We start from the raw sequence: 50343 nt of genomic DNA on the forward strand, positions 1-50343 counted from the left end.
TGAATAAAGTTGAAGTCACGGAAAAAGACACGCTTATCACCAGTTGCATGGCTGCTGATGGTTATCGTTATGGCGTTCCTAAAAAAGAACTTCAAGAATGGGAAGATAAAGTAGAATCATTACGTAAACAAGGGTATATTCTTTACTAATTCCTCATATACAACAAAGCTCTAGGAAAATACCTAGAGCTTTATTAAAAAAATTCATACTTATACTAAACTACAACTCATTCTCCAACGCCTGCAAAACCCGATACGGCAAAATGCTTTCCATACCATTGCCCGTTAAATAATGCTGATTTTTGCCGTAAGCCCCAATCAATTTCGGATCGGTGGCTCCGTATAAAATCACGTTTGGTTTATCCAATGCAGCAGTTAAATGGCTTAAGCCTGTATCAACCGACACTACCACTTTTGCATTGGCGATTTCTTGAGCCAACTCTGCCAGCGTTAATTTAGGCAAGACTACTACATCAGCCGAGACTTTCGCTAACCGCTCAGCACGTGCCTTTTCTTCCGCATTTCCCCAAGGCAGATGCACGCTCAAGCCTTGCATCGTCACTGAACGGATTAACTCTTCCCAATACGCCTCTTTCCAATGCTTATCCACCCGAGTGGTGGCGTGAATTGCCACCATATAAGCGGTGGGATTTTCGCTATGTTTTGCAAAATGCGGAGCGATGCCATAATCGCCAATAGTTTGCGGTAATACATAACCTAAGGCTTCAGCAAAGAGTTTGCGAATACGCTCCACGGCGTGCTGTTGATACGCAATCGAAAAGGTTTTGTCGTAAAACCAGCTGCTCAACCCTTCACGTGCGGAATGTTTATCATAGCCATATTTCGTGCCTTTAGCTTGCTTGGTTACAAGCACTGCACTTTTAATCAAGCCTTGGGCATCAATCACGGCATCATATTCTTCTGTTCGAAGCACTTTCAGATAGGCTTGCCATTCTTGCCACGTTTGGCGATTCAGCAAATTTTTTCGCCAACGACGAATTGCCACGGGAATCACCCGATTAACTGCCGAATGCCAGCGGGGAATTTCCGCAAATACCTCTTCCACCACCCAATCAAATTGAATATTCGGAATCGCTTTCTGGGCATCGGTTAAGGCGGGCAAGGTGTGAATCACATCTCCCATTGAGGAGGTTTTAACGATAAGGACTTTCATATTTATATAGATTAGCAAGCGGTCAAAAATCGCAAAACTTTTGCAAAATTAGACCGCTAGTCTCACTATTTTTTATTATCTAAAAGCATATTGGCAATTGTTGCACCACCAGGTACGATGGAGCCCGCAACCTCTGAAACCACATCTTTTAAGAGTGATTTCATTTTCTCCTGATTCGCCTTTTGGCTAAACCAAGAAGTACCGTTATCAATCACTTTTCCTGTTAAACCATCGACTTCAATAATTGCAGTTCTGTTATCTTTTTTATGATGATACTCGAAAGCAAACACAGGACGGAAGTAAATTTCTAAGCATTCAATCACCGTTTTTTCATCTAAAGTTGGGGCATTGATAATCGTTGTTTCTAACAACTTCTGACGAGCACGTTGCATTAACCCAGATTGCAGTAAGCTAGGCTCAATTACTTCTGACTCTAAAGGTTTACTTCTATATTTCGGCTCTTTCAGATATGCTTGAAGTAAAGACTCATGAACATGTGAACGCTCCATACCGTCAATTACACTAGAAAAAATGATATCTCGCTGGCAAATTTCCTTAACATTAAACGAGATATAACTGGTTTGAATGTTCATATTCTGCGGAGTATTTACTTTAATTTCTTCGCTTGCATCTTCAATCAGCACAGATTTCGCATCTGGATTTTCAACATTTGTGCGATAGTTTTGCACCAATTCATAATTGATAATACGCTTCACTTCAATTTTCCAGAAAGGTTCTAATCGACGTTCAGAACGAATAAGTTCAATATCTTCATCTTTATTTAAAAGTTTAGAACTTTTTACAGCTAATGATTTAAGTGGTGCGACTTTCGCCAAGCCTGATAATGTACTTGAGAATGCACTATTTTTATGCTGTTCTGCCGCATCTTTGGCTAAATGCTCTGGATAGAAGTCCTCAAATTCATAAGCAGGCACTTCAACGTGTTCTAGACTTAATACTTCGTTCATTATGTTCTCCCAAAAGATAAACGTTGCAAATTATCGGTAAGCTCCAATCGCTTGGTATCTACAGATTAAGTTTTTGTAATAACTTTTCCATCACCATCTCAGGCTGAATATCAATCAAACTCTGATGATAGCCATCTGCCGCATCACCTTTGCGGATTTTAATTAAGCCTCCTTCAATCAGGCGAATCACTTCCGCATTCGATGACAGCGGCGGGGTGTAAGCGGGGCTGGTTGGTCCATATAACGCGAACAATGGCTTGTTCAAGGCGGCGGCAATGTGCATTAAGCCGCTGTCGTTGCTGACCACCGCAGCACAATCAGCAATTAAATCCACTGCTTGATTGAGATCAGTTAGACCCGCCAAATTCAAGCAATAAGGTTGTAAGTTTTCAGGCAAACTTTGGCGAATTTGCTCGCCCACTTTTTGGTCCTTTTTCGAGCCAAACAGACGAACTGAATAACCTTTTTCAATCAGCATTTCCGCCAATTTTGCATAGTGATAATGTGGCCAACGTTTTGCAGGTCCAAACTCTGCTCCTGGGCAAAAACCAATCTCAGGGCGATTTTCCGCTTGGTTTAGCAGCTGTGAGAATTTTGCTTTTGTTGCCTCAATTTCGACCGCTTGTGTTTGCAAATAAGGATAAAACAACGGTAAATTCTGCGCCATTGGCACTTGCCCCTTTTCAAAGGCTAACGCTACATAGCGTTGTACCATCATAGGGTAGTCATTTTTATTGGCACGCAAATCATTCAGCAGGAAATAGCGGCTTTCTCCCTTCCAGCCTCGACGCACGGGAATTTTGGCAAACAACGGAATAAAGGCAGATTTCAGCGAATTAGGCAACACAATCGCCATATCATATTGATTACGAAGGGATTTTCCCAGTTGGAAACGTTCGCCTAAACGAAAAGCACCATGTCCAATCGGCATAGAAATCGCTTTACGTACTTCTGGCATTCTTGCCAACAATGGACGACACCAATCAGGTGCCATTACATCAATTTGGCAATCTGGATATTGCACCTTGAGTTGCTGATAAAGGGCGTGCGACATCATCATATCGCCCACCCACGAAGGGCCAATCACTAAAATATTCATTTTTTCTCTTAAATTTAACCGCTTGTTTAATGCTTAACGTTGCTTAATGCACTCTTTCGCAAGGACTTTTTTGTTATTATCATAGAGCTCCGCTACCCCAGAACGCATTTCCCACCATACCCAACGAATATTGCTATATTTCTTGCCGTTTTTTGTGACTGTTGGTGAAAGTGTATGGGTCGCGTCCATAAAGGTAACGCTAATACTGTTCTTTTTACCTTTAGTTTTCAATATGCGAACTTCTTTATCATCTTGACACAAATAAAGGTTCATCGCTTGGCTTTTAACCACACTACGTTGAGCAATTTCTTTAACTTGCTCCGCATTGTCACTATTCGTTTGCTGAACTTGCTGCACCTGCTCAACAGGCGAAACAGCAACTTTTGTGCAACCCGAAATTAACAATAATGTCGATACCAATAGGCTAATATTAAGCTTTAAAGACATATTTTTCCCTTTTATAACAAAAGAGCAACGTGTTGGCGTTGCTCTTTAACATTATTATTTAAAGCGATAAGTGCCATCTGCTTGGCGAGTAAATTTACCGCCTGAACCGATAGTCATTTCTACTACACGGTTATTTTTATCTAAACGCACGGTTACCTTTTCATTTACTTTTAGACTGCTCACTTTGTTATTCACTTTGCTCATTGCGTTCACATCAGAAATATTGAGCTGATTATCACGGAATACTTGCATTAATGAAACGCCTTTAGGCACGCTTAATATTTTGCTTGATGTAACCACATTTTGGCTTTTTGCAGCTTCTGTTTTTGCTGCTAATGAAGGAGCTGGTGTGGCTTTCTCTACAACTGGCTTACCCGTTTCAACATTTTTTACTAAACGATCTAACTGAGCATTTTGTGATTTCTTAGTATCAAACTCTGCTTTCGTTACCGCCTTAACCTTTGGTTGAGCATTCACTTGTTTATTATTTGCATGATGAGATGCTTTTAATTTCTCAACTTTTGGTTGAACAACTTGAGCTGTTGGTGTTTCAGGTTGATATACTACACCGCCTTGAGTCGCAGGTTTTTCAGTGACAACCATCATTGGTTGAGACTGACTTGCTTGCAATGTTGATTGTGGTTGAGCAAGTTCATTTGCCACAGGTTGAACAGGCTGCGGCTCTGCTATTTTCTCTACTGGAGAAACGACTTGTTGAGCTGGCTGCTGTGTTTGTTGTTCCAACTGAGCTTGTTGCTGATTTTGTTGTTGAGCTAAAGCTTCTTGCTGTGCTTGAGCTTGTGCTTTTGCCTCAGCCTCTTGACGTTGAGCTTCTGCCTCATCTACAGGGCGGAATTCAATAGGTAAACTACCACTCTGTTGAGATTGTAATTCTTCAACAGTCTCTGGTGTACTTGGTTTTAGCCAGAAGAAAACTGCCCCTAAAACTGCAGCCAATAAAGCAACAATACCTAAACGGCGATGTTTTGATGACTTCTCTTTCACAGAATTTTCTGATATTACTTTTTCTGTTGAAGCGGTTGGGATAACGCGCTCTGCCGCATTAATTGCAACTTTTGCTGTTTCTTTTGCAACAGACTTAACTTCTTCAGTTTTTTCTTCGATTTGTTCGTTTGCCGTTTGACTAGCCTGAGCAGTTTTGATTTCTACATTTTTATCTTCTGTAGTAAATGCTAAGCCTGCTGGTTTTACTGCTTCTCCGCCATCCATTTTAGGTAATTCTGATTTTACAGAGCTTGATGGTTTAATGACAGGTGTAAATGTATGCCCTGGCGATTGCGTTGTATGTAATGAAGGTGCGATGCTTTTAGTGTTATTTTCCCCAAAAGTTGGTTCTTTGCGTTCGTTCTGATTCATATCAAATTCCATAAATTAAAAATAAAAATTTTTGCTATTTTAAAGGATTTCTAGCTTATCAGCACGATTTTTCAAAAAATTTTCACTTTTCTTTTCATTTAATCAAGCAATTCGCTCTATTTTGCAAATTTCTCGCAAAAATCAACCGCTTTACTCTATTTTTTCGAGCATGCTCGAAAAATTCATTTTTACTCGTTGCAGGCTTTTTCAACCCTCTGTATCTTTCGCTTCGGTTCATTTTTCTGACCATTTTATCTACAAGAGGACTTTATGAAAAAAATCAACACTTTTGCAACATCTCTTATGATTGGCTTATTCTCAACTGCAATATTTGCCAATGAAGTCACAACACAGCCAACAGCACAACCTGCTCAAACCACCGTTGTAACCGCACCTGCAGCCTCTACAGCACCTGTTAGTATTCAACAAGTTGCTGTCGATCCGAATGCCGTCAACATTAACACCGCATCAGCAGCAGAAATTCAAGACAAACTGGTTGGCATCGGTGCGAAAAAAGCCCAAGCTATTGTTGACTACCGCACAAAAAACGGTGCTTTCCTAAGCATTGAGCAATTAAAAGAAGTTTCAGGCATTGGTGCAGCGACACTTGAGAAAAACCGCTCACGTATCGTTTTATAAGCATTTCTCGGATTTGTTGAACCGAGCAGAATTGGGTGTGTCTATGAGGATTGAAGAGGGCTCAACTCACGTTCGGTTCAACAACCTTTTACATATTTGGTCTCAACCGCTTTTCTGTTATAATCGCCCACTTTCAAAACAACAGAAAGGATAATGTTATGGCACTTAAAGCCTATCCAACCCCAACTTACTGGCAACGTGTAAAAATTGCCTGTCACTATCTTTTACCTCAACTCTCAATTACCCACGTAGCAGGCTGGCTGGCTGAACAAAAATGGGGATCAGTGACTCATTTGATCATCAAACTCTTTGCCAAACAATATCACGTAAATTTAAGTGAAGCGGAAAAAACAGCACCTTCAGATTACATCACCTTTAACGAGTTTTTTATCCGCCCATTAAAAGCAGGGGCTCGCCCTATCGTAGAGGGCGAAAATACCATCGCTTTACCTGCGGATGGCCGTGTAAGTGAATATGGTTGCATCGTAGAAAATCAACTTATTCAAGCAAAAGGACATTTCTTCACGCTTGAAACCCTGCTTGCGAGAGATCTGGAAATGGCAGAAAAATTTAAAAATGGCAATTTTATTACCACTTATTTATCGCCAAGCGATTACCACCGGGTGCATATGCCATGTGATGCTGTGCTCAAAAAAATGATTTACGTGCCAGGTGAGTTATTCTCTGTAAATCCATTTTTAGCAGAACACGTGCCAAATTTATTTGCTCGCAATGAACGTGTGATTTGTGAATTTGAAACCGCATTTGGCCCAATGGTACAGATTCTAGTCGGTGCAACTGTCACAGCAAGTATGAGCACCGTTTGGGCAGGCATTATTAACCCTCCTCGTCCAAATGAAGTGGTGGAATATCACTATGAAACCGAAGGCGAAAAAGCCATCAGCTTGAAAAAAGGCGAAGAAATGGGCGCATTCCGCTTAGGTTCAACCGTGATCAATCTTTTTCCTCAAAATATGATGACTTTTGCGGAAGGAATCCAAACTGGCAGCAAAACCAGAATGGGCGAATTATTAGGAAATTTTAATAAATAGATATTAAAGGGCGTGTTAATCTAATTAAACACGCCCTTAAAATTATCTCAACTGAAACAATAAAAACTCCATTTCACTGGCTGCTTACAATTCAAACATTACTTTCATTTATTTTGCGATCTTGCTCGAAAATTTGGCAATTGCCTTTTGCCTCTTTGCCTTATCTTTTTTATTCTCTCAACGATTTAATCAGTAGAGGATAATATGGATAAAACATTAATGCCACGCGAGAAATTGTTGCAACAAGGCGTGGAAGCATTGAGCGATCAAGAGTTATTGGCAATTTTCTTACGTACGGGGATTCGTGGCATTCCCGTAATGCAACTTTCGGAAAATGTACTCAAAACCTTTGGCAGTTTACGCGGATTATTAACCGCTTCGGTCGAAGATTTCTGTAAAGTCAAAGGCTTAGGAAAAACACAATATATTCAACTACAAGCCACAAAAGAGATGACCAAGCGTTATCTTTCACAACAGATGGAGGCAAACGAAACCATCAGTGAGCCATATATGGCGATTATGTATTTCCAATCGGAGCTTGAGCATTGGGAGCGTGAAGTGTTTATGGTGATCTTTTTAGATAATCAAAACCGGTTGATTCGCACCGAAAAAATGTTTTTTGGCACGATAAATCAAGCCAGTGTGCATCCACGAGAAGTGATAAAAGCAGCGCTAAAATGCAATGCAGCAGCGATTATCATCGCGCATAACCATCCTTCAGGCGAGTGCACACCAAGCGATGCCGACCGCCATCTAACCAGACGTATTGAACTGGCGTGCGATTTGGTCGATATTCGATTTGTCGATCATATTATCGTGGGAAAAGGAGATTACTTCTCTTTTGAAGAAGAAAAACTCCAAATTTCATAAGAAAATTATTCGGCTTATGGCGTACAGATTTCTGCTCAACGAATTGGAGCTAATTGAACCTACACTTTATTTAGATCAAGCGGTCGGTTCTGCCCAAGATTTTGCGAAAGTGTTAAAATCTTACATTTATGATATAAATCAAGGTAAATAGATGAAGGTTGTGGATAATTGATATCATCTATTTTCTTTCGTAGGGGTATGTTGTACCCGCCCCCAACTCAGTTGTGACGATATTTTATTATTTCGAGTGATTTCTCTATGAAAATGCGATTTTCTTCCCTATTTTCCTCGCTCATTTTGAGCTTTTCATTTGCAATATTTTCCCAAAATTCAACCGCTTTCCCTTCTTCTTACACGCCAGAAAGTCTGCCGTTGTATGCAGATGAAGCCCTTTCCAACCCCATTGGCGAATTAGAAGCAGGCGTGCCAGTAAAACTGGTGCAAACCACGCAAAATGCTGATCAACTTGAGCTGGAAATGTGGCGAAAAACCAAAGGGTTTGGGCGAATTTGGTATAACCAATTTGCCAAACATATTACCGATGCAGTGTTTGATAAAACCTTCACGCAAAACGCTGCCAATTTTGAGGTGTTAGAGAACAAAGAAGATCCACTCACAGGCTTAGTTTGGCAGAAAGTCAAAACAAAAGTTTGGGTGAAAAAATCGGAACTTAGCCAAAATCTCACCGCATTCTGGGCGAATGCAGAAAGCACTTTCAAAACTGAATGCAGCGTTTGCCACAAACAGCGCGATCCGAAAATGCACGATGCGAATGAGTGGGTAGCGGTCTTTAATGGCATGGTCGGCTTTACCGATATGGACAAACCGCAACAAAAACAAGTGCTTCGTTATTTACAATTACACGCCGCTGATGCGTCAAAATAGGAATTTGTATGTCTTCTCTTGAATTTTCACGTCGCCAATTTTTACAAAAAATGTCGCTGATGACGGCAAGCCTTGCAATGCCATCATTCCTTGTTCCGCGTGAGGTAAAAGCAAACGGAACAAAAACGCCTGATGAATGGAAAATGACTGGCTGCCAATGGGGTGCAGTGCGTGCCAAAGTGATCAATGGCAAATTGGCTGAAATCAAACCTTTTGAATTTGACAAACACCCAACCGAAATGATCCAAGGCATCAAAGGTATTTTATATGGCGAATCTCGCGTGCGTTATCCGATGGTGAGATTAGATTGGCTCAAAAATCGTGAAAAAAGCGACCGCTTGCAACGGGGCGACAACCGCTTTGTTCGCGTCAGTTGGGATGAAGCACTCGATCTTTTCTATCAAGAACTGGAACGCATCCAGCAAAATTACGGCCCTTGGGCACTTCACACTGCCAATGTCGGCTGGCGTTCTTCGGGGCAATTCCACAGCTGCGGAAACCATATGATCCGAGCGATTGCGATGCACGGGCATAGTGTGGGCACGGTGGGCGATTATTCCACAGGGGCTGGACAAACCATTCTGCCGTATGTGCTGGGTTCAACCGAGGTTTATTCACAAGGTACATCGTGGGAGATCATTTTAAAAGAGACCGAAAACCTGATCTTCTGGGCGAACGATCCAATCAAGAATTTACAAGTGGGCTGGAACTGCGAAACGCACGAGGCGTATGCCTATTTTGAGCAGCTAAAAGAGAAAGTGAAGAACAACGCGATCAACGTGGTGTGTGTTGATCCTGTGAAAAGCAAAACACAAAATTATTTGGGCTGCGACCATTTTTACGTAAACCCACAAGCGGATATGCCGTTTATGTTGGCAATTGCCCATACGCTTTACACCGAGAATTTATATGACAAAGCCTTCCTCGATGTTTACACTCTTGGTTTTGAGAAATTCGTGCCTTATTTGCTGGGTGAAACCGAAGATAAAATCGCTAAAACGCCAGAGTGGGCTGCACCAATTTGTGGCGTTTCTGCCGAGAAAATCCGCGAATTTGCACGGATGTTGGCAGGAAAACGCACCCAACTGATTTTTGGCTGGGCAATCCAACGCCAACAACACGGCGAGCAGCCTTATTGGATGGGTGCAGTATTAGCCGCGATGTTGGGACAAATTGGCTTGGCTGGCGGCGGTGTGAGTTATGCTCACCATTACAGTTCGGTAGGCGTTTCAAGTTCTGGGGCTTCAATGCCAGGCTCCTTCCCATCGAATTTAGATGAAGGGCAAACACCGAAATACAACAACAAAGATTACCAAGGTTATAGTGAAGTTATCCCTGTGGCTCGTACCACCGATGCATTACTTCACGCGGGTGAAACCATTGATTACAACGGCAAAAAAATCACCTACGCCCCATACAAAATGGCGATTTTTTCAGGCTGTAACCAGTGGAGCCGCCAATCGCAATTGAACAAAATGAAGCAAGCCTTCCAAAAATTGGAAACCGTGGTTTCGCTTAATTACAGCTGGACGGCAACTTGCCGTTTCTCCGACATCGTGCTACCTGCTTGCACGCCATTTGAACGTAACGACATCGACGCCTATGGCTCTTACAGCAACCGTGGGATATTAGCGATGCACAAATTGGTTGAGCCGATGTATGAAGCCCGCTCCGATTTTGAGATCTTTAAAGGCTTATGCGAACGCTTTGGCAAAGCGGAAGAATATTGCCGCGGAATGAACGAAATGGAATGGGTGGAACGCCTCTACCGTGATTGTCGCAACGCCAACCGTGGCAAGTTTGAAATGCCCCCGTTTGAGGAGTTTTGGAAAACAGGCTACGTGCTTTTCCCAGAGGGCAAACCTTGGGTACGCCACGCTGATTTCCGCGAAGATCCCGAATTGCACGCTCTTGGCACGCCATCAGGCTTTATCGAAATTTACAGCCCAAAAATCGCCAGCTATGGCTATACCGATTGCAAAGGGCATCCAATGTGGTTCGAAAAAGCTGAACGCTCACACGGTGGACCAAACTCAGAACGCTACCCGTTCTGGATGCAATCTGTTCACCCCGACAAACGCTTGCATTCTCAGCTGTGCGAAGCGAAAAACTTACGTGATACATACAGCGTAAAAGGGCGTGAACCGTTCTATATGAACCCGCAAGATGCGGCGAAACTTGGTATTCAAGACGGTGATTTAGTGCGCGTTTACAACGAACGCGGGCAAGTGTTAGTAGGGGCAGTATTATCGGATAACTTCCCAACGGGTGTGGTGCGTTTGCAAGAAGGAGCGTGGTTCTCACCGCTTGATGAGAAAGTTGGCTCAATTGACACCTACGGCTGCCCAAATACTTTAACGTTAGACATTGGAGCATCTAAACTCTCGCAAGCCACTTGTGTCAGCACTTGCTTAATCAATGTGGAAAAATGGCAAGGCGAAGCTCCTGAGCCGAACGGCTTTAGCGGCCCGAAAATAATGGAGCGTGCTTAATGTTCCAAAAAGAAGAGTACCAATTTATCTATCGCTGGTTTAGCAACATACTCGGACGGGAGCTTACCGATGCACAATTGCAAAGCTTACAAGCGGGCGAATTTACTCCGTTTTTTGCCTTTTTGAAAGAAGCGGGCTTTGCTGCTGAAATCGCACAGCTTGAAACGGCACTTGCCAGCTTGCAGCTCCACCCACACGACCGTTTAGAGCTCGCCGCCAATTTTGCCGAATGCTTTTTGCTAGAAGGTGCAATCAGTGCAATGCCTTATGCTTCCGCTTATTTAGCAGGCGAGGAACTGACGCAAAACTTGCAAAAAATGGATGATTATTTAACAGAATTTGGTCTGCAAACCAACCGCCAAGTGAATGAACCGAGCGATCATCTTTGCGTCTATTTGGAAATTTTGCTTAAGCTTGTTGAGCAAAAAACGCTTGCGGAACAACGTCAATTTATCCGCGAACAGCTGCAAACGTGGCTACCGAAGATGGCAGAAAAATTGGCAAAAATTCCCCTTCAAAATCAGTTTTACCCAGCACTATTTTCGTTGCTGTGTAAGATTTTGGCATTGCATGCAACGGAAAGTTAGAAAAGCACTAAGCGGTCAATTTTCGCAAAAGTTTTGCAGAAATTGACCGCTTGAGTTTTAGGCTAATATTCCCCACGATACTCGCGGATATCGACTGTGGTATCATAAAGCCCGATCTGTTCTGGATGATGTTTCACAATGCCGGTGTACTCAAGGCTGCTATCCTCATAACGCTTAAATTTAAACACCGCATCATTCATCAAGCCTTTGTTAAACAGATTTAAACTCACTAACAAATCAAAATCGGCTTGGTTCAATCCTGTCACTTTTTGGAACAAACCTGTATCAAGCTGACGAATCACATCTTCTAACATATATTCGCGGTAATCGGTCAAATACATAAAAATAGGAATACGGGTAGCAAATTTCATCAATTTTTCTTGAATCTGTTTCCGCAAACTTTTCTCCGCTTTTTCTTCCTCCGAAATCGCTTTTTTCTGTTGCGGTGTGGGATTATCGCCTGCCTCTTTTTTCGCTTTTTTAACCGCTCCTGATTTATTGAGGATGGTTTCTACATCCGAATTTAGCTGGCGGAAACCCTCAATGCCCATTAAGGCTTTCATTGCCTGATCGTTATTTTTCAGTTTTCTAAGTGTGTCATTGTCCACGTTCACCAACAACGCACTTTCCCAACGGCGTGCTAAAAGTGTTGCCGTTGTGCCACTCATCGCCATATCTAAAATGCCCGAGGCATCAATCGCTCGCATTGAACTGCCATCATATGCCAACACAGGCAAGAATTGGATAAACTCTGCCACTTTGCGTTCGGGATTGATGCTCTCCGTATTTAATTGGCAGCTGTAATCAGCAAGCTGTCGCAATGCTCGGTCTGGTGCGAAATCAAACACATAGCAATTCTCTTTTAGAATGCATTGTGCATTAGGATTATTCGGATCTTGTCCACGTAATACCCAAGGAGTTTGCACACGGAAAGCTGCTTGGAAATAAGTTTCCGGGCTGGCAAGGTTTCGCAACATAAAAATCCCTGCCCAAGGCGCAACGGATACACCTGTCGTTAATTTGCCACAGCTAAGCGTAATGCTTTTGGTTTTAAGCGGATCTTGCATCGCCTTTTTCACGGGAATTAATGCATCAGCCCCCATGCCTGCTTCATTGCCTGCCGCCACAATAATTTGATAATCGTGGTAAAACGTATTTTGCGGTTGAGTTAATAAATTCCGCATTGCATAACAGCTTGCCACATTCGGTAAGAACCAAAGGGTGTGTAACAAACTGCCTAATAAATTGGCATCACTAAATGGCATTGGTGGGCGATCTGCCCCCATTTTGAGATTATCCACCGTAGTAGAAAGCAGCTGCCCACGAATGAGATCTAACCATTTTTGCACTTCATTTTGGTATTTAAATTTCGCTTTTTCTCCTTCACCTGTAGCAGAGAAAAATACGTTTAAATCAAACTCAGCAAACTCTCCTTTTAAGGCAACTTCTCGGATTTCATCAGGCAATTGATAAGTAAGCATCACCATTTTCGGCAAGGCTAAATAAGGGTTATCTTCACCCTCCCACGCATTTTTGGCTTTTTGTTCATCGGAATACGTCCAGTTGAAAATTTGCTCTTCAATAAACTCGCCCGAATTGATGGCACGGAATGGGGTACCCGATAAATAAAGGTAGTGATCTGTGGTAATTGGCAACAATTCCTCATCAAAGTAGTTGGGCGAATCAAGCTCCATTTCGTGCTCTTCAGCTTTCTGTTGCTTGGATTGCTCTTTCTCCCAATCGTTATCGGCAAAGAGATCTTTCGCCTTGTCGCGCCATGCCCCGTAGTGATATTCATCAAAAACCACACAATCCCAATTGATAACGTGTACCCATTCATTTTTGAGCTTAATCCCGCCCGCTTTGCTTTTGCCCAAATAATCTTGGAACGAACCAAAACAAACCTGCGGAAAATTCGCATTCATTTGCCAATCTTTTTCTTCCGTCACGAACGCCCAATCTTGGAAATCAAGGTGATTTTCCAAATCTTCTTGCCACGCGTTTTGTACTGCAGGTTTAAACGTTAGTACTAATACCTTCTTCCACCCCATTCTTTTTGCTAATTGGTACGCTGCAAAGGTTTTCCCAAAACGCATTTTGGCATTCCAAAGGAAATGAGGGATTTTGCCTTGATTAAGTGGGTCGTTTGCAAAATTTTGGAAATAATCAACCGCTTTTTCTACCGCACTTTGCTGTTCAGGCCGCATGCCGAAGTTAAAAATCGCTTGGCGTTTCTGCACTACGCCCGTTTTTACTTCTAATAATGCCGCTTGTACTGCTTTTAAATCACATTTAAACCATTCGCCATCAAGACGTTCTATGCCATGCTTAAGCAGTACTTGATGTACTTCGTGATCAGTAAAAAATGAACCATCTTCACGGATTGCCTCTTCGTCTAGTTCAACACGGTAGCTTTGAGATGGTAACGTAACAGGATATTGTTCTTTTAAGCGTTCTGTCACGGTTCTTGTGGTGTAACCGACTTTTAGGCAATTGGGATAACGGGTGTCAGCGTAGGCATAAATTCTCGGACGGCGTAGCGGTGAAAGGTAGCTCATTGTTTTTCCTTTGTGATATTACAGGCGTATAAAGTATAAATTTTTCTCAAAAACTCCCCTCTTTAGCAAAGAGGGGCTGGGGGATATTTGGCAGGCGTAAAAACGAAGCTCATGAGAAATTAAGAGCGCAATCAAATCTCCCCTAACCCCTCTTTTCTAAAGAGGGAGATCTTGAGCATTATTCATTAGAAACAGGGCGAACCATTGATTCAATATATTCAATTTCTGCTTGTGTTAATTGATATTTTTCGTAGAGTTCTTTATCTGTCCATGGTTTGGAAAAATCTTGTATTGGAACTAGTTCATAGACTTTTTTCGTAGCATCTTGCGTGTTCTTTTTCAAAGTAAGTAGAAAATGGAAAAATTTTGTACTGATATAGCTAATTACATTTTCACAGATTTGCTTATCTTCAAATGGCCCTATAACAAGATAAGTTTCCGTGCAAGCAGTATTGGGTTCGGCATAAATCGGTTTTACCCAGTCGGTTTTACTATCTCCCGAGCCAATTGCCTTTGGTACAAATAATTTATGTTGATCAATAAGTTGTTTATTTGTAGAGATTTCTTCTCGTTTTACGTAAGAGATACTTTTATTTTGATAAAGTGTGACGTTATTATATTTATCACTATAAGGTTCTTTTTTTCCTTTAAAAGTTGTTGGTAAATAAAACGGTTTTCTTGCACTAACTAAACTGCTAAAACTACTTTCTTGTTTACTTGATACTTTTCTTAAAATATCAATTGCACTGTTATAACGAATTAAAAAATCTAATCTCTCTTCTTTAAGCGGTCGTTTCATTTCAGAAATTTGCGAATTTTTTTCGTGTGTCACAATTAAGCAATCATCGTTGTGTTGTTCTTCCCAAAGGAAATAACAAACCCCACCTTTAATTTCTACACCAGTAAAACAATCATTTGAATTTGGAAAATCATGAATTTCTGAAATTCGTCGGTCATTGAGCATTTGATCGCGAAAATCATCTAAACCTTTCCCGCCAGTAAACCATCTTGCAGGAATAATCATTGAAAGGTATTTCGGCTGTAATTTAATAGCTTGTTGTACAAATTGATCATAAATCGGTTTGGCACTGGCTTGTGCACCACCATCACTCAACTGATACGGCGGATTGCCGATAATGACATCAAATTTCACGGGTAATTTCTCATTGATATTGGCTAAATCTTGATGAATAAAGGAATAGGCGTGGTTTTCTAATTCATCACCACGGTTATAAACTTGTTCGCTTGCACCGCACTTCACGCAACGTCCATTTTCCCATTGGTGTTTTAGCGGAGAATAAAAAATATTGCCTTGTGGATCGTTAAATCCATCACAAACAGAAAATTTTCCATTGGCTTCACGGCTGCAATAAAGTGTGCGACGGGCAAGTAAGGCAGTGAGTTCGGTGATGCCTAAGCCAAAAATTTGTTTGGTTAGAATATGGTTAATTCGTGTTTGTAAATCGGGGATTTCGTCTTTCAGCCCTTCCAATAACCGTTTGGCAATTTCTCGTAAAAATACGCCTGATTTAGTGGCAGGATCGAGAAATGTTGTTTTTGATGAACGGAATAATTCTTGCGGCAATAAATCCAACATTTGATTGGCAAGTGCAGGCGAGGTAAACACTTCATCATTTGATAAATTCGCCAAGCAAGAAAGCACGTCAGGGTTATAGTTTATCGATAGGTTTTGCATTTTGGATGTCCAGAAAATAACAGCTTAGAAATTCTTGTAAGGATTGATAAGGCGAACCCGCGTTATCCACCAAATATTGATATTGGAAATCGTGCCGTTTGAGTGAAAATTTGCGAGGAAACGACACGGGCGACCATTGCGAAAAATGCAAAAATTCTTGACTCTCGGTGTAGCACATGGTTAAGGCATTTCCTTGCACAATGTTCAGGCTCAGAATAAAAGCCACCACCGCAATGCAATCAGGATTAGTCTGGTTAGGAAATGTTTGTTCATATTGCAAAATAAAATAAGAAAGTAACCGCTTGCGACAGGCTTCGACGTTATCTTTTAAAAGCTCAATGCCATAAATAGAGCAAATCGCTAGCACAGCATAAAACTCGTATTCTCGTTGTGAAGTGCGGTAGTTTTTTTCAACGATTTCTAATTTTCTTTTCAAAATTTGAATTAAAAAATTGCCATCGCCACAAGCAGGCTCAAGAAAACGGGATTCAATCCGTAAGGTTTCATCTTTAACAAGATCTAACATCGCATTTACTTCTTGCTCACGAGTAAACACTTCCCCGTGATCCGCAACACGCTGTTTTGATTTAATTTGTTTGGTCATATTTGGCTAAAGAGAGTTTTTTGACAATTTATCAACTGTCACAGATATTTACGTAACTTTCATTGAAAGTTACGCTAAATAAATTTCCGTTAGTTAGCTTAGAGGAATGAATGAAAAAGAATATTTTGCGGAAAAATTACGTACAACTTTATTAGCAAAAGGTTACGAACCCAAAGCTTCAGTGATCGAACGTGAATTTAACTTACGCCATTATGGTAAGCCGATTGGTTTGCACGCTGTGGCACGTTGGTTAAGAGGGGAAGGATTACCTTCGCTTGCTCGTCTTCAAACGCTTACCAAATGGCTTGAAATTGATATTCACGAATTGGTTTCTGATGAAAAAGCCTACCAAGTTGCCAAATTAGAGAAGAAAAAAGAGCCGAATAAACACATTTGGGAAAGTGCGGCAAGTTATCAGGATCAGACGCTTTTTCAGATATTCTTGAATTTGCCACAAGAGCAGAAAAAAGTAGTACGTGAGGTGATTATGGCGATGGATAAGGCATATCACCACACGAAAAAATAGGCAATTTTGAGAGAAGAGCTTGAATAGGCAAAGAAAAACAAGTATAATTGAGAACCTTTATTATAGTCTTTGGTCGGGTTTATACCTGACGAGGTAGTGAGTACGCTGTGTTGAGTCAGCACTCATCGCCCGAACCATACAAACTTACTTAAGTAATTGGAGAATTAAAATGTCAAGAGTTTGCCAAGTAACCGGCAAGCGTCCAGCAGTTGGTAACAACCGCTCACACGCATTAAACGCGACTCGTCGTCGTTTTTTACCTAACCTTCACACTCACCGTTTCTGGGTTGAGTCTGAAAACCGTTTCGTAACTTTACGCTTAACAGCGAAAGGTATGCGTATTATTGATAAAAAAGGCATCGATGCAGTATTAGCTGAAATCCGTGCTCGTGGCGAAAAAATCTAAGGAGCTAACCAATGGCAGCTAAAGGTAACCGTGAGAAAATCCGTTTAGTTTCTACTGCAGAAACTGGTCACTTCTACACAACTGACAAAAACAAACGTAATATGCCTGAAAAAATGGAAATCAAAAAATTTGATCCAGTAGTGCGTAAACACGTTATCTATAAAGAAGCTAAAATTAAATAATTTTAGACCGATTTTAAGCCCGAACGAAAGTTCGGGTTTTTTCATATCTTATCACTGCAAACGTTTGCTTTTTATTTAGCCGATCGGCTCACAAGCGGTTGAATTTCCTTTCCATTTTGCAATAAAAATGTACAATACCCCCGTTTTGTTGTAACCCTACATCAAAAACTGTTTCCAACCTAGCCCGTCCGTTGGGCAAACTAGGGTAAAAACAAAAAAGCTGAAACGCTTTTTTTAATAAGTAGCGAGTCAAATGCCCCATGGCATCTGGTCTTTTAGGATCAGAAAGCTTAGGCTTCCCCGCAAGGCACCCGACTTATTTTTTTCACCTCTTTTAGAAGGTTTTAATCAAAAATGACAATTACCACACCTGTACAAGCAATCCTTGCTTCAAACCAACATTTCTTAGACCGCCAAGATGCAATGGAGTCCAACGTGCGTAGCTATCCGCGTAAATTACCATTTGCGTATGCAAAAGCACAAGGCTGTTGGGTCACTGATGTTGAGGGAAACGAATACCTCGACTTTTTAGCAGGGGCAGGAACCCTTGCATTAGGACACAATCACCCTGTGTTAATGCAAGCCATCAAAGATGTTTTAGACAGCGGTTTACCGTTACATACTTTAGACTTAACGACCCCGCTGAAAGACGCATTCACTGAAAAATTATTGTCATTCTTCCCAAAAGATGAGTACATATTACAATTCACTGGCCCGTCAGGTGCAGACGCCAACGAAGCAGCGATCAAATTAGCGAAAACCTACACAGGTCGTGGCAATGTGATCGCGTTTTCTGGCGGCTTCCACGGTATGACCCAAGGTGCATTAGCCTTAACAGGTAATCTTGGTGCAAAAAACGCCGTGCAAAACTTAATGCCGGGCGTGCAATTCCTACCATATCCGCACGAATACCGCTGCCCATTTGGCATCGGTGGCGAAGCGGGTACGAAAGCAGTTGAGCATTACTTTGAAAACTTTATCGAAGACGTAGAAAGCGGCGTAGTAAAACCTGCTGCGGTGATCTTAGAAGCAATCCAAGGCGAAGGCGGTGTTGTACCAGCTCCAATCAGCTTCTTACAAAAAGTGCGTGAAGTAACCCAAAAACACGGTATCTTAATGATCATGGACGAAGTACAAGCGGGCTTCTGCCGTTCAGGTAAAATGTTCGCCTTTGAACACGCAGGCATTCAACCAGATATCGTGGTAATGTCAAAAGCGATTGGCGGCAGCTTACCATTAGCCGTATTAGCAATTCGCAAAGAGTTCGATGCTTGGCAACCAGCGGGGCACACAGGCACATTCCGCGGCAACCAATTAGCGATGGCAACAGGTTACGCTTCACTTAAAATTATGCGTGATGAAAACCTCGCACAAAATGCCCAAGAACGTGGCGAATACTTAACCAATGCACTACGCGAATTAAGCAAAGAATATCCATGCATCGGTAACGTGCGTGGTCGCGGCTTAATGATGGGTATCGATATTGTGGACGAACGCCAAGCGAAAGATGCAACAGGGGCTTACCCACGCGATTGTGAATTAGCAGTAGCGATCCAAAAAGCGTGCTTCAAAAACAAACTCTTGCTCGAACGTGGCGGACGCGGCGGGAACGTGGTTCGAGTACTTTGTGCAGTGAACATCAACCAATCCGAGTGCGAAGAGTTCATCAAACGCTTCAAACAATCCGTTGCAGACGCATTAAAAGCGGTACGTGGTTAATTAAAAGCAGTCGGATTTTGCAAAAGTTTTGCGGATTTTGACCGCTTGTAAATTCAAAATGGTGGGGAAATCCCACCTTTTTTCTACTCAACTGTACAAAACTGGGATATACTTATGCTATATACAATTAAGCATAAGGAATAACTATGATTGAAGCCTCTGTTTTTATGACTAATCGAAGTCAAGCCGTGCGTTTGCCCGCTGAAGTTCGCTTTTCTGAAGAAATCAAAAAATTATCGGTTCGTGTATTGGGCAGTGATCGGATTTTATCGCCTCTCAACCAATCTTGGGATAGTTTTTTCTTGAATGATCAAGCTGTTAGCGATGATTTTATGAATGAACGAGAAATTGCATTTCAACCAGAGCGTGAGGCTTTATAGTGTTGAAATATATGCTTGATACTAACATTGTGATTTACGTGATTAAGCGTAGACCATTAGAAGTTCTTTCTCGCTTTAATCAAAATGCAGGGAAAATGTGCATGAGTAGCATTACTGTGGCTGAACTCTATTATGGAGCTGAAAAAAGCGAATATCCCGAAAGAAACCTTGCGGTTATTGAAGATTTCTTATCACGCCTCACCATTTTAGATTACCAACCAAAGCATGCAGCTCATTTCGGCAATATTAAAGCTGAACTCTCTAAACAAGGGAAATTGATTGGCGAAAATGATATTCATATAGCTGCTCATGCTCGTAGTGAAGGATTAATTCTGGTTAGTAACAATTTAAGAGAATTTGAGCGAGTTCCCGCATTGCGTACAGAAAATTGGGTGTAATTTATATCTAGGAATAATTATGTCAAACCTTGAACAACACAAACAAGCTTTATTTTGCAACGATAGCAAAGCAATCGCTGACTACGAAACTGCGATGCACAATGCTGTACAAGCGGTTTCTTCTTGGCTGAAAAATGAAAAAATGTACACGGGCGGTTCTATCAAGCAAATGCGTACCCTGGTGGACGGTTTTAAGCCAACCAAAGAGGGCGTAGGCGTACAGAAATCGCTCGATCACTTAGTGGAAATTTTCCTTAATCCAAGTTTGAAAGTGCATCATCCGCACTCATTGGCTCACTTACACTGTCCAACGATGGTTGCAAGCCAAATTGCGGAAGTGTTGATTAATGCCACCAACCAATCTATGGACTCTTGGGATCAAAGCCCCGCGGGTTCAATTATGGAAGAGCATTTGATCGACTGGCTCCGCCAAAAAGCGGGCTATGGCGAAGGCACTTCGGGCGTGTTTACTTCTGGCGGTACTCAATCTAACTTAATGGGCGTATTGTTAGCGCGCGATTGGGCGATTGCAAGCCACTGGAAAAACAAAGATGGTTCAGAATGGTCTGTACAACGTGATGGTATTCCTGCCGATGCCATGAAAAAAGTGAAAGTAATCTGCTCTGAAAACGCACACTTCTCCGTACAAAAAAATATGGCGATGATGGGAATGGGTTTCCAATCTGTCGTGACTGTGCCATCAAATGCAAATGCTCAAATGGACGTAGCTGCTCTTGAACAAACGCTTGCCCAATTAAAAGCCGAAGGTAAAATCGCTGCTTGTATCGTGGCTACCGCAGGCACAACAGATGCAGGAGCGATTGATGACTTAAAAGCCATCCGAAAATTAGCAGACGAATACCAAGCGTGGTTACACGTTGATGCCGCATGGGGCGGAGCATTATTGCTTTCTAAAGATTACCGCCATTTATTAGATGGGATTGAATTGACTGACTCGATCACACTCGACTTCCACAAGCACTTCTTTCAAACGATTTCGTGTGGGGCATTCTTGTTGAAAGATCCTGCAAACTACCGATTTATCGACTACAAAGCGGACTACCTCAACTCGGAATACGACGAAGAACACGGTGTGCCGAATTTGGTAGCGAAATCATTACAAACTACCCGCCGTTTTGATGCATTGAAATTGTGGTTCACCGTAGAAGCCTTGGGCGAAGAGCTTTACGCTTCAATGATCGACCACGGTGTAAAACTGACTAAAGAGGTGGAACAATACATCAACGACTCCGCATCATTAGAAATGCTTGTGCCAAGCCAGTTTGCTTCGGTATTATTCCGTGTGGTACCTGAAGACTATCCTGCGGAATTTGTGGATGCCCTCAACCAAAACGTGGCAGATGAACTCTTTGCACGAGGCGAAGCGAATATTGGTGTGACCAAAGTCGACGGCAAACAATCGCTTAAAATGACGACCTTAAGTCCAATTGCAACACTTGAAAACGTGAAAGCATTATTGGCACAAGTGTTGGCAGAAGCTGATCGCATTAAAGATGCCATCGCCAGCGGCATTTACGTTCCACCGATTGATTAGTGGATAAATTTCTGTATTTTACAGTTCCAAAATGTTGCTAATGTCACATCCTTTAGATATTAGCAACATTTTTTATTTACTTTTTGCCATTAAACTGGTATCTAAACGAACCTCTTTCCATATATATTAAAACTAAAATGAATAACATTAGGCATATCACTAATGCCAACATTTAAATATACAAACAATATTTTTTGTTGTGAGTATCTGCTTTTTTTTGTAAAATACTGTACTTATTTTCACATCTTATTTCATTTTATGCTGAAAAATAAAAAAATTCTGGTCGGCATCACAGGTGGCATTGCTGCTTATAAAAGCATTGAGTTAATTCGTCATTTCAAAAATGCGAATGCAGAGGTGCGTGTGGTGCTTACCCCTGCGGCAGAAACCTTTGTTACCCCTTTAACGCTACAAGCGATTTCAGGGAATGCAGTTTCTACCTCATTGTTAGACCCTCAAGCAGAACTTGCGATGGGGCATATTGAGTTGGCGAAATGGGCAGATCTCATAGTAATTGCCCCCGCTTCGGCAGACTTTATCGCTCGCCTTCGTATAGGTATGGGCAATGACTTACTTTCCACCCTTTGCCTTGCGACCGCTTCCCCCATTCTGCTTGCGCCCGCGATGAATCAACAGATGTTCAAACAAGCAGCGGTGCAAGAAAACTTAACAGTATTGGCGGAGCGTGGTGTACAAATAATCGGGCCGAACAGCGGTTTTCAGGCGTGTGGCGATGTGGGCAAAGGGCGAATGTCTGAGCCGAGTGAAATTTTCCAAGCCGTGTGCGAACATTTTGCGGATACACAAGATTTAGCCGATTTAAACATCACAATTACCGCGGGTCCAACCCAAGAGGCGATTGATCCCGTGCGTTATATCAGTAATCACAGCTCGGGCAAAATGGGCTTTGCGATTGCCGATGCCTTTGCTAAACGGGGGGCAAAAGTAACGCTGATTGCTGGACCTGTTAATTTAGCAACACCGAAAAATGTAGTACGAGTCGATGTGCTTTCTGCCCAAGAAATGGCGAAACAAGCGGTTAGATTTGCTGAACAATCTGCGATTTTTATTGGCTGCGCTGCGGTGGCAGATTATCGTGTAGCAGAAGTGGCAACCCAGAAAATTAAGAAAACCGCAGATAGCGATGAATTAACGCTAAAACTCGTGAAAAATCCAGATATTATCGCAACGGTCGCAAACTTGCAGAAAAAGCGCCCGTTCGTGGTCGGTTTCGCGGCAGAAACGCAAAACGTGGCAGAATATGCAAAAAGCAAGCTACAACGTAAGAATCTCGATCTGATTTGTGCCAACGATGTATCTGGTGGGCAAGTTTTCGGGCAAGAGCAAAATGCCTTACAGCTTTTTTGGCAAAACGGCGAGAAAATTTTACCGCTTGCAGACAAGGGCAAATTAGCCAAGACCTTGGTTGGAGAAATTACTCAGTTGTATAACGAGAAAAAGGACAAATAATGAAACAAATTCATTTAAAAATTTTAGATAGCCGTATCGGTTCTGAATTCCCTCTGCCAGCGTATGCAACCGAAGGCTCAGCAGGTTTAGATTTACGTGCCTTAATTGAGGCACCGATGACGGTTGATGCGGGTCAAACCGTGCTTATTCCAACAGGCATTTCAATCTATATTGCTGATCCAAGTTTGGCGGCGGTGATTTTACCTCGTTCAGGCTTAGGACATAAAAATGGCATCGTGTTAGGGAATTTAGTGGGATTGATTGACAGTGATTACCAAGGCCCGCTAATGGTTTCACTTTGGAACCGCAGCGATAAACCATTCATCATCGAAGTGGGCGACCGCATTGCACAGCTTGTGTTCGTGCCTGTGGTGCAAGCGAGTTTCAACATCGTCGAAAATTTTGAAAAAACTGAACGCGGCGAAGGCGGTTTCGGGCATTCAGGCAAGCAATAATATAACAACACGCTCTTATTCAAACGTTTATTGGGGAAAAATTATGTCAACGCCACAAGTTAAAATGCCGAAAAAAACCAAAGAAGAACGCCAACAACAGGTATTGGAAACGCTGATTAGCGAGCTTAATTCTGAAGGAGGAATGCAACGTGTGACGACCGAGAGATTAGCCAAAGCGGTTGGTGTGTCGGAAGGGGCATTGTATCGTTATTTCCCAAGCAAAGCGAAAATGTTTGAAGCCTTGATCGAAAAAATTGAGCAAACGCTTAATAGCTATGTTGTGGCAAGCAAACGTCGAGAAAATGGCACAGAGGCGATTATTAAGTCGATCATCTATTCTGTGATTGAATTTGCACGCAAAAATCCAGGTGTTACTCGCGTTCTTACGGGACATGCCTTGATGTTTGAAGATGATGCATTAAAAGCCCGCATTGCAAAATTCTTTTACAGCCTTGAGATGCAATTTGCCAATATTTTACAAATGAGTAAACTCAATAACGACAAAGTGTTTAATGATGAACGTGCATTGGCAGCTTACTTAGTGAATTTCTGCGAAGGGCAATTTTTACGCCTTGTTCGCTCAAATTTTAACTCCTCTCAATATCAACCTTTTGAAAAGCAGTGGGCAATGCTCAAACCACTTTTTGAATAAGGAAAGACAATGATTATTCCTTGGCAAGAACTGGAAGAAAAGACGCTTTATAACGTGCTTGATTCCTTTATTTTACGCGAAGGCACGGATTACGGTGCTCGCGAGCTTTCATTGGATGAAAAACGCGAACGCCTGTTAGCAGAACTAAAAGCAGATAAAGTGGTGATTGTATGGTCGGAATTACACGAAAGCCTTGATATTAAAGACAAAAAATCGTTTTTAGGCTAAATATTGCTTATGTGCTACAATAGCGACAACAAATACCCCTAAATAATTAGTTTTAACAAAGGTAATGCCCTTTAAAAAGGTTTTAAAATGGGCAAGGAAGCTCTCTCTCATAACATAATTTCACCATTCTAAAAGGACTTTTTATGCAAGATATGACACTGAGTACACCGCCGATTGAGGACTTAACTCCTGCGCCATCTATTCACGATCCTGTAGTAGAATGGTTCTTAACTCAATGCCACGTGCACCGCTACCCAGCGAAATATACACTTATCCACGCAGGCGAAAAGGCGGAATCGCTTTATTATATCGTGAGTGGTTCGGTATCGGTTTTCGTAAAAGATGACGAGCATAAAGAGATGCTTTTAACCAACCTTGGGCAAGGTGAATTTTTGGGCGAAATCAGTCTCTTTGAAGAAAAATTGCAAACTCGTACCGCTTGGGTGAAAACCAAAGAAACTTGCGAAATTGCTGAAATTTCCTACAAGCGTTTCAAACAGATTGTGCACATCAACCCTGAAATTTTGATGTATCTTTCAGCACAAATGGCGCGCCGTTTACGCCAAACTTCCAGCCAAGTAAGCAACCTTGCGTTCTTAGATGTGGCGGGTCGCATTGCTCAAACCTTGATGAATTTAGCTCGCCAACCTGACGCGATGACTCACCCTGAAGGAATGCAGATCAAGATCACCCGCCAAGAGATAGGACAAATGGTCGGTTGTTCCCGTGAAACCGTTGGGCGTATTTTAAAAATGCTTGAAGACGATGAGATGATCTCCGCCCACGGCAAAACGATTGTGGTGTTCCACAAGCAGCTGCAGAAAGCAGGTAATTAATATTCTTATTTATCTTATAAAGCTGAAAGATGAAAAATCTTTCAGCTTTATTATTTGGTAGCATAATAGATAAAAAAAGTCTGCCCTAAGGCAGACAAGGAGTGATTTCTGATTATTTGGAGGTATTATAGCATTATATAAAAATATAATAGCGATATGCATTTTATCGACAATATATAAATTAAGCAATGAATTTATCATATTCTCGTATTATTTTTCCTTTTTAACTATTTCCACTAATAAGTTCTTATGCTTGGAGCCTGATAATGCTGAATAAAAGTCTCAATCTCCACCAAATCATTGCTAAACAAAATCTTGTCACGATCTAGTTGGGTTAAGAAGCCATCTTGCACCATTCTATCGTAAAAATTACGTAAACTGTCAAAATAGCCGTTTTCATTAAAGAGAATACATGGGTTTGGATTTTGCCCAATTCTTGCCCATGAAATCACTTCTGAAATTTCTTCTAATGTGCCCGGTCCACCAGGGAGAGCGATAAAAGCATTGGCAAGATCGAACATCCTTTTTTTGCGTTCGGTCATCATTTGAACAACAACTAGTTCGGTTAAATTCGAGTGAGCGAGCTCACGTTCTTTTAAAAACTCTGGAATAATGCCGATGACTTTTCCGCCATTTTCAAGCACAGTATTTGCAATTAATCCCATTAATCCAGCTGCACCGCCACCATAAACCAATTGATGTTGTTTTTGGGCGATCCATTTGCCAAGTTTTTTTGTGGCTTGTTGGTAAACTTCTTTGTTGCCCAGGCTTGCGCCGCAATAGACGGTGATATTCATTGATATTCCTTTCTTATATGTTTAATTGGCAAATTTTAGATACAAAAAAACCGCTTGTTATAAAACAAGCGGTTAGCATTTGATGGCGGAGGAAGTGAGATTCGAACTCACGGAGGGCGTAAACCCTCGCCGGTTTTCAAGACCGGTGCCTTCAACCACTCGACCATTCCTCCGTTGAAAACGAGCGGAATAATATCGGTTTATCGGCAAGCAGTCAAGAAGAAGTTTTAATTAGCATTTTAAATGTCTATTTTCCAACCAAGAAAACACCACTTTCAACGTGATGCGTGTAAGGGAATTGGTCGAACAATGCCGCACGTTCAATTTTATGCGTTTGCGAAAGTTGTTTTAAATTATCCGCCAATGTTTCTGGGTTGCACGAGATGTACAAAATTCGTTCATAAGCCTGCACCATATCCAAGGTCGCTTGATCTAAGCCTGAACGCGGTGGATCGACAAAAATCGTATTGCATTCGTAACTTTTCAGATCAATGCCTTTCAAGCGGTTAAATTCTCGCAAGCCATTCATCGCTTGGGTAAACTCTTCGGCAGACATTCGAATAATTTGTAAGTTATCCACACCATTTTTTTCGATATTGTATTGTGCCGATTGCACTGAAGATTTGGAGATTTCCGTTGCCAACACTTTGCGGAAATTTTCTGCCAATGCAATCGAGAAATTGCCGTTGCCGCAATAAAGCTCAAGCAGATCTCCCGTACTGTTTTGGGTGCAATCTCTCGCCCATTCGAGCATTTTAATATTCATTTCCGCATTCGGCTGCGTGAAACTGTTTTCGACTTGGCGATAAGTGTAATTTTTGCCTGCAAGCGGTAAAATTTCCTCGACAAAATCACAATCTAACGCGATTTTTTGCTTGGTTGCTCGCCCGATGATTTGCACCTTAAAGCCCTGATTTTCTAAGCGAGTTTTTAAGGCTTTAGCCTGCTCAATCCACGCATCATCAAGCTTTTTATGATAGAGCAGTGAAACCGCGATTTCGCCACTCAAGGTGCTTAAATAATCTACTTGGAACAGCTTGCGTGTTAAAATTTCATTGCCGTGAATATCAGCCAGCAGAGCTTGCATCATTCGGTTGATCAACTCATTAGCAATCGGAAAATGGTCCACGCGATAGCGTTGTTTGGTCGCTTGGTCAAACATAATATAATAGAGCTCATTTTCGCCTTGCTCGTTTTTATCGTGCCAAACGCGAAACTCGGTCCGCATACGGAAATGGCTTGGTTTTGAGGCAAAAACGTCCAATTCAGGGGCATTAAACGGTGCGAGTAAAGCGGTTAAATTTTCGGTTTTTTTTGCAAGAAGTTCGGAATATTGTTCGATAGGTAATGTCATAGTTTTCTTTAGATAAAAAACAAGGTGCAAAAATGCACCCTATCTATAAAAAATATTAGCGAAAGGCTTATTCTGCCGCACTAAAATCGTCACCAGCGTCGCTACCTGCGTTGCCAGAAAGTGTGTAGATGCGTTTTGATTTGGTTGTTAATGAACGATATTTTAACCACGCTTTTTCGATGATACTTTCTGCGATTTCGTCGCCTTTCATCACAGCAACAAAGTGCTTTTCTTCCGCCGTTACTGCTTTACGTTCGCCCGTTTCTAATGCTAAACACGCTTGACCATATTGCTCTAAAACTTGCGCTTCGCGGATGGTGTAATCACCGTGGCGAGCAAAACCGCGTGGGTAGTTTTTATCATCAAAGTAACGACGAGTTACGCTAAAACTTTCTGCCATAATATGCCTCTTTTTATGCAAATTTGCTGTGGGAAAATAAAAAAATCAATTGTGCATTAAAGCAAGGAATAAAAACAAGGTCAAGGATTTATGCGTGCAAACGGTCGTTTTCTTGCAAAAATTTGCCTATAATGGGCAAATTTTGTGATTTTAATAAAAGGATCTTTAATGAAATCCTACCTCACGCTTTTCTTTCGCGTTTTTTTCAAACGAATGGGGCAAAATCAAATTCCTGTCACGGCAGGCTATCTGACTTACAACACGATGCTTGCCACTGTGCCATTGATTATGGTTATTTTCTCCGTGTTTACCATTTTTCCGTTTTTTGAGGAAGCCACGGGGCAAATCAAAGCACTCATTTACGACAACTTCGCCCCAAGCGCGGGCAATTTAGTGCAAGAATATTTGGAAAGTTTTGTCGCTAATTCCCGTAAAATGGGGATTGTCAGCACGCTCGGTTTGGTTGTGGTAGCGTTAATGCTGATTCACAACATCGACAAAGCCCTCAACGGCTTATGGCACGAAACCCGCAAGCGGTCTATTCTACTCTCCTTTTTGCTTTATGCCTTGCTGCTTGTGTTCGCCCCACTCCTTACAGGGATGAGCATTGCAATTAGCTCTTATATTATGTCGCTGCGAATGTTTAACGATCTGGAAGTGCTTTCACTCGGCAATTATCTGCTCAATTATGTACCATTTTTGCTCACATGGCTGCTATTTAGCCTGATTTATTGGCTGGTACCGAACACCAAAGTGAAGTGGCATCACGCTTTGATTGGGGCATTGTTAGCGGGTATTTTCTTCACACTAGGCAAGCAGATTTTTATTTGGTACATCACTACCTTCCCTTCTTACCAAGCGATTTACGGTGCGTTGGCAACCCTACCGATTACGCTGTTATGGATTCATCTAAGCTGGCAAGTGGTGCTCTTTGGCGGGCAGTTTGTCGCAGTGTTAAAAGATGTCGAGTTAATTCAAAAAGGAGAACTAACCTTATGATCGCGTTAATTCAGAGAGTGAAATGGGCAAAAGTGGAAGTAGAAAGTCAAACGGTGGGCGAAATTGCTCACGGGCTGTTAGTTCTATTAGGTGTGGAGCAAGGCGATACACAAGAAAAATCCGACCGCTTGTTGGAGAAAGTATTGAACTATCGCATTTTCTCTGATGAACAAGGCAAAATGAATTTGAACGTGCAGCAAGCGGGCGGAAGCCTGCTCGTGGTTTCACAGTTCACGCTGGCTGCCGACACCCAAAAAGGCTTGCGCCCAAGTTTTTCCAAAGGCGGGAGCCCGCAAGTGGCGAACGAGCTTTACACTTACTTCCATCAGCAAGCAGAGAAAAAAATTCACACCCAAACAGGGCAATTTGCTGCAGATATGCAAGTTTCATTGCAAAATGACGGACCAGTGACTTTTTGGTTGCAGGTGTAGCAATTTATTTGTGGAAAAAAACGCCTTTCTATGTTAAAACTATGGGGCATTTTTTCGTTAAATTTTTAACAATTTTATCTACAAGGAACACAACAATGTCTTTACAAGCAATTATTGAAGCGGCATTCGAACGTCGTTCAGAAATCACCCCAAAAACTGTGGATGCAGAAACGCGTAAAGCGATTGAAGAGGTGATCGAAGGGTTAGACAACGGCACTTACCGCGTGGCGGAAAAAATTGACGGCGAATGGGTTACGCATCAATGGTTAAAAAAAGCGGTTTTACTTTCATTCCGCATTAACGACAACCAAATCATTGACGGTGCAGAAACCAAATACTACGACAAAGTGGGCTTAAAATTTGCAGACTACACTGAAGAACGCTTCGCACAAGAAGGCTTCCGTGTAGTGCCTTCTGCAACGGTGCGTAAAGGGGCTTACATCTCTAAAAACTGTGTGTTAATGCCATCTTACGTAAACATCGGTGCTTACGTTGGCGAAGGCACAATGGTGGACACTTGGGCAACCGTAGGTTCTTGTGCACAAATCGGTAAAAACGTTCACTTATCAGGCGGCGTGGGCATCGGCGGCGTGTTAGAGCCATTACAAGCAAACCCAACGATTATCGGCGACAACTGCTTTATCGGCGCACGTTCTGAAGTCGTTGAAGGCGTGATCGTAGAAGAGGGCTGTGTAATCTCAATGGGCGTATTCATCGGTCAATCTACCCGTATTTACGACCGCGAAACAGGCGAAATCCACTACGGCCGCGTACCAGCAGGTTCTGTGGTAGTTTCAGGTAGCCTTCCGTCAAAATGCGGTAAATACAGCCTTTATTGTGCAGTAATCGTGAAAAAAGTTGATGCAAAAACTTTAGGTAAAGTGGGCATCAACGAATTACTTCGCACGATTGAAGAATAATTTTTAAAGTAGGGTGTGTGAACGTAGTTCACGCACGCAATAGGTCAGTTTTTCGTAAGAAAATGCAAAACGTGCGTGGATTTTTAATCCACATGCCCTACATTGGAGGTTCTATGACCACCTACAACCTACGCTTAAAAGCCAAAAACGAACTCACCCCCCATCCTACCGCCCAATACTGGCGGAAATGTCAAGTGGAAGAACTTTTCGATTTACCCTTTATGGATTTAGTCTTCCGAGCGGCAAGCGTTCACCGCGAAAATTTCGACCCGAATGCCATTCAACTTTCTACCTTGCTTTCGATTAAAACAGGCGGCTGTGCGGAAGATTGCGAATACTGCCCGCAATCTGCCCGATACGACACAGGCATAGAAAAGCAAGCAATGCTCGATGTCGAATATATTGTTGAAAAAGCCAAAATCGCCAAAGCACGCGGGGCAAGCCGTTTCTGCATGGGGGCTGCGTGGCGAGGACCAAAGCCAAAAGATATCGAAACCGTCTCAAAAATTATTCACGCGGTGAAATCCCTCGGCTTAGAAACCTGTGGCACTTTTGGAATGCTTGAAGAGGGTATGGCGGAAGATCTCAAAGAAGCAGGCTTGGATTATTACAACCACAATTTAGACACTGATCCTGAACGCTACAACAAAATTGTGCATACTCGCTCCCATGATGACCGCATGGACACCCTTGGCAAAGTGCGACACGCAGGCTTGAAAATCTGCTGCGGCGGTATTGTAGGGATGAACGAAACCCGTGCCGAACGTGCAGGCTTAATTGCCAGCCTTGCCAACCTTGATCCGCCGCCTGAAAGTGTGCCGATTAACCAGTTGGTGAAAGTAGCTGGCACACCGCTAGAAAATGCGGAAGATTTGGACTGGACGGAGTTTGTCCGCACCATTGCGGTCGCTCGCATTACCATGCCACATAGTTACGTTCGCCTTTCCGCAGGCAGAAGCAATATGCCCGAAGCAATGCAAGCACTCTGTTTTATGGCAGGTGCAAACTCGATTTTCTACGGGGATAAGTTGCTTACCACCGAAAACCCAGAAGAAGACGGCGACCGCGTGCTAATGGAAAAATTGAATTTGTATCCGTTGAATTACGAAGCAGAACCTGAGTCTGATGCAGAAGAGCAAGAACTTTGGCGAAATGTGGCGGCAAATTGACCGCTTATCAATTAAAACCCTCGCCACTTGTGGGAGAGGAATAATGTCACTTCGCTCAGAAGTTAAATTCAGGAGAGAGGTAAGCGGTCAATTTTAACCGCACTTTTTTAAATGCCCCTCTCTCTGAAAAATTTCTGAACGAAATTTGTTCTGTCTCTCTCCCACAAGGGGAGAGCGTAACAGATGAGCTTAATAAACCATGAAAAAAATCCTCCTATTAAATGGTCCTAACCTCAATATGTTGGGCAAACGCGAGCCACAAATTTACGGATCACAAACGCTTGCCGATATTGAAACGCACCTCCAAAATGAGGCGGCAAAACGTGGTTATGAACTAGATTATTTCCAATCCAACGGCGAAGAACCGATTGTAAACCGGATTCATCAAGCCTTTGGCAATGTGGATTTTATCATCATCAATCCAGCAGCGTTCACCCACACCAGCGTTGCTTTGCGAGATGCGTTGTTGGCGGTGGCAATTCCTTTTGTGGAAGTGCATCTCTCTAACGTTCACGCCCGTGAACCTTTCCGCCATCACTCTTATCTAAACGATGTGGCAAAAGGCGTGATTTGCGGCTTGGGCGCAAAAGGGTATGATTACGCCCTTGATTTTGCGATTTCGCAGTTGGAATCGTAGGGTAGGACTTATCCCACCAAAATTATTGAAATGTTAATCGGTGGGATAAATCCCACCCTACAAGAGAATATAAAATGTCAGTCAAATACGAAAAATTTATCGTGCTATGCAACGGGCTTTCTCGCTTGTTGGGCAACATGGTGAAAATCTCGGGCTATCCGTTCCACGCCTTATTTCCGAAAAAACGCTTTACCATTCCAGAATTTAGCCCAGCGAAGTTGAAGACTTCTCGTCAAGACAAAATTAACCGCACTATTTGGCAAACCAACTATTCTAACAAAGTGACGTTACCGATGTATTGCAACTATTTATTCAACCGCTTGATGTCGCTCAACTACGATTACCGCTATGTCAGCACCGAAGCGCGCGAAGAATACATTAAAGCCCACGCTGAACCGCACGTTTTTGCCGCTTACAGCCAGCTTACTGATGGCGCCGCCCAAGCAGATTTTTGGCGTGTCTTTACTCTTTGGCGTGAAGGTGGCATTTACATTGATATCGATGGGCATTTGGTTTTCCCTCTCTCACAAATTATTGCCGAGCAAGATTCGGAAGTTCTAATCAAACGCCGAGATAAATACACTAACTTCTTCCTAGCGTGCGAAGCAGGGCATCCGATTATGAAAGCCACATTAGATTTAATTGTGGAAAATATTGAAAACCGTCGTATTGACGGCGGCGTTTTTGCGATGACGGGACCAGAAACATTAAATGCAGTGATTGGTTCTCAAACGGTAAATACCCGCCGCGACAAAATTACTTGCACTCAAGGCACATTCACTAACGAGCATTTCCAATATATCGATAAACCACGTAGCAAGTGGAATTACAAAAAGAATGAGGAATTGCTCAAATAGGTAGAAATAGAAATAAAGGCATAATTAGCCAAAAACCAACTCTTTTTGTCTATTATGCCTATAAAATAACCAGTAGTGTTTTCTATGGATTAACGCTATGAATTCGCCTATCGCCTTACTTTCCTACATCTTACTGATGGGAATAAACTATCCCATCGTTCGCTTTATGAGCTTGCAGTTTGATCCGCTCAACAACAATACCTTACGTGCTTTGGCAGGTAGTTTGCTCTTTCTTGCCATTTGTATTTGCAAATTTCGAGCAGAATTTTACCGCTTTCTGGCAGTTTGTTTAATGTGTTGGCAATGCCCTTGGCGGTTATCGTAGCGGTATTCACTTTTGCAGATGAGCATAAGCGGGTGTTTAATCGTCATTTTTTGCTTGGTGCAATCTGTTTATTAGTCGGTTCATTTTTCTTTATTTCAGTGAAAACCGCGGGGCAAAAGTTTGAAAAAAGCATAGAAAATGAAATGTAGGGCGAACAATGCAAGCCCTACAAGCGGTTGAAATATCTATTTCAAATGGAATTTTTGTATAATAAATTTTAGCACCACACCATAAAGTGGTAAGAATAGCAGTAAGCTGACAAAAAGTTTGAAGGCGTAATCAACCGTACCGATGGTAAACCAATGCTCTGCCATATAGGCATCTTCGCTTTGATAGAAAGCAACCGCAAAGAAGACGAAGGTATCGATCATCGTACCGAAAATGGTCGAACAAGTTGGCGCAAGCCACCACGATTTGCCTTGACGTAGGCGGTTAAACACCAAAATATCTAAAATCTGACCTACTACATAACCGCTGAAACTGGCTAGTGCGATGCGGAACACAAAGAAATTAAATTCGCTTAGTGCGGAGAAACCTTGGAACTGAGTTTCAAAAAATAGCACTGAAATCACATAGCTAATCAACAAGGCGGGGAACATTACGACGAAGATGATTTTGCGAGCTAACTCAGCACCAAATACCCGCACCGTTAAATCTGTTGCTAAAAAGATAAATGGGAATGTGAATGTGCCCCAGGTAGTTGGGATGACATAATCGGTAAAGGGTACAGTGATTTCAAAGGTGCGTTGTACTAAGAAATTGCTGATGGTTAAGATAAAAATATGGAAAAAGGCTAAAAGTTTAAGAGAAGATCTTTTTTGTGGATCAGAAAATGGAATGGGGTAATGCATAATTTTCCTTTTTTAGTTGAAGTTGGGGTTAGGGAACCCAGAAAAAACAAAGGGCGAATAATACGCCCTTTGTGTGAAAGATCAAGCAAGATTGCAAATTTATGCCAGAAATTGACCGCTTGTAGAAAATTACACTCGCTCAAATGCCAGCACTTTATGTTCTAACTTACGCAATAGTACAGTCATAATGCCAGTGATAACAAGATAAATTGCCCCTGCGATACCGTAAATGGTAATTGCATCATATTCCGTGCCGTAGAGCTGTTTAGCGTAGCCCATAATGTCTAAAATTGTGATGGTTGAGGCAAGTGATGTGCCTTTGAAAACCAAAATGATTTCGTTGCTATAAGAAGGTAACGCTCGTTTTAACGCATACGGAATCAAGATTTTGAGTGTATCTAAACGGCTTAAACCTAATGCTGCACAAGTTTCCCATTGCCCTTTCGGAATCGCTTTTACTGCTCCGTGGAAAAGTTGCGTTGAGTATGCCGCACTATTTAGTGCTAAAGCCAATACTGCACAAAACCACGCATCTGAAAACAATGCCCAAAGCGGACTTTGCGTGAGCCATTCAAATTGACCCGGCCCACTGTAAATTAAGAAAAATTGCACTAATAGTGGCGTGCCTGTAAAGAGCATCAAATAACCATTGACTAAGCTTTTCACGAATTTATTTTCCATTGAAAGCAAAAACGTGAAAATGATCGCCAACACAAATGCAATCATTAACGACACAGCCATTAAGCTAAGGCTAGTTGGAATACCTTGTGCGATAACTAATAAATAACCCCACATTATTTGCCTCCTCGTTCAAAGCGTGTAAAACGCAGTTCAAGACGGCGAATAATCACTTGGCTAATTAGCGTAATCACAAGGTAAATCAATGCTGCAAAGCCATACCATGTGAATGGTTGATGCTCGTTGGTATTGATAAGGTCGGCTTGTCGCATTAAGTCATCGACACCAATCAGCGAAACTAAGGCAGTATCTTTAAGCAATACAAGCCATTGGTTACTTAAACCAGGCAAAGCGTGTCGCCATACTTGAGGCATAATGATGTGCAAGAAAGTATAACGGCGGCTTAAACCTAACACCGCACCACTTTCCCACTGTCCGTTCGGAATCGCTTGAATTGCCCCACGCAGTGATTGTGAAGCATAGGAAGCAAAAATTAAGCTTAACGCCAGCACACCGCTGTTAAAGGCACTAAATTCGATGTATTCACCTGTGATTTTTTCGATCAGCTCAGTTGAACCGAAATAGATTAACAAGACAACCAAAATTTCAGGTAAACCTCGCATTAAAGTGAGAAAAACCGTGGTTAATTTGCTGATACAAGCGGTCTTATTCATCTCCAAACTTACAAAAAGAATGGAAAGTAATAAGCCAACGACAAGTGACACCAGTGCAAGCCCAAGCGTCATGAGCGTTGCACTGTAAATTAAAGGAAGATATTCGGTAAACATAGCTTACTTGTTTGTCATCCATTTATCGTAGATTTTTTGGTATTCGCCGTTCGCTTTGATGGTTGCTAAACCCTTGTTTAACTCATCTACAAGATCTTTGTTGCCTTTGTTGATCGCAATCCCCAAACCATTACCAAAGTATTTTTGGTTAGTCACTTTTTCGCCTACAAAGGTTAAATCTGTTTCTTTTGAAAGCATGTCGGCTAATACTGCAGTATCGCCGAAGATTAAATCAATACGCCCATTTTTTAAGTCTAAGATTGAATCTTGAATTGAGTTATATGCTTTTGGTGCATATTGTTTTGCTTCTGCTACTATATATTGTTGGAAAGTTGTCCCGTTTTGCACGCCCACGTTTTTCGCTGTGCTTAAGTCCACTTTGCTTTTTAGGGCAATGAAACTTGCTGAGCTATCGTAGTAAGCATCAGAGAAAAGCACCTGTTTGCTACGTGCTTCGGTGATGTCCATTGCGGAAATTACACCATCGATACGTTTTTGTTTTACTGCCTGCACTAAGCCATCAAAAGAGAGACTTTTGAATGAGCAGTTTGCTTGGATTTCTTTACAAATTGCATTGGCAATATCGACGTCAAAACCGATGATTTCACCTTTTTCGTTGGTGGTTTCAAACGGTGGGTAACTTGGTTCCATCGCGAAAGTTAAATCTTTTGCTTGTGTTGAGAAAGTTGCGAATGCAATAGCGGATGCGATAAGTAATTTTTTCATAAGAAAGTCCTTATTAAATGTGTGTTTAATTATTCAGAATGAGAAAGATATTGAGCAAACTCTGCGGTTTTTGGCTGTTCAAAACAACTTGAATCGCCTTGCTCAATAATATGCCCTTTCTCCATATACACCACTTTGGTTGCCACTTTGCGAGCTACGCCCACTTCGTGCGTTACGATTACCTGCGTGATACCTGTATTTTTCAATTCTTTAATAATATCAACTACTTGTGCGGTGATTTCTGGGTCAAGTGCTGCGGTTGGTTCATCAAATAACAACACCTGCGGTTGCATCATCAAAGCACGTGCAATTGCCACGCGTTGCTGTTGACCGCCAGAAAGTTGTAGCGGAAAACGTTCCGCAAATTCGCCCAAACGCAAACGCTCTAAATGGTTTTTTGCCTGTGCAATTGCCTCTTCTTTAGAAAGCCCAAGCACTTTCATCGGTGCTTCAATTAAGTTTTGTAGCACGGTTAAATGGTTCCATAAATGATATTGCTGGAACACCATTCCCACCTCACGACGAAGTAGTGCTATCTGTTTTGCATCCATTTTGGCGGATAAATCAAAGCTATGTTTCGCCACTTCCAGTGTACCTTCTTGCGGTACTTCCAATAAATTCAGTGTGCGAATAAGCGTACTTTTCCCTGCCCCAGACGGGCCAAGCAACACCACCACATCGCCTTTTTCAACATCAAGATTGATGTCAAAAAGCGCTTGGTTACTGCCATAGAAAAAATTGACGTGATGAAGACGAATTGCCATTCGTTAAATCCTATTAAGTAAACTAAATGAATTGAATGAATATTATGAATTTTTGCATAATTATGCAAGTGGTTTTTGAGAAAATTTTTTGAAGGGAAGAATATAAACGCAAAAGCCGAAGGTAATGAACCCTCGGCTAAGTATAGGTAAGAGATGAATATTATTCCGAATAATATCTTTGAATTGCCTCTTTGACACCGCCATTGTTCAAGCACGCTTCATTTAATAGCGACATTGAGAAGGTGCCATCATTGCAAATTGCGGTGGCTTTCTCCGGTATCATAACAACTTCTTTTTGAGTAGTTTGAGATTGAACAATTGAAGTTTTTCCATTTACATTATCTTCACTAAAGTGAATATTTCTATCTGATGTTTTTGTTTCAGCTGCACCAACAACACTTACATTTCCTTTTGCTACAGAAACAGCTTGGTTGCTACACCCTACCAGCACCATCGTTAAACCAGCTAAACCAAATAAAAATGCTTTATTCATACTAAACTCCTTATTTACTCCATTAAATCATAGAAAAAAGGGTTGAAAAGATCAACCCTCTATAGGTAAACTAAGCGTTCACAAAGTCTTTGCCTAACTTAATATCCGCTTCTAACACCTCTTCTAATGCCTTTAATTTTTCTTGCTCATATTCGCTTAAGTGACCAATTGGTAGCAACTCTTCCACACCGGTTAAACCGAAACGTACTGGGTGAGCAAAGAATTCTGGATAGCCACTGTCTTTTTTGCTTTCTACGTAAGCGTAACGAACACAGTCTTCGCCTAGTAATGCTTTGAATACTGCTACAGCAAAACGTGCCCCTGCTTCCGCCATTGAAAGTGTTGCTGATCCGCCACCTGCTTTTGCTTCAACTACTTCCGTTCCTGCATTTTGAATGCGGTGAGTTAAGCTCTCGATCTCTTCTTGAGTGAAGTCAATTTTGCGACCTTCAGATAACGCTTGAGAAAGTAATGGCAGAATAGTTGGACCAGAGTGACCACCGATAACAGGCACTTTCACAGTTTCCGCGTGTTTTTCTTTTAATTCAGATACGAAGCTTTTCGCACGCACGACGTCTAAAGTAGAAACACCGAATAATTTACGTTTGTCGTACACACCTTTTTTACGTAATACTTCTGCCGCTAATGGCACTAAAGTATTTACAGGGTTACTTACGATACCAATACAGGCATTTGGGCAAACATCAGCCACTTTTTCGATAAGATTTTTAATGATGTTACCGTTGATGTTGAATAAATCTGCGCGGGTCATACCTGGTTTACGAGCTACGCCAGCAGTAACAAGCACCATATGTGCATCTTTTAATGCAGCCGCTAAGTTCTCTTCGCCTGCGTAACCGATGGCTTTTACAGAGGTTGCAATATGGCTAATATCTACTGCAACACCTGGCGTCACAGGTGAAATATCATAAAGAGCAAGTTCTGTTCCCACTGGTAAGCGTAATTTTAACAATAACGCCAACGTTTGACCGATACCGCCTGCAGCACCTAAAAGGGTTAATTTCATAAGAAACTCCTATTAAATAAAAGAATTTAATTTCAAAATTGGGTTAATTCTAACAGATTTTTACCTAGTAAGGGGGATTTGTTCCGTTGAAAATATAATCTAAATCAAGCTTTTGCAAGATAATGATTTTCTTCACAGAGAAAATTAATGGAATAAATTGCTTTTTCTGCATAGATACGCAAAAATCTTGCATATAAATTGAATTTTCAATCAAAAAGGAAACCAATGGATAAACTTTCCGAAGCATTTAAAGCCCTGTTAAAAGAAGAAAAATTTGGCTCACAAAGTGAAATTGTGACCGCTTTACAAGACCAAGGCTTTGAAAACATCAACCAATCTAAAGTCTCTCGAATGCTCTCTAAATTCGGCGCAGTTCGTACCCGCAACACCAAAATGGAAATGGTTTACCAATTGCCGAATGAATTGGGCGTGCCGACCACCTCTAGCCCATTGAAAAACTTGGTTGTGGATATCGATCATAACGATCTGTTGATCGTAGTGAAAACCAGCCCTGGTGCAGCACAGCTGATTGCACGGCTGCTCGATTCCATCGGCAAAAGCGAAGGAATTTTAGGCACAATCGCTGGTGACGACACTATTTTCATTACCCCAACGCGTGGCACGGATATCGACGACTTAATGCAAACTGTCCGCACCTTGTTTGAAAGCTCATTCTAATGAAGATTTTACTCACAGGCGGCACAGGGTTTATCGGTTCTCATTTAGTCCCACTGTTGCTAGAAAAAGAGCATAAACTCACTCTACTCAGCCGAAAAAAACGGGCAGATCAAGCAGTCAAATTTGTACAAACTCTTGCAAATTTTAGTGATTTAAATGAATTTGATGCGGTGATTAACCTCGCGGGCGAACCGATTTTTGATAAACGTTGGACAGAAAAGCAGAAGCAAAAACTGCTCAACAGTCGCGTGCGACTGACTGCTCAGCTTGCCGATCTCTTTGCCAAAAGCACACAGCCACCTGGCGTGTTTATTTCCAGCTCCGCTACAGGATTTTATGGCAATTTACCAACAGACGAATGTGATGATGAAAACACACCTTCAAGCGGTGGATTTACTGCAGAATTATGCAAACAGTGGGAAGCAGAGGCATTAAAAACAGCAGCCACTACAAGGCTTTGCCTTATCCGCACGGGCATTGTACTTTCCGAACAAGGTGGGGCGTTAAAAAGAATGCTCCCTCTCTATCGCCTAGGACTTGGTGGAAAGCTGGGGAGTAGTAAACAGCATTGGGCGTGGATTGCATTAGACGATTATTTGCACGCCCTATGCTTCTTATTGGAAAATCCGAACTGCGTTGGGGTGTATAATTTCGTTTCGCCTCATCCTGTGACCAATGCGGAATTCAACTGCTGGTTGGCAAAGCAGAGTAGTAAACCTGCATTCTGCCATGTGCCTGAATGTGTGTTGAAATTAATACTTGGAGAACGTTCGGCAATTTTGTTGGATAATCAACCTCTTGTACCAACGCATTTGTTGGCGGATGGGTTTAGGTTTAAGTACCCTGATTTGAATTTTTTAAACATAAAATTTTCGTAAATTTATTAGTTAATTTCTTCGGCTTTGCTTCTGCCAAATCTCCCCTACCCCTCTTTGCTAAAGAGGGGATTTATCTTTGCGAATAATGGAGATCTCTATTCTTCATCAAGAACTTCCCCCTCATTAGCAAAGAAGGGGAAGGGGAGATTTGACGGTATCTATTAACGAAGAAATTAAGTAACAAAACATAGGAATATCTATGCTACTCGACATTCTCTATCTCGCTATCGGCTTAATCCTCCTTGTTTGGAGTGCCGATAAATTTGTGGACGGTGCATCTGCCACCGCACGCTACTTGGGGCTTTCGCCTCTACTTATCGGCATTGTAATCGTAGGCTTTGGCACCTCTACGCCTGAAATGCTCGTCTCTGCCTCCTCCGCATTAGACGGTGCATCTGGCTTAGCATTGGGCAATGCTTATGGCTCGAACATTGCCAATATTGCGCTGATCTTAGGGGCAACTGCGGTGATCTCGCCAATTTTAGTGGCAAAAGATGTGCTCAAAAAAGAGCTGCCTGCATTGCTGGCAATCACCGTACTTTCTGCCTATTTTTTAACTGATGCGACAGTTACTCAAACAGAAGCGGTCATTTTATTGGTCATTTTTGCCATTTATATGGGCTGGCGAATTTGGGAGGCGAGAAAATCGCCTGATGCGGTTGAGGAAGAAGAAAATCAAGTGCCCGTTTCGCTTAAAAAATCGGTGTTCTGGCTTGTAATCGGCTTATTGCTGTTAATGGCAAGCTCAAAATTGATGGTAGTCGGTGCGGTGTCGCTTGCCAAAGAATTGGGCGTGAGCGATTTAGTTATCGGCTTAACCATTGTAGCGGTGGGTACCTCTTTACCTGAGCTAGCATCTTCCATTATTGCAGCACGCAAAGGTGAATCTGATTTAGCTCTCGGCAATATTGTCGGCTCGAACCTCTTTAATACCTTGGTGGTAGTTGGCATTGCGGGAGTAATTAGCCCAATGCACGTCGAGTCTGATATTTTTAGCCGCGATATGCTGGTGATGTCTGCACTCACCGTGCTACTCGCGCTCTGCTGCTACCCGTTCAGTCGCAAAAAACAAGGTAAAATTACCCGCTTTGAGGGATTTCTTTTGATGCTCTGTTTTGTAGGCTATACTCTCTATTTACTTAAAAGTGTGATTTAAAATGTTACGTATTCTGATCCTTCTCGTAAGTCTCTGCCTCTCGCTCAATGGTCAGGCGGGCTTATTTGATAAAAAACCGACTTTCCTTACAAGCCAACAAGCGTTCCAATTTAACGCCAAGCAATCGGGCAACCAATTGGCACTAAATTGGCAAATCGCCGAGGGCTATTATCTCTATCAAAAAGAGGTTGAAATTACCCCAATACAAGCTGAATTGGGCGAATGGCAATTCCCGCAAGCAGAACGCTATCACGATGAATTTTTTGGCGATGTGGAAATTTTCCGCAACAAATTGACGTTACAGATTCCGCTAAAATCGGCTCAAAATGGTTCGGTAGAAATTCGCTATCAAGGTTGCACCAAAGGCTTCTGTTATCCACCTGAAACGGTGAGCGTGCCTCTGCAAAATGTGGAAGCTCAAGCGGTCGATTCTACCCAAAATATTGCAAATTCAGCTGTTGCAAATTCTAGCCAAAATTCAACCGCTTCTAATATGGCAGGCATCAGCCAACAAGACCAACTTGCAAGCCAACTTTCACAAAATCGCTTGTCGATTTTCTGGTTTTTCGTGTTGGGGATAGGTTTGGCATTTACCCCGTGTGTGTTACCAATGTTGCCACTGCTTTCCGCAATTGTAATCGGCAACCAACAACGCCCAAATAGCCTAAAAGCATTGCTACTCAGCCTCACTTACGTGCAAGGTATGGCACTCACTTATACCTTGCTTGGTTTGATTGTGGCAGCAATTGGCTTACCATTCCAAATTGCCTTGCAAAGCCCGCCCGTGTTAATTGGCTTGGCGATTTTATTTACTTTACTGGCTGCATCAATGTTTGGCTTGTTTGAAATCCGTTTACCAAATGCGTGGCAGCAAAAATTGAATGCACTCAGCCAAAAACAATCAGGCGGTGCATTCGGTGGCGTATTTGTGATGGGTATGATCGCAGGCCTAGTTGCCTCGCCTTGCACCTCTGCTCCACTTTCGGGTGCATTGCTTTATGTGGCACAAAGTGGCGATTTATTCACGGGCGGCTTAGCGCTCTACTTACTTGCACTTGGAATGGGCATCCCGCTTGTGCTCATTACGCTGTTCGGCAATAAAATTCTACCAAAATCAGGCGATTGGTTGCTGAAAGTAAAAACTGCCTTCGGCTTTGTGATGCTTGCCTTGCCGATTTTCTTGATCTCACGATTAGTGCCAAATGGCATTGAACCGCTGCTTTGGTCTACTTTGGCGTTAGTGTTCTTAGGCTGGTTGATTAGCGTGCTTCCCGCCAAAGGCGTGTTGAAAAATGCTATTCGTATTGGTTTGTTTGCTCTGTTTGCGTTGTCTGCTCATCCGTGGGCAAATCTTGTATGGAGCAATGACTCACAAGCTATAGAAACCACATCACACCTGAAATTTACCCGCATTAGTTCATTGGCTGAATTGGACACACAACTTGCTGAAGCCAAGGGCAAAAAAGTGATGTTTGACCTCTATGCCGACTGGTGCGTGGCGTGCAAAGAGTTCGAAAAGTACACATTCTCAGATGCCAAAGTACAACAAAAATTGGGCGAAATAGTGGTGCTCCAAGTGGATATGACCCGTAACTCCGCTGAAAACGATGCCATTATGCAACGCTTCCAAATCTTAGGCTTACCTACGATTTTGTTCTTTGATGAACAAGGGCAAGAAATCAGCCCAATGCGTGTAACAGGATTTTTAGATTCTGAACAATTTTTGAATTGGCTAAATCAATAGCAAAGTAGGAATAGAAACGAAATAGCAGCTGCAAAAACAGCTGCTATTTTTGTTATAACGCAGAGAATGCTTTATCTGCCGCTTGTAACGTCGCCTCAATATCCTCATCTGAATGCGCAAGCGACATAAAGCCCGCTTCAAATGCAGATGGAGCAAGATAGATACCTTGTTCAAGCATTAAGTGGAAGAAGCGGTTGAATTTTGCCGCATCGCATTTCATTACCTCTTGGAAGCTGGTTACTTCAGGTTGCTCGGTGAAGAATAAACCGAACATACCACCCACATATTGCACCACGAATGGTACATTGTATTTAGCTGCCAGTACTTTTAAGCCTTCTGCCAACGTTTTAGTTTTCTCAGCTAATTTTTCTTCATTGCCTGCTTTAGAAAGCTCAGTTAAGCACGCTAAGCCCGCCGCCATCGCGATTGGGTTGCCTGAAAGTGTGCCCGCTTGGTAAACAGGCCCTGTTGGGGCAATTGCTTCCATAATTTCACGTTTACCACCAAATGCACCTACTGGCATCCCACCGCCAATAATTTTACCAAGCGTAGTTAAATCTGGTTTTACATTGTAGTAAGCCTGTGCTCCGCCAAGTGAAACACGGAAGCCTGTCATCACTTCATCGATAATAAATACCGTGCCATATTGGTCGCAAAGCTCACGTAAACCCTGTAAAAAACCTGCTTTTGGTGGCACACAGTTCATATTGCCTGCCACAGGTTCTACGATCAAACAAGCGATTTCATTTGGATATTGCTCGAATGCTTGTTTTACTGAATCTAAATCGTTGTAAGTGCAAGTAATGGTATGCTTCGCAAAATCTGCTGGCACGCCTGGTCCGCTTGGCTGACCAAGGGTTAATGCACCTGAACCAGCCTTCACTAATAAGCTATCTGAATGCCCGTGATAACAACCTTCGAATTTGATGATTTTGTCGCGGCCTGTGTAGCCACGAGCCAAGCGAATTGCCGACATTGTCGCTTCTGTACCCGAGCTTACCATTCTCACTAATTCGATAGAAGGAACAAGCTTACAAACAAGTTCAGCGAGCGTGATTTCACTCTCAGTTGGTGCACCAAAACTCAAACCATTCGGCACCGCTTTTAACACTGCATCAATAATTGCGGAGTGGTTGTGCCCCAATACCATCGGACCCCACGAACCTACGTAATCGATATAACGTTTGCCATCGCTGTCGATAATGTATGCACCCTCTGCTTTCTCAATAAAAACAGGTGTACCGCCTACACCTTTGAATGCACGCACAGGCGAGTTTACCCCGCCAGGGATGACTTTCTGTGCTTTTTCAAAGAGTTGTTCTGATTTTGACATAATAAATTCCTCGTAATAAATTCAGGGCTATTTTACTGAAAAATAAGCAGACCGGGAATAATCAATAAGCGGTTATTTTTTAATGTAATCTTGCAAAAAATTTTCAAGATCTTCGCCTTTGTGCTATTCTTCGCATAATTTTTTATCACACTATTTTAGGAAAAAATATGATGTGGCTGACCTTTATAGCCGTTGTAATCGTTTCCTTTGCCTCGCTAATTTTTATGCGCCCTGTGGCAGAAAAAATCGGCTTGGTAGATAAACCAAATTTCCGTAAACGCCATCAAGGATTGATTCCGTTAATCGGCGGTATTGCACTTTTTTTAGGTAATTTAACCTATTACGCATTTCAATATGACACCATGCCGTTACCAGGTTTATACCTGCTTTCAGTGACTATTTTGTTGGTTATCGGTGTATTGGACGACCGCTTTGACATCAGCCCCGCATTGCGTGCAGGCATTCAAGCCGTGCTCGCAGGTGCAATGATTTACAGCGGCCTAGAACTCGAAAGTCTAGGGCAAATCATTGCTCCATTTAGCATCAAGCTCGGCTTTTTCAGCTTACTCTTTACCGTGTTTATCACCATTGGCGTGATCAATGCGTTCAATATGGTAGATGGCATTGACGGTTTACTTGCAGGGCTTTCTAGCGTGAGTTTTGCGGGCATCGGTGCGTTGATGTGGATTAACGGCGAACATGCCATCGCTTACTGGTGCCTGGCAATTGTGCTCACACTTATTCCGTATGCGATGTTCAACTTAAGCGTATTCGGCGCGAAATGGAAAGTCTTTATGGGCGACTCAGGCAGCACGCTGATTGGCTTTACCATCATCTGGATGTTGCTATTAAGCACCCAAGGGCAAGGACATGCCATCAGCCCAATCACAGGTTTATGGCTGATTGCCGTGCCGTTGATTGATATGGTGGCGGTGATTTTCCGCCGTTTGAAAAAAGGTAAAAGTCCGTTCAGACCCGACCGCTTGCACTTGCACCACTTATTGATGCGTGCAGGTTTAACCTCCCGCCAAGCGCTTGCTGTGATCACCTTCTGGGCAGCCATTTGTGCCATCATTGGCGTACTTGGCGAAGTGAATTATTGGGACCAATCTTCAATGGTGATTGGCTTTATCGCACTGTTCTTCCTTTACGCTTACAGCATCGTGCGTGCGTGGAAAATCACCCGCTTTGTCAGACGATTGAAGCGGAGAGTGAGAAAAAATTCAGTGAAGCATTCTTAGCACCTAGGGCTTTTGTCCTAGGTTAGGCATAATTCAGCCCCGATGGGGCTGTTTCTTTTCAATATGAATAATCCTATGTTTAAAAAAATTCTAAACACAATTTTACTCACCGCTATCGGTGCAGGTTTAGGCGCAACAACCGCCCATTATCAGCCTACGCAATGGCAAGCCCAAGCTCAATTTACTACCCCGAAAATGGCGGAATTAGGTAACTATTTTTCCCTTTTTTCCACCTTCCAACTGGTTTCTGGTGATGCAGAGGCGGTGGATATCAGCAAAATGGAAAGCAAAGCAACCCAAACAGCATTTTCAATTTTCTCGCAAAATTTAACCGCTAGCGAGCCACGCATAACCTTTTTAAGCCAACAGCCAAGTGTGCAACAACGTGCCGAATTAGAAGGATTATCCGCAAAAGCCTATGCCGAAAAATTAGCACAAGGTTTCCAAAATAACGTGAATGGCGATTCGGTAAATGTAAGTTTTTCCTCATATAATCTTGCTGATGTGGATAACTTATTTGTCGAATACTTAAAAAGTGTAAATACCACAACTCGCACTGCATTGAACAACGAACTTATCAATAAATGGAAAGCATTATTCCAACAAGTTAAAACGGCGGCAGAGGCAAAATTAGATGCCTCTTGGGAAAACAAACTCAAAATGATGCAATCGGTTCAACCGCTAGACAATAACCTTGTTGCCTTCCATTTTGAGAAAAATGCGAGCCTAAATGCCATTCCGAAACCTTATCTGATTTTTGCAGGATTAGGCGCCATTGCAGGCTTTATGATGAGTTTGATTGCTTTGGCTATGTTAAACGTAAGAACGAAAAAACAAGTAAGTTAATTAAATACGCAATAGGAAGCGGTCGTTTTTAGTAAAAAGATCGGCATTATGTAGCAGTTGCACAAAGATTTAACCACTTGAAAATACTACAATCTCCATTGAACTTACAATTCAATGGAGATTTTTATTATGTCAGAAGCCTATCTAATTTCGCAAATGGTAAAGTTACTTGAGAAATGCCATAAAGAAAAAACGATTGTCTCTTATAGATTGAAAGAATTGGTTAATCAAGAGAAATTATTAGAAGCACAGATTAGCTCTTTTACAACATCTTTAGGATATATCGATCCCAATTTTGATTTTAACACGATTAAAAAGGATTATGATGCTGCAAAATTACTTCGTCAAAAACCATTCAATAAGAATTTATCGTATCTAATTTCAGAAGTATTTAAACAAAAGAATCAATGGCTAGATTTATATTTAATCACTTCTTATGCGATTAAAATAGATAAAGAGTTATTAACCACTCATTACCCTGAAGTAACAATACAGCATAAATGTGCTATCGGAAATGCACTGCGTAAGTTATATAAACAAGGAATCATTGAGCGACAAGAGAAGTACTTACATTATAAGATTAAGAAAAGAGGAATGTTTGATACATCAGAATGGCGGTTAAAATCGTTTGAATAGGGGGAAGGAATAGCGGTAGAAATACCGCTATTATCATTTAGAATTTCATTTTAAGCGAGGACGACACAACATTTTGTGGTGTTTCTTCTTTCTTATTTGTTGCTTCATCTAGCAATGCTTTAAATTGCTTTTGAGCATTAGGCGTTAATGCCTGCATAGCTGGGTGATTGTGCATTTGTTGCGTGAAATAAATCATTTCTGCCATTTCATTTAGCTCAAGTGCAATTTGTTCAACGTCCATAATCTTATTTAGTAATGGATCGGCTTCAATATCTTCCCGATATAAGCTCACTAATTTATCAGGATCTTGTGAAAAACCTTTTAAACGTGCAGCAAGTTCATCATCGAAATATTCAGCATAATGGCTTGCTAAGAAATGCAAATCAAATAAATCACGCCCTTTCGTTCGAATATTATCACCATCATAAGTGGCGTGCAGTTTGTTATCAATAATGCGTTCTACCGATGAAAAACGAATGCCATCTTTAACCGTAATTTGCTCATCTGATGCGGGTGTTCGGTAAGAAATTTCCATTTTTAGGGCATCTTTGACACCTGTATCACGGATATGATAATTCACAATATAACGGCTCACTGTATCTGTATCTTTTTTCACATTAATCTCATCAATGACAATACCGTGCGGAGCTGATGCTTTAATTTTATTGAGCAAATTTAACTTCTTACCAGAGTCAAAATCTAAATCTTCGGAAAAACGGTTTAAGCCGTAACCGAGATAAAGTGCTGTACCGCCCTTTAAAACCAAAGGCGTATCAGAAAGATTTTTTAGGATATTCACCATCAATTTTTCGTGATGTTTATCACGTTCCGTGAGCATTACATTATCGGGTTTTTGCGTTTCCATAATTGTAAATTTTCCCATTCTTGTTCAGTTAAGTGTGGTTCAATTTGATTCAGCAAATCATAAACTGACTGTTTATCTTCATCATTAGGGAACCAATCATCTAAAATAACACGTCCGATTGAGCCTGTTTGAAGTACAGCGGTATAGAGATAATCCACGCAAGCACGGGGGTGGTCGGCAAGCCAAACAGGATAATTTTTAGGGTAATATCCCATTTCATTTAATCGTTTAGTGCCATCAATTACGCCTAGATTTCCCAATAGATGATTCGTGTTTCTTTTTTGGTTTTCACCGTAAATGTAAAAATCTTGCGGATAAGCATCATCATTTAACGCTGCCGCACTATGCCAATCGCCCGTACCATTTGGACTATGCACGTTTAATGCCACAATACTACTGACATAGCGTTTAGGGTGTGTTTGAGGAATATACAGCATAAACTTTCCTTAAATTGATTATGTTTTAAGCTCATTATCTTTGAATTTCCATTTCACGTCCACCACATTAATTTCCAATCGTTCTACAACACCTTTATCAAGCCAATGCTTTAACGCAGCACGCATCGACACGGTATGTTGAGGGTGAATGATAGGTTCTTGACCGCACTTGATTAATACGCGTTTAATCAACTCATTCACGGTAAAATATCGGTCGGGTTCGGCTTTTAATTCTGCCAGTAATAATTGGCGGAGTTTCCCTTTAAATCGCCGTTTATAAGTACGATAAGAGTAAACCTCGGTATCGTATTCATTAGTCAAAGCTTCGGCTTCCATCACCTCTAAGGCATCTTGGAGCTTTTTGATTTTGCTATCAACCAATTCAAGGTGTTCTAATACTTGCTTTCGTTCACGCTGCAAGCGGTCGACTTTCGCCTGAATTTGACTAAGGTAGATTTTCTTTGCCATTACATCATGAGCCTTTCTGCTGGACGGTGATTACCCTGCCAATAGCCTTGCCAGTCGGTTGTGTTATCCGTTGAAAGGCATTGCTCTAACGTGCTGTTGAACAAGCTAAGGTTATCAACGCGGCGATTATCTTCACGATAAGCACATTCGTTGGCGTAATTATCGAGGTATTTATTGCTGATTTTGTGGTGCGTACCAATAATCATACGTTTAAAACGACTGAAATAGCTTTCCGCAAGATTGTTAGTGATACCTTCATCACTGCGATACTCTTTTTGATGGTTTACGCGACGCAAATCGTAGTGAATCATCAATTCGTCATAAGCCGAGTTTTCGTCTGCGTGAATACGACTTCCTACTTTGATATAGCTTGTTGCCAGTTTATTCACGACTTGGCTATTTTCCGATAAAATCGGAAAGGTTAAGGTTTTCTTTGCGCCTACTAAATACGGGTTTTCTGCGGTTTCTTCTTCAGTGTAACGGCTTCGCATTACCAAAATTGACCGTTTATTAGGATTGACGTTTTCTTTCAGTCGTCTGTCCACGCGTTCGTTTTTCTTATTTTTAGGGCGTGGAGCGGAATGAACGTAAGTGCCGTCAATATGGATTTCACCCGAAAGCGGAAATAACTGTTTTTGAATTTGTAGGCTTTCACGGATTTTGTGCGCGAGCGTAAACGCTGTTTTGTACTGAACATTCAAATCACGCGAAAGTTGGCAGGCAGACAAGCCTTTAGCGGCATTAACAAATAAGGCTATCGCGTAAAGGTAGGTCTGAATAGACAGTTTACGGTCGGCAAAAATCGTGCCTGATGTGACGCTAAAGGTATGATGACAATGTTTACACCGCCATTGATTGCGACTGGCAATGCGATAAGCAATATGCTGCACACCGCACTTTGGACACACCACATTTTCCTCACTTCCCCAACGAATTTGGCATAGCAATGCCCGAGCTTCGCTATCAGATAGCTGTGTCATCTTGATAGGCGAAAGCGTACGTGACTTGCTTGAGAGGAGGAAGTTTTGAATCATAATAATGAATGAAGTGTCCTTTAATTAGCAATAAAAAAGTTATATAATACACAATAGGCGTATTATATACGCATTTGAATCAAAAGTCAATACAGGGTATCTAAATGCGTATATCTGAACGTCTAAAATTAGTTTGTGAAGAAAGAAAATGGAAGTTAAAAGATTTTTCTGAAATAACAGGTCTTCCTTACAGAACAGCTCAAGGTTATCTTAATGGTTCAAGAGAACCCAATTCAGAGGGGTTATCTATCATTTGTGAAAAAATAAATATAAATTTGAACTGGTTGGTTTGTGGAAAGGGAGCAGTATTTGGTGAGAGGTCTATGGATTTATCTATGACTGAGATTAAGTTGTTAAACGATTTTAGAAAATGTAATGAGATCGGGAAGAAAGCTATTTTAGTTAATTGTAATGCGGTTTCTGAAATTATTGAATTTAAAGGTTAAATATTATGCGATTTAATATATCTAAAATTGGAAAAGTAAGATCGACTGAAATTGAGTTAAATGATCTCACTATAATTTGTGGAAAGAATAATACTGCTAAAACATATATAA

General features: G+C 41.8%; 57 protein-coding genes and 1 tRNA gene (1 of these 58 cut by a window edge). 34 read left to right on the forward strand and 24 right to left on the reverse strand.

Annotated features, from left to right (window positions below):
• Positions 1-149 carry the final stretch of a hypothetical protein gene (locus DPV92_RS04695; protein WP_111353893.1) on the forward strand. Its footprint begins 166 nt before the window's first position, so 149 of the gene's 315 nt are visible here — the last part of the coding sequence; its start codon lies off the left edge, out of view; it ends in the stop codon at positions 147-149.
• A gap of 70 nt (positions 150-219) precedes the next feature.
• Here the strand turns inward: DPV92_RS04695 and rfaC are convergent, their stop codons facing one another.
• The 5 genes from rfaC to DPV92_RS04720 form a co-directional block, all read right to left on the reverse strand.
• A complete protein-coding gene (gene rfaC / locus DPV92_RS04700) occupies positions 220-1173 on the reverse strand; it encodes a lipopolysaccharide heptosyltransferase RfaC (protein ID WP_111353894.1) in 954 nt (317 codons plus the stop codon).
• A 65-nt stretch (positions 1174-1238) separates the two neighbouring features.
• Positions 1239-2141 carry a hypothetical protein gene (locus DPV92_RS04705; RefSeq protein WP_111353895.1) on the reverse strand — a complete coding sequence of 301 codons (903 nt, stop codon included), beginning with the start codon at positions 2139-2141 and terminating at the stop codon, positions 1239-1241.
• Between the two features lie 58 nt (positions 2142-2199).
• A complete protein-coding gene (gene waaF, locus DPV92_RS04710; RefSeq protein WP_111353896.1) occupies positions 2200-3240 on the reverse strand; it encodes a lipopolysaccharide heptosyltransferase II in 1041 nt (346 codons plus the stop codon).
• A gap of 33 nt (positions 3241-3273) precedes the next feature.
• The gene (locus DPV92_RS04715; protein ID WP_111353897.1) at positions 3274-3687 is read right to left on the reverse strand and encodes an MliC family protein; all 414 of its coding nucleotides are present in this window, start codon (positions 3685-3687) and stop codon (positions 3274-3276) included.
• A gap of 54 nt (positions 3688-3741) precedes the next feature.
• Positions 3742-5064, reverse strand: coding sequence for a LysM-like peptidoglycan-binding domain-containing protein (locus DPV92_RS04720; protein WP_111353898.1), 1323 nt, complete (start codon positions 5062-5064; stop codon positions 3742-3744).
• Positions 5065-5334: 270 nt separating this feature from the next.
• Between DPV92_RS04720 and DPV92_RS04725 the strand changes: the two genes are divergently transcribed.
• The 7 genes from DPV92_RS04725 (at position 5335) to torD (ending at position 11589) form a co-directional block, all read left to right on the forward strand.
• Positions 5335-5703: a ComEA family DNA-binding protein gene (locus DPV92_RS04725; protein ID WP_111353899.1), complete on the forward strand. Its 369-nt coding sequence runs from the start codon at positions 5335-5337 to the stop codon at positions 5701-5703.
• 158 nt (positions 5704-5861) lie between these two features.
• Complete coding sequence (gene asd / locus DPV92_RS04730) at positions 5862-6755, forward strand: archaetidylserine decarboxylase (protein ID WP_111353900.1); 894 nt, start codon at positions 5862-5864, stop codon at positions 6753-6755.
• A 204-nt stretch (positions 6756-6959) separates the two neighbouring features.
• Complete coding sequence (radC, locus tag DPV92_RS04735) at positions 6960-7625, forward strand: RadC family protein (protein WP_005708960.1); 666 nt, start codon at positions 6960-6962, stop codon at positions 7623-7625.
• Positions 7626-7641: 16 nt separating this feature from the next.
• Complete coding sequence (locus tag DPV92_RS09965; RefSeq protein ID WP_263969920.1) at positions 7642-7776, forward strand: hypothetical protein; 135 nt, start codon at positions 7642-7644, stop codon at positions 7774-7776.
• A 107-nt stretch (positions 7777-7883) separates the two neighbouring features.
• Positions 7884-8510: a pentahemic C cytochrome gene (locus tag DPV92_RS04740; protein WP_111353901.1), complete on the forward strand. Its 627-nt coding sequence runs from the start codon at positions 7884-7886 to the stop codon at positions 8508-8510.
• Positions 8511-8518: 8 nt separating this feature from the next.
• On the forward strand, positions 8519-11002 hold the full coding sequence (torA, locus tag DPV92_RS04745) for a trimethylamine-N-oxide reductase TorA (RefSeq protein WP_111353902.1): 2484 nt from the start codon (positions 8519-8521) through the stop codon (positions 11000-11002).
• Positions 11002-11589, forward strand: coding sequence for a molecular chaperone TorD (gene torD / locus DPV92_RS04750; RefSeq protein WP_111353903.1), 588 nt, complete (start codon positions 11002-11004; stop codon positions 11587-11589). Before torA ends, torD begins: the two co-directional genes overlap by 1 nt.
• A 62-nt stretch (positions 11590-11651) precedes the next feature.
• Here torD and DPV92_RS04755 read toward each other — a convergent pair whose 3' ends face one another.
• The 3 genes from DPV92_RS04755 to DPV92_RS04765 form a co-directional block, all read right to left on the reverse strand.
• Positions 11652-14147, reverse strand: coding sequence for a DEAD/DEAH box helicase (locus tag DPV92_RS04755; protein ID WP_111353904.1), 2496 nt, complete (start codon positions 14145-14147; stop codon positions 11652-11654).
• A gap of 178 nt (positions 14148-14325) precedes the next feature.
• Positions 14326-15843 carry an Eco57I restriction-modification methylase domain-containing protein gene (locus DPV92_RS04760; RefSeq protein WP_111353905.1) on the reverse strand — a complete coding sequence of 506 codons (1518 nt, stop codon included), beginning with the start codon at positions 15841-15843 and terminating at the stop codon, positions 14326-14328.
• Positions 15818-16447, reverse strand: a complete 630-nt coding sequence (locus DPV92_RS04765) for a DNA methyltransferase (RefSeq protein ID WP_111353906.1) — start codon at positions 16445-16447, stop codon at positions 15818-15820. Before DPV92_RS04765 ends, DPV92_RS04760 begins: the two co-directional genes overlap by 26 nt.
• Before the next feature lie 106 nt (positions 16448-16553).
• Here DPV92_RS04765 and DPV92_RS04770 point away from each other — a divergent pair, with 106 nt between their 5' ends.
• The 12 genes from DPV92_RS04770 to crp all read left to right on the forward strand — a co-directional run bounded on the left by DPV92_RS04770 (position 16554) and on the right by crp (position 25254).
• The gene (locus DPV92_RS04770) at positions 16554-16973 is read left to right on the forward strand and encodes a hypothetical protein (RefSeq protein ID WP_111353907.1); all 420 of its coding nucleotides are present in this window, start codon (positions 16554-16556) and stop codon (positions 16971-16973) included.
• A 169-nt stretch (positions 16974-17142) separates the two neighbouring features.
• Complete coding sequence (gene rpmB, locus DPV92_RS04775; RefSeq protein ID WP_005599762.1) at positions 17143-17379, forward strand: 50S ribosomal protein L28; 237 nt, start codon at positions 17143-17145, stop codon at positions 17377-17379.
• Positions 17380-17390: 11 nt separating this feature from the next.
• The gene (rpmG, locus tag DPV92_RS04780; protein ID WP_005706939.1) at positions 17391-17561 is read left to right on the forward strand and encodes a 50S ribosomal protein L33; all 171 of its coding nucleotides are present in this window, start codon (positions 17391-17393) and stop codon (positions 17559-17561) included.
• 354 nt (positions 17562-17915) lie between these two features.
• Positions 17916-19280 (forward strand): diaminobutyrate--2-oxoglutarate transaminase, encoded by a 1365-nt coding sequence (locus tag DPV92_RS04785; protein WP_111353908.1) that lies wholly within the window; start codon positions 17916-17918, stop codon positions 19278-19280.
• Between the two features lie 146 nt (positions 19281-19426).
• Positions 19427-19660, forward strand: a complete 234-nt coding sequence (gene vapB2 / locus DPV92_RS04790; RefSeq protein WP_005706948.1) for a type II toxin-antitoxin system antitoxin VapB2 — start codon at positions 19427-19429, stop codon at positions 19658-19660.
• On the forward strand, positions 19660-20058 hold the full coding sequence (gene vapC / locus DPV92_RS04795; protein WP_111353909.1) for a type II toxin-antitoxin system tRNA(fMet)-specific endonuclease VapC: 399 nt from the start codon (positions 19660-19662) through the stop codon (positions 20056-20058). The genes vapB2 and vapC overlap by 1 nt, the downstream gene beginning before the upstream one ends.
• 19 nt (positions 20059-20077) lie before the next feature.
• Positions 20078-21613, forward strand: a complete 1536-nt coding sequence (ddc, locus tag DPV92_RS04800) for an L-2,4-diaminobutyrate decarboxylase (protein ID WP_111353910.1) — start codon at positions 20078-20080, stop codon at positions 21611-21613.
• A gap of 258 nt (positions 21614-21871) precedes the next feature.
• Complete coding sequence (coaBC, locus tag DPV92_RS04805) at positions 21872-23083, forward strand: bifunctional phosphopantothenoylcysteine decarboxylase/phosphopantothenate--cysteine ligase CoaBC (RefSeq protein WP_111353943.1); 1212 nt, start codon at positions 21872-21874, stop codon at positions 23081-23083.
• Positions 23083-23538 (forward strand): dUTP diphosphatase, encoded by a 456-nt coding sequence (dut, locus tag DPV92_RS04810; RefSeq protein WP_111353911.1) that lies wholly within the window; start codon positions 23083-23085, stop codon positions 23536-23538. Before coaBC ends, dut begins: the two co-directional genes overlap by 1 nt.
• A 43-nt stretch (positions 23539-23581) precedes the next feature.
• The gene (slmA, locus tag DPV92_RS04815) at positions 23582-24190 is read left to right on the forward strand and encodes a nucleoid occlusion factor SlmA (RefSeq protein WP_111353912.1); all 609 of its coding nucleotides are present in this window, start codon (positions 23582-23584) and stop codon (positions 24188-24190) included.
• 9 nt (positions 24191-24199) lie between these two features.
• Positions 24200-24418, forward strand: a complete 219-nt coding sequence (locus DPV92_RS04820; RefSeq protein ID WP_111353913.1) for a YheU family protein — start codon at positions 24200-24202, stop codon at positions 24416-24418.
• A gap of 143 nt (positions 24419-24561) precedes the next feature.
• A complete protein-coding gene (gene crp / locus DPV92_RS04825) occupies positions 24562-25254 on the forward strand; it encodes a cAMP-activated global transcriptional regulator CRP (RefSeq protein WP_005710069.1) in 693 nt (230 codons plus the stop codon).
• A 236-nt stretch (positions 25255-25490) separates the two neighbouring features.
• Here the strand turns inward: crp and DPV92_RS04830 are convergent, their stop codons facing one another.
• The 4 genes from DPV92_RS04830 to DPV92_RS04845 form a co-directional block, all read right to left on the reverse strand.
• Positions 25491-26051, reverse strand: coding sequence for an LOG family protein (locus DPV92_RS04830; RefSeq protein ID WP_111353914.1), 561 nt, complete (start codon positions 26049-26051; stop codon positions 25491-25493).
• Positions 26052-26134: 83 nt separating this feature from the next.
• A tRNA-Ser gene (locus tag DPV92_RS04835) sits at positions 26135-26224 on the reverse strand.
• A gap of 74 nt (positions 26225-26298) precedes the next feature.
• Positions 26299-27405, reverse strand: coding sequence for a tRNA (uridine(54)-C5)-methyltransferase TrmA (trmA, locus tag DPV92_RS04840; RefSeq protein WP_111353915.1), 1107 nt, complete (start codon positions 27403-27405; stop codon positions 26299-26301).
• A 67-nt stretch (positions 27406-27472) separates the two neighbouring features.
• Positions 27473-27805 carry a DUF413 domain-containing protein gene (locus DPV92_RS04845; protein WP_111353916.1) on the reverse strand — a complete coding sequence of 111 codons (333 nt, stop codon included), beginning with the start codon at positions 27803-27805 and terminating at the stop codon, positions 27473-27475.
• A 168-nt stretch (positions 27806-27973) separates the two neighbouring features.
• On the opposite strand from DPV92_RS04845, the gene DPV92_RS04850 reads away from it, so the two are divergent.
• The 6 genes from DPV92_RS04850 (at position 27974) to DPV92_RS04875 (ending at position 32818) form a co-directional block, all read left to right on the forward strand.
• On the forward strand, positions 27974-28804 hold the full coding sequence (locus tag DPV92_RS04850; protein ID WP_111353917.1) for a virulence factor BrkB family protein: 831 nt from the start codon (positions 27974-27976) through the stop codon (positions 28802-28804).
• Positions 28801-29235, forward strand: coding sequence for a D-aminoacyl-tRNA deacylase (dtd, locus tag DPV92_RS04855; protein ID WP_111353918.1), 435 nt, complete (start codon positions 28801-28803; stop codon positions 29233-29235). The genes DPV92_RS04850 and dtd overlap by 4 nt, the downstream gene beginning before the upstream one ends.
• Positions 29236-29330: 95 nt before the next feature.
• Positions 29331-30155 (forward strand): 2,3,4,5-tetrahydropyridine-2,6-dicarboxylate N-succinyltransferase, encoded by an 825-nt coding sequence (gene dapD, locus DPV92_RS04860; protein WP_111353919.1) that lies wholly within the window; start codon positions 29331-29333, stop codon positions 30153-30155.
• A gap of 113 nt (positions 30156-30268) precedes the next feature.
• Positions 30269-31324 carry a biotin synthase BioB gene (bioB, locus tag DPV92_RS04865; protein WP_111353920.1) on the forward strand — a complete coding sequence of 352 codons (1056 nt, stop codon included), beginning with the start codon at positions 30269-30271 and terminating at the stop codon, positions 31322-31324.
• A 199-nt stretch (positions 31325-31523) separates the two neighbouring features.
• Positions 31524-31961 (forward strand): type II 3-dehydroquinate dehydratase, encoded by a 438-nt coding sequence (gene aroQ, locus DPV92_RS04870; RefSeq protein ID WP_111353921.1) that lies wholly within the window; start codon positions 31524-31526, stop codon positions 31959-31961.
• A 74-nt stretch (positions 31962-32035) separates the two neighbouring features.
• Positions 32036-32818, forward strand: a complete 783-nt coding sequence (locus DPV92_RS04875; RefSeq protein ID WP_111353922.1) for a glycosyltransferase family 32 protein — start codon at positions 32036-32038, stop codon at positions 32816-32818.
• Positions 32819-33328: 510 nt separating this feature from the next.
• Here DPV92_RS04875 and DPV92_RS04885 read toward each other — a convergent pair.
• The 7 genes from DPV92_RS04885 to mdh all read right to left on the reverse strand — a co-directional run bounded on the left by DPV92_RS04885 (position 33329) and on the right by mdh (position 38470).
• Positions 33329-33994: a 7-cyano-7-deazaguanine/7-aminomethyl-7-deazaguanine transporter gene (locus DPV92_RS04885; protein WP_111353924.1), complete on the reverse strand. Its 666-nt coding sequence runs from the start codon at positions 33992-33994 to the stop codon at positions 33329-33331.
• Between the two features lie 129 nt (positions 33995-34123).
• Positions 34124-34789, reverse strand: coding sequence for an arginine ABC transporter permease ArtM (gene artM / locus DPV92_RS04890; RefSeq protein WP_111353925.1), 666 nt, complete (start codon positions 34787-34789; stop codon positions 34124-34126).
• Entirely contained in the window at positions 34789-35460 is a 672-nt protein-coding gene (artQ, locus tag DPV92_RS04895; RefSeq protein ID WP_111353926.1) for an arginine ABC transporter permease ArtQ, read from the reverse strand. Before artQ ends, artM begins: the two co-directional genes overlap by 1 nt.
• A 3-nt stretch (positions 35461-35463) precedes the next feature.
• Entirely contained in the window at positions 35464-36186 is a 723-nt protein-coding gene (locus DPV92_RS04900; RefSeq protein ID WP_111353927.1) for a transporter substrate-binding domain-containing protein, read from the reverse strand.
• A 29-nt stretch (positions 36187-36215) separates the two neighbouring features.
• Positions 36216-36950 (reverse strand): arginine ABC transporter ATP-binding protein ArtP, encoded by a 735-nt coding sequence (gene artP, locus DPV92_RS04905; RefSeq protein ID WP_111353928.1) that lies wholly within the window; start codon positions 36948-36950, stop codon positions 36216-36218.
• A 160-nt stretch (positions 36951-37110) separates the two neighbouring features.
• Positions 37111-37443, reverse strand: coding sequence for a DUF3761 domain-containing protein (locus tag DPV92_RS04910; RefSeq protein ID WP_111353929.1), 333 nt, complete (start codon positions 37441-37443; stop codon positions 37111-37113).
• A gap of 70 nt (positions 37444-37513) precedes the next feature.
• Complete coding sequence (mdh, locus tag DPV92_RS04915; RefSeq protein ID WP_111353930.1) at positions 37514-38470, reverse strand: malate dehydrogenase; 957 nt, start codon at positions 38468-38470, stop codon at positions 37514-37516.
• 225 nt (positions 38471-38695) lie between these two features.
• Here mdh and argR point away from each other — a divergent pair, with 225 nt between their 5' ends.
• The 4 genes from argR (at position 38696) to DPV92_RS04940 (ending at position 42926) form a co-directional block, all read left to right on the forward strand.
• Positions 38696-39148: a transcriptional regulator ArgR gene (gene argR, locus DPV92_RS04925; RefSeq protein ID WP_005707931.1), complete on the forward strand. Its 453-nt coding sequence runs from the start codon at positions 38696-38698 to the stop codon at positions 39146-39148.
• Positions 39148-40026 (forward strand): TIGR01777 family oxidoreductase, encoded by an 879-nt coding sequence (locus DPV92_RS04930; protein ID WP_111353932.1) that lies wholly within the window; start codon positions 39148-39150, stop codon positions 40024-40026. Before argR ends, DPV92_RS04930 begins: the two co-directional genes overlap by 1 nt.
• Before the next feature lie 199 nt (positions 40027-40225).
• On the forward strand, positions 40226-41182 hold the full coding sequence (locus DPV92_RS04935) for a calcium/sodium antiporter (protein ID WP_111353933.1): 957 nt from the start codon (positions 40226-40228) through the stop codon (positions 41180-41182).
• Between the two features lies 1 nt (position 41183).
• On the forward strand, positions 41184-42926 hold the full coding sequence (locus tag DPV92_RS04940; RefSeq protein WP_111353934.1) for a protein-disulfide reductase DsbD: 1743 nt from the start codon (positions 41184-41186) through the stop codon (positions 42924-42926).
• Between the two features lie 52 nt (positions 42927-42978).
• Here DPV92_RS04940 and hemL read toward each other — a convergent pair whose 3' ends face one another.
• Entirely contained in the window at positions 42979-44259 is a 1281-nt protein-coding gene (hemL, locus tag DPV92_RS04945; RefSeq protein WP_111353935.1) for a glutamate-1-semialdehyde 2,1-aminomutase, read from the reverse strand.
• A gap of 170 nt (positions 44260-44429) precedes the next feature.
• Here hemL and wecA point away from each other — a divergent pair, with 170 nt between their 5' ends.
• The 3 genes from wecA to DPV92_RS04960 all read left to right on the forward strand — a co-directional run bounded on the left by wecA (position 44430) and on the right by DPV92_RS04960 (position 46982).
• Positions 44430-45500 (forward strand): UDP-N-acetylglucosamine--undecaprenyl-phosphate N-acetylglucosaminephosphotransferase, encoded by a 1071-nt coding sequence (gene wecA / locus DPV92_RS04950; protein WP_111353944.1) that lies wholly within the window; start codon positions 44430-44432, stop codon positions 45498-45500.
• Between the two features lie 75 nt (positions 45501-45575).
• The gene (locus DPV92_RS04955; protein WP_111353936.1) at positions 45576-46346 is read left to right on the forward strand and encodes a hypothetical protein; all 771 of its coding nucleotides are present in this window, start codon (positions 45576-45578) and stop codon (positions 46344-46346) included.
• Between the two features lie 129 nt (positions 46347-46475).
• Positions 46476-46982 (forward strand): hypothetical protein, encoded by a 507-nt coding sequence (locus DPV92_RS04960; protein WP_065265164.1) that lies wholly within the window; start codon positions 46476-46478, stop codon positions 46980-46982.
• A 37-nt stretch (positions 46983-47019) separates the two neighbouring features.
• Here the strand turns inward: DPV92_RS04960 and DPV92_RS04965 are convergent, their stop codons facing one another.
• Genes DPV92_RS04965 through DPV92_RS04980 form a run of 4 tightly spaced genes read right to left on the reverse strand, consistent with a single transcriptional unit; the run spans position 47020 to position 49786 of the window.
• Entirely contained in the window at positions 47020-47847 is an 828-nt protein-coding gene (locus DPV92_RS04965) for a nucleotidyl transferase AbiEii/AbiGii toxin family protein (protein ID WP_065265163.1), read from the reverse strand.
• A complete protein-coding gene (locus tag DPV92_RS04970) occupies positions 47820-48284 on the reverse strand; it encodes a hypothetical protein (protein WP_111353937.1) in 465 nt (154 codons plus the stop codon). The genes DPV92_RS04965 and DPV92_RS04970 overlap by 28 nt, the downstream gene beginning before the upstream one ends.
• An 18-nt stretch (positions 48285-48302) precedes the next feature.
• Complete coding sequence (locus DPV92_RS04975; RefSeq protein WP_065265161.1) at positions 48303-48752, reverse strand: DNA repair protein; 450 nt, start codon at positions 48750-48752, stop codon at positions 48303-48305.
• Positions 48752-49786: an IS1595 family transposase gene (locus tag DPV92_RS04980; RefSeq protein ID WP_111353938.1), complete on the reverse strand. Its 1035-nt coding sequence runs from the start codon at positions 49784-49786 to the stop codon at positions 48752-48754. The genes DPV92_RS04975 and DPV92_RS04980 overlap by 1 nt, the downstream gene beginning before the upstream one ends.
• Positions 49787-49890: 104 nt before the next feature.
• Here DPV92_RS04980 and DPV92_RS04985 point away from each other — a divergent pair, with 104 nt between their 5' ends.
• Entirely contained in the window at positions 49891-50232 is a 342-nt protein-coding gene (locus DPV92_RS04985; protein ID WP_111353939.1) for a helix-turn-helix domain-containing protein, read from the forward strand.
• Positions 50233-50343: the final 111 nt, after the last annotated feature.

This window comes from Pseudohaemophilus paraphrohaemolyticus (genome assembly GCF_003253115.1).
Taxonomy (GTDB): Bacteria; Pseudomonadota; Gammaproteobacteria; order Enterobacterales; family Pasteurellaceae; genus Haemophilus_A; species Haemophilus_A paraphrohaemolyticus_A.

What these genes read in the sequence shown, in the direction of transcription:
- DPV92_RS04770 (WP_111353907.1), top strand. Translation starts at nt 16,554, where the DNA reads ATGAATGAAAAAGAATATTTTGCGGAAAAATTACGTACAACTTTATTA.
- trmA (WP_111353915.1), bottom strand. Translation starts at nt 27,405, where the DNA reads ATGACATTACCTATCGAACAATATTCCGAACTTCTTGCAAAAAAAACC.
- DPV92_RS04820 (WP_111353913.1), top strand. Translation starts at nt 24,200, where the DNA reads ATGATTATTCCTTGGCAAGAACTGGAAGAAAAGACGCTTTATAACGTG.
- asd (WP_111353900.1), top strand. Translation starts at nt 5,862, where the DNA reads ATGGCACTTAAAGCCTATCCAACCCCAACTTACTGGCAACGTGTAAAA.
- DPV92_RS04910 (WP_111353929.1), bottom strand. Translation starts at nt 37,443, where the DNA reads ATGAATAAAGCATTTTTATTTGGTTTAGCTGGTTTAACGATGGTGCTG.
- coaBC (WP_111353943.1), top strand. Translation starts at nt 21,872, where the DNA reads ATGCTGAAAAATAAAAAAATTCTGGTCGGCATCACAGGTGGCATTGCT.
- hemL (WP_111353935.1), bottom strand. Translation starts at nt 44,259, where the DNA reads ATGTCAAAATCAGAACAACTCTTTGAAAAAGCACAGAAAGTCATCCCT.
- torD (WP_111353903.1), top strand. Translation starts at nt 11,002, where the DNA reads ATGTTCCAAAAAGAAGAGTACCAATTTATCTATCGCTGGTTTAGCAAC.
- slmA (WP_111353912.1), top strand. Translation starts at nt 23,582, where the DNA reads ATGTCAACGCCACAAGTTAAAATGCCGAAAAAAACCAAAGAAGAACGC.
- DPV92_RS04965 (WP_065265163.1), bottom strand. Translation starts at nt 47,847, where the DNA reads ATGGAAACGCAAAAACCCGATAATGTAATGCTCACGGAACGTGATAAA.
- argR (WP_005707931.1), top strand. Translation starts at nt 38,696, where the DNA reads ATGGATAAACTTTCCGAAGCATTTAAAGCCCTGTTAAAAGAAGAAAAA.
- DPV92_RS04930 (WP_111353932.1), top strand. Translation starts at nt 39,148, where the DNA reads ATGAAGATTTTACTCACAGGCGGCACAGGGTTTATCGGTTCTCATTTA.
- DPV92_RS04845 (WP_111353916.1), bottom strand. Translation starts at nt 27,805, where the DNA reads ATGGCAGAAAGTTTTAGCGTAACTCGTCGTTACTTTGATGATAAAAAC.
- DPV92_RS04940 (WP_111353934.1), top strand. Translation starts at nt 41,184, where the DNA reads ATGTTACGTATTCTGATCCTTCTCGTAAGTCTCTGCCTCTCGCTCAAT.
- DPV92_RS04725 (WP_111353899.1), top strand. Translation starts at nt 5,335, where the DNA reads ATGAAAAAAATCAACACTTTTGCAACATCTCTTATGATTGGCTTATTC.
- ddc (WP_111353910.1), top strand. Translation starts at nt 20,078, where the DNA reads ATGTCAAACCTTGAACAACACAAACAAGCTTTATTTTGCAACGATAGC.
- wecA (WP_111353944.1), top strand. Translation starts at nt 44,430, where the DNA reads ATGTGGCTGACCTTTATAGCCGTTGTAATCGTTTCCTTTGCCTCGCTA.
- crp (WP_005710069.1), top strand. Translation starts at nt 24,562, where the DNA reads ATGCAAGATATGACACTGAGTACACCGCCGATTGAGGACTTAACTCCT.
- waaF (WP_111353896.1), bottom strand. Translation starts at nt 3,240, where the DNA reads ATGAATATTTTAGTGATTGGCCCTTCGTGGGTGGGCGATATGATGATG.
- DPV92_RS04740 (WP_111353901.1), top strand. Translation starts at nt 7,884, where the DNA reads ATGAAAATGCGATTTTCTTCCCTATTTTCCTCGCTCATTTTGAGCTTT.
- DPV92_RS04985 (WP_111353939.1), top strand. Translation starts at nt 49,891, where the DNA reads ATGCGTATATCTGAACGTCTAAAATTAGTTTGTGAAGAAAGAAAATGG.
- DPV92_RS04960 (WP_065265164.1), top strand. Translation starts at nt 46,476, where the DNA reads ATGTCAGAAGCCTATCTAATTTCGCAAATGGTAAAGTTACTTGAGAAA.
- artM (WP_111353925.1), bottom strand. Translation starts at nt 34,789, where the DNA reads ATGTGGGGTTATTTATTAGTTATCGCACAAGGTATTCCAACTAGCCTT.
- DPV92_RS04850 (WP_111353917.1), top strand. Translation starts at nt 27,974, where the DNA reads ATGAAATCCTACCTCACGCTTTTCTTTCGCGTTTTTTTCAAACGAATG.
- dapD (WP_111353919.1), top strand. Translation starts at nt 29,331, where the DNA reads ATGTCTTTACAAGCAATTATTGAAGCGGCATTCGAACGTCGTTCAGAA.
- DPV92_RS04830 (WP_111353914.1), bottom strand. Translation starts at nt 26,051, where the DNA reads ATGAATATCACCGTCTATTGCGGCGCAAGCCTGGGCAACAAAGAAGTT.
- dtd (WP_111353918.1), top strand. Translation starts at nt 28,801, where the DNA reads ATGATCGCGTTAATTCAGAGAGTGAAATGGGCAAAAGTGGAAGTAGAA.
- rfaC (WP_111353894.1), bottom strand. Translation starts at nt 1,173, where the DNA reads ATGAAAGTCCTTATCGTTAAAACCTCCTCAATGGGAGATGTGATTCAC.
- vapB2 (WP_005706948.1), top strand. Translation starts at nt 19,427, where the DNA reads ATGATTGAAGCCTCTGTTTTTATGACTAATCGAAGTCAAGCCGTGCGT.
- rpmB (WP_005599762.1), top strand. Translation starts at nt 17,143, where the DNA reads ATGTCAAGAGTTTGCCAAGTAACCGGCAAGCGTCCAGCAGTTGGTAAC.
- bioB (WP_111353920.1), top strand. Translation starts at nt 30,269, where the DNA reads ATGACCACCTACAACCTACGCTTAAAAGCCAAAAACGAACTCACCCCC.
- DPV92_RS09965 (WP_263969920.1), top strand. Translation starts at nt 7,642, where the DNA reads ATGGCGTACAGATTTCTGCTCAACGAATTGGAGCTAATTGAACCTACA.
- DPV92_RS04785 (WP_111353908.1), top strand. Translation starts at nt 17,916, where the DNA reads ATGACAATTACCACACCTGTACAAGCAATCCTTGCTTCAAACCAACAT.
- rpmG (WP_005706939.1), top strand. Translation starts at nt 17,391, where the DNA reads ATGGCAGCTAAAGGTAACCGTGAGAAAATCCGTTTAGTTTCTACTGCA.
- DPV92_RS04760 (WP_111353905.1), bottom strand. Translation starts at nt 15,843, where the DNA reads ATGCAAAACCTATCGATAAACTATAACCCTGACGTGCTTTCTTGCTTG.
- DPV92_RS04705 (WP_111353895.1), bottom strand. Translation starts at nt 2,141, where the DNA reads ATGAACGAAGTATTAAGTCTAGAACACGTTGAAGTGCCTGCTTATGAA.
- DPV92_RS04715 (WP_111353897.1), bottom strand. Translation starts at nt 3,687, where the DNA reads ATGTCTTTAAAGCTTAATATTAGCCTATTGGTATCGACATTATTGTTA.
- torA (WP_111353902.1), top strand. Translation starts at nt 8,519, where the DNA reads ATGTCTTCTCTTGAATTTTCACGTCGCCAATTTTTACAAAAAATGTCG.
- DPV92_RS04900 (WP_111353927.1), bottom strand. Translation starts at nt 36,186, where the DNA reads ATGAAAAAATTACTTATCGCATCCGCTATTGCATTCGCAACTTTCTCA.
- DPV92_RS04765 (WP_111353906.1), bottom strand. Translation starts at nt 16,447, where the DNA reads ATGACCAAACAAATTAAATCAAAACAGCGTGTTGCGGATCACGGGGAA.
- DPV92_RS04755 (WP_111353904.1), bottom strand. Translation starts at nt 14,147, where the DNA reads ATGAGCTACCTTTCACCGCTACGCCGTCCGAGAATTTATGCCTACGCT.
- DPV92_RS04720 (WP_111353898.1), bottom strand. Translation starts at nt 5,064, where the DNA reads ATGAATCAGAACGAACGCAAAGAACCAACTTTTGGGGAAAATAACACT.
- artP (WP_111353928.1), bottom strand. Translation starts at nt 36,950, where the DNA reads ATGGCAATTCGTCTTCATCACGTCAATTTTTTCTATGGCAGTAACCAA.
- radC (WP_005708960.1), top strand. Translation starts at nt 6,960, where the DNA reads ATGGATAAAACATTAATGCCACGCGAGAAATTGTTGCAACAAGGCGTG.
- DPV92_RS04935 (WP_111353933.1), top strand. Translation starts at nt 40,226, where the DNA reads ATGCTACTCGACATTCTCTATCTCGCTATCGGCTTAATCCTCCTTGTT.
- mdh (WP_111353930.1), bottom strand. Translation starts at nt 38,470, where the DNA reads ATGAAATTAACCCTTTTAGGTGCTGCAGGCGGTATCGGTCAAACGTTG.
- artQ (WP_111353926.1), bottom strand. Translation starts at nt 35,460, where the DNA reads ATGTTTACCGAATATCTTCCTTTAATTTACAGTGCAACGCTCATGACG.
- DPV92_RS04885 (WP_111353924.1), bottom strand. Translation starts at nt 33,994, where the DNA reads ATGCATTACCCCATTCCATTTTCTGATCCACAAAAAAGATCTTCTCTT.
- DPV92_RS04955 (WP_111353936.1), top strand. Translation starts at nt 45,576, where the DNA reads ATGTTTAAAAAAATTCTAAACACAATTTTACTCACCGCTATCGGTGCA.
- DPV92_RS04975 (WP_065265161.1), bottom strand. Translation starts at nt 48,752, where the DNA reads ATGGCAAAGAAAATCTACCTTAGTCAAATTCAGGCGAAAGTCGACCGC.
- DPV92_RS04970 (WP_111353937.1), bottom strand. Translation starts at nt 48,284, where the DNA reads ATGCTGTATATTCCTCAAACACACCCTAAACGCTATGTCAGTAGTATT.
- DPV92_RS04980 (WP_111353938.1), bottom strand. Translation starts at nt 49,786, where the DNA reads ATGATTCAAAACTTCCTCCTCTCAAGCAAGTCACGTACGCTTTCGCCT.
- aroQ (WP_111353921.1), top strand. Translation starts at nt 31,524, where the DNA reads ATGAAAAAAATCCTCCTATTAAATGGTCCTAACCTCAATATGTTGGGC.
- dut (WP_111353911.1), top strand. Translation starts at nt 23,083, where the DNA reads ATGAAACAAATTCATTTAAAAATTTTAGATAGCCGTATCGGTTCTGAA.
- DPV92_RS04875 (WP_111353922.1), top strand. Translation starts at nt 32,036, where the DNA reads ATGTCAGTCAAATACGAAAAATTTATCGTGCTATGCAACGGGCTTTCT.